The 57059-nt window shown below is 68.0% G+C and carries 55 protein-coding genes (1 of these 55 running past the window's edge); 25 read left to right on the top strand and 30 right to left on the bottom strand.

Annotated elements, in window-relative coordinates:
• The 3 genes from ABGB08_RS26525 to ABGB08_RS26515 all read left to right on the top strand — a co-directional run.
• Positions 1 to 268 carry the 3' end of a ThuA domain-containing protein gene (locus tag ABGB08_RS26525; protein WP_347594824.1) on the top strand. It extends 1439 nt beyond the left edge of the window, so the window shows 268 of its 1707 coding nt (coding positions 1440-1707); its start codon lies off the left edge, out of view; it ends in the stop codon at positions 266 to 268.
• A gap of 151 nt (positions 269 to 419) precedes the next feature.
• Entirely contained in the window at positions 420 to 1700 is a 1281-nt protein-coding gene (locus ABGB08_RS26520; RefSeq protein WP_347594822.1) for an FxsB family cyclophane-forming radical SAM/SPASM peptide maturase, read from the top strand.
• On the top strand, positions 1697 to 2974 hold the full coding sequence (locus tag ABGB08_RS26515; RefSeq protein WP_347594820.1) for an HEXXH motif domain-containing protein: 1278 nt from the start codon (positions 1697 to 1699) through the stop codon (positions 2972 to 2974). The genes ABGB08_RS26520 and ABGB08_RS26515 overlap by 4 nt, the downstream gene beginning before the upstream one ends.
• Here the strand turns inward: ABGB08_RS26515 and fxsT are convergent.
• Positions 2963 to 5488: an FxSxx-COOH system tetratricopeptide repeat protein gene (gene fxsT, locus ABGB08_RS26510; protein WP_347594818.1), complete on the bottom strand. Its 2526-nt coding sequence runs from the start codon at positions 5486 to 5488 to the stop codon at positions 2963 to 2965. The genes ABGB08_RS26515 and fxsT overlap by 12 nt on opposite strands.
• Before the next feature lie 153 nt (positions 5489 to 5641).
• Between fxsT and ABGB08_RS26505 the strand changes: the two genes are divergently transcribed.
• The 3 genes from ABGB08_RS26505 (at position 5642) to ABGB08_RS26495 (ending at position 8549) form a co-directional block, all read left to right on the top strand.
• Complete coding sequence (locus ABGB08_RS26505) at positions 5642 to 5791, top strand: hypothetical protein (RefSeq protein WP_347594816.1); 150 nt, start codon at positions 5642 to 5644, stop codon at positions 5789 to 5791.
• A gap of 149 nt (positions 5792 to 5940) precedes the next feature.
• A complete protein-coding gene (locus ABGB08_RS26500) occupies positions 5941 to 6840 on the top strand; it encodes an SIR2 family protein (RefSeq protein WP_347594814.1) in 900 nt (299 codons plus the stop codon).
• Entirely contained in the window at positions 6837 to 8549 is a 1713-nt protein-coding gene (locus tag ABGB08_RS26495) for a tetratricopeptide repeat protein (protein WP_347594812.1), read from the top strand. The genes ABGB08_RS26500 and ABGB08_RS26495 overlap by 4 nt, the downstream gene beginning before the upstream one ends.
• A gap of 341 nt (positions 8550 to 8890) precedes the next feature.
• Here the strand turns inward: ABGB08_RS26495 and ABGB08_RS26490 are convergent, their stop codons facing one another.
• The 9 genes from ABGB08_RS26490 to ABGB08_RS26450 all read right to left on the bottom strand — a co-directional run bounded on the left by ABGB08_RS26490 (position 8891) and on the right by ABGB08_RS26450 (position 20052).
• Positions 8891 to 9373, bottom strand: a complete 483-nt coding sequence (locus ABGB08_RS26490; protein WP_347594810.1) for a quercetin 2,3-dioxygenase — start codon at positions 9371 to 9373, stop codon at positions 8891 to 8893.
• 86 nt (positions 9374 to 9459) lie between these two features.
• Positions 9460 to 12372 carry an AAA family ATPase gene (locus ABGB08_RS26485; RefSeq protein ID WP_347594808.1) on the bottom strand — a complete coding sequence of 971 codons (2913 nt, stop codon included), beginning with the start codon at positions 12370 to 12372 and terminating at the stop codon, positions 9460 to 9462.
• A 63-nt stretch (positions 12373 to 12435) separates the two neighbouring features.
• Positions 12436 to 13257, bottom strand: a complete 822-nt coding sequence (locus ABGB08_RS26480; protein ID WP_347594806.1) for a family 1 encapsulin nanocompartment shell protein — start codon at positions 13255 to 13257, stop codon at positions 12436 to 12438.
• Positions 13257 to 14312 (bottom strand): Dyp-type peroxidase, encoded by a 1056-nt coding sequence (locus ABGB08_RS26475; RefSeq protein WP_347594804.1) that lies wholly within the window; start codon positions 14310 to 14312, stop codon positions 13257 to 13259. Before ABGB08_RS26475 ends, ABGB08_RS26480 begins: the two co-directional genes overlap by 1 nt.
• Positions 14313 to 14490: 178 nt before the next feature.
• Positions 14491 to 15432, bottom strand: a complete 942-nt coding sequence (locus ABGB08_RS26470) for a DUF4380 domain-containing protein (protein ID WP_347594802.1) — start codon at positions 15430 to 15432, stop codon at positions 14491 to 14493.
• On the bottom strand, positions 15432 to 16487 hold the full coding sequence (locus ABGB08_RS26465; protein WP_347594800.1) for a zinc-binding dehydrogenase: 1056 nt from the start codon (positions 16485 to 16487) through the stop codon (positions 15432 to 15434). Before ABGB08_RS26465 ends, ABGB08_RS26470 begins: the two co-directional genes overlap by 1 nt.
• The gene (locus ABGB08_RS26460) at positions 16484 to 17494 is read right to left on the bottom strand and encodes an ABC transporter permease (protein ID WP_347594798.1); all 1011 of its coding nucleotides are present in this window, start codon (positions 17492 to 17494) and stop codon (positions 16484 to 16486) included. Before ABGB08_RS26460 ends, ABGB08_RS26465 begins: the two co-directional genes overlap by 4 nt.
• 8 nt (positions 17495 to 17502) lie before the next feature.
• Positions 17503 to 18996, bottom strand: coding sequence for a sugar ABC transporter ATP-binding protein (locus ABGB08_RS26455; protein WP_347594796.1), 1494 nt, complete (start codon positions 18994 to 18996; stop codon positions 17503 to 17505).
• 42 nt (positions 18997 to 19038) lie between these two features.
• Positions 19039 to 20052, bottom strand: coding sequence for a substrate-binding domain-containing protein (locus tag ABGB08_RS26450; RefSeq protein ID WP_347594794.1), 1014 nt, complete (start codon positions 20050 to 20052; stop codon positions 19039 to 19041).
• A 137-nt stretch (positions 20053 to 20189) separates the two neighbouring features.
• On the opposite strand from ABGB08_RS26450, the gene ABGB08_RS26445 reads away from it, so the two are divergent.
• The 8 genes from ABGB08_RS26445 (at position 20190) to ABGB08_RS26410 (ending at position 28335) form a co-directional block, all read left to right on the top strand.
• Entirely contained in the window at positions 20190 to 20954 is a 765-nt protein-coding gene (locus tag ABGB08_RS26445) for an SDR family oxidoreductase (RefSeq protein WP_347594792.1), read from the top strand.
• Positions 20955 to 20971: 17 nt separating this feature from the next.
• A complete protein-coding gene (locus ABGB08_RS26440) occupies positions 20972 to 21676 on the top strand; it encodes an FCD domain-containing protein (RefSeq protein WP_347594791.1) in 705 nt (234 codons plus the stop codon).
• Positions 21673 to 22818: a galactonate dehydratase gene (gene dgoD / locus ABGB08_RS26435; RefSeq protein ID WP_347594789.1), complete on the top strand. Its 1146-nt coding sequence runs from the start codon at positions 21673 to 21675 to the stop codon at positions 22816 to 22818. The genes ABGB08_RS26440 and dgoD overlap by 4 nt, the downstream gene beginning before the upstream one ends.
• A 5-nt stretch (positions 22819 to 22823) precedes the next feature.
• Entirely contained in the window at positions 22824 to 23450 is a 627-nt protein-coding gene (locus ABGB08_RS26430) for a bifunctional 4-hydroxy-2-oxoglutarate aldolase/2-dehydro-3-deoxy-phosphogluconate aldolase (RefSeq protein WP_347594787.1), read from the top strand.
• On the top strand, positions 23447 to 24391 hold the full coding sequence (locus ABGB08_RS26425; protein WP_347594785.1) for a sugar kinase: 945 nt from the start codon (positions 23447 to 23449) through the stop codon (positions 24389 to 24391). Before ABGB08_RS26430 ends, ABGB08_RS26425 begins: the two co-directional genes overlap by 4 nt.
• A gap of 68 nt (positions 24392 to 24459) precedes the next feature.
• The gene (locus ABGB08_RS26420; RefSeq protein ID WP_347594783.1) at positions 24460 to 25185 is read left to right on the top strand and encodes an NUDIX domain-containing protein; all 726 of its coding nucleotides are present in this window, start codon (positions 24460 to 24462) and stop codon (positions 25183 to 25185) included.
• A gap of 4 nt (positions 25186 to 25189) precedes the next feature.
• Positions 25190 to 26338, top strand: a complete 1149-nt coding sequence (locus ABGB08_RS26415; RefSeq protein WP_347594781.1) for a 5'-methylthioadenosine/S-adenosylhomocysteine nucleosidase — start codon at positions 25190 to 25192, stop codon at positions 26336 to 26338.
• A 20-nt stretch (positions 26339 to 26358) separates the two neighbouring features.
• Entirely contained in the window at positions 26359 to 28335 is a 1977-nt protein-coding gene (locus ABGB08_RS26410; RefSeq protein ID WP_347594779.1) for a hypothetical protein, read from the top strand.
• A gap of 140 nt (positions 28336 to 28475) precedes the next feature.
• Here the strand turns inward: ABGB08_RS26410 and ABGB08_RS26405 are convergent, their stop codons facing one another.
• Genes ABGB08_RS26405 through ABGB08_RS26380 form a run of 6 tightly spaced genes read right to left on the bottom strand, consistent with a single transcriptional unit; the run spans position 28476 to position 33822 of the window.
• Positions 28476 to 29072, bottom strand: a complete 597-nt coding sequence (locus ABGB08_RS26405) for a VOC family protein (RefSeq protein ID WP_347594777.1) — start codon at positions 29070 to 29072, stop codon at positions 28476 to 28478.
• Positions 29073 to 29084: 12 nt separating this feature from the next.
• On the bottom strand, positions 29085 to 30188 hold the full coding sequence (locus tag ABGB08_RS26400) for a branched-chain amino acid ABC transporter permease (RefSeq protein ID WP_347594775.1): 1104 nt from the start codon (positions 30186 to 30188) through the stop codon (positions 29085 to 29087).
• On the bottom strand, positions 30185 to 31072 hold the full coding sequence (locus ABGB08_RS26395) for a branched-chain amino acid ABC transporter permease (RefSeq protein WP_347594773.1): 888 nt from the start codon (positions 31070 to 31072) through the stop codon (positions 30185 to 30187). Before ABGB08_RS26395 ends, ABGB08_RS26400 begins: the two co-directional genes overlap by 4 nt.
• 1 nt (position 31073) lies before the next feature.
• The gene (locus ABGB08_RS26390) at positions 31074 to 31829 is read right to left on the bottom strand and encodes an ABC transporter ATP-binding protein (RefSeq protein WP_347594771.1); all 756 of its coding nucleotides are present in this window, start codon (positions 31827 to 31829) and stop codon (positions 31074 to 31076) included.
• Positions 31826 to 32611: an ABC transporter ATP-binding protein gene (locus ABGB08_RS26385; protein ID WP_347594769.1), complete on the bottom strand. Its 786-nt coding sequence runs from the start codon at positions 32609 to 32611 to the stop codon at positions 31826 to 31828. The genes ABGB08_RS26390 and ABGB08_RS26385 overlap by 4 nt, the downstream gene beginning before the upstream one ends.
• The gene (locus ABGB08_RS26380; protein ID WP_347594767.1) at positions 32608 to 33822 is read right to left on the bottom strand and encodes an ABC transporter substrate-binding protein; all 1215 of its coding nucleotides are present in this window, start codon (positions 33820 to 33822) and stop codon (positions 32608 to 32610) included. The genes ABGB08_RS26385 and ABGB08_RS26380 overlap by 4 nt, the downstream gene beginning before the upstream one ends.
• Before the next feature lie 324 nt (positions 33823 to 34146).
• Here ABGB08_RS26380 and ABGB08_RS26375 point away from each other — a divergent pair, with 324 nt between their 5' ends.
• The gene (locus ABGB08_RS26375; protein WP_347594765.1) at positions 34147 to 34932 is read left to right on the top strand and encodes an SDR family NAD(P)-dependent oxidoreductase; all 786 of its coding nucleotides are present in this window, start codon (positions 34147 to 34149) and stop codon (positions 34930 to 34932) included.
• Positions 34933 to 34944: 12 nt separating this feature from the next.
• Here ABGB08_RS26375 and ABGB08_RS26370 read toward each other — a convergent pair whose 3' ends face one another.
• Positions 34945 to 35376, bottom strand: coding sequence for a nuclear transport factor 2 family protein (locus ABGB08_RS26370; RefSeq protein WP_347594763.1), 432 nt, complete (start codon positions 35374 to 35376; stop codon positions 34945 to 34947).
• 38 nt (positions 35377 to 35414) lie between these two features.
• Here ABGB08_RS26370 and ABGB08_RS26365 point away from each other — a divergent pair, with 38 nt between their 5' ends.
• A complete protein-coding gene (locus tag ABGB08_RS26365; RefSeq protein WP_347594953.1) occupies positions 35415 to 36017 on the top strand; it encodes a nuclear transport factor 2 family protein in 603 nt (200 codons plus the stop codon).
• 19 nt (positions 36018 to 36036) lie between these two features.
• Here the strand turns inward: ABGB08_RS26365 and ABGB08_RS26360 are convergent, their stop codons facing one another.
• From ABGB08_RS26360 to ABGB08_RS26330, 7 genes are read right to left on the bottom strand one after another with little or no spacing between them, the layout of a single operon-like run.
• Positions 36037 to 37077, bottom strand: coding sequence for an acyl-CoA dehydrogenase (locus tag ABGB08_RS26360; RefSeq protein WP_347594761.1), 1041 nt, complete (start codon positions 37075 to 37077; stop codon positions 36037 to 36039).
• 3 nt (positions 37078 to 37080) lie between these two features.
• Positions 37081 to 38220 (bottom strand): acyl-CoA dehydrogenase family protein, encoded by a 1140-nt coding sequence (locus ABGB08_RS26355; RefSeq protein WP_347594759.1) that lies wholly within the window; start codon positions 38218 to 38220, stop codon positions 37081 to 37083.
• Positions 38217 to 39347, bottom strand: a complete 1131-nt coding sequence (locus ABGB08_RS26350) for a thiolase family protein (RefSeq protein WP_347594757.1) — start codon at positions 39345 to 39347, stop codon at positions 38217 to 38219. The genes ABGB08_RS26355 and ABGB08_RS26350 overlap by 4 nt, the downstream gene beginning before the upstream one ends.
• Positions 39340 to 40392, bottom strand: coding sequence for a MaoC family dehydratase N-terminal domain-containing protein (locus ABGB08_RS26345; protein WP_347594755.1), 1053 nt, complete (start codon positions 40390 to 40392; stop codon positions 39340 to 39342). Before ABGB08_RS26345 ends, ABGB08_RS26350 begins: the two co-directional genes overlap by 8 nt.
• Positions 40385 to 41293, bottom strand: a complete 909-nt coding sequence (locus ABGB08_RS26340; protein WP_347594753.1) for an SDR family NAD(P)-dependent oxidoreductase — start codon at positions 41291 to 41293, stop codon at positions 40385 to 40387. Before ABGB08_RS26340 ends, ABGB08_RS26345 begins: the two co-directional genes overlap by 8 nt.
• A 34-nt stretch (positions 41294 to 41327) precedes the next feature.
• Complete coding sequence (locus tag ABGB08_RS26335; protein WP_347594751.1) at positions 41328 to 42533, bottom strand: homogentisate 1,2-dioxygenase domain-containing protein; 1206 nt, start codon at positions 42531 to 42533, stop codon at positions 41328 to 41330.
• Entirely contained in the window at positions 42530 to 43387 is an 858-nt protein-coding gene (locus tag ABGB08_RS26330) for an SDR family oxidoreductase (RefSeq protein ID WP_347594749.1), read from the bottom strand. Before ABGB08_RS26330 ends, ABGB08_RS26335 begins: the two co-directional genes overlap by 4 nt.
• 225 nt (positions 43388 to 43612) lie before the next feature.
• On the opposite strand from ABGB08_RS26330, the gene ABGB08_RS26325 reads away from it, so the two are divergent.
• The 6 genes from ABGB08_RS26325 (at position 43613) to ABGB08_RS26300 (ending at position 49492) form a co-directional block, all read left to right on the top strand.
• Complete coding sequence (locus ABGB08_RS26325; RefSeq protein ID WP_347594747.1) at positions 43613 to 44755, top strand: alpha/beta hydrolase; 1143 nt, start codon at positions 43613 to 43615, stop codon at positions 44753 to 44755.
• Positions 44756 to 44770: 15 nt separating this feature from the next.
• Entirely contained in the window at positions 44771 to 45355 is a 585-nt protein-coding gene (locus tag ABGB08_RS26320; RefSeq protein WP_347594745.1) for a nuclear transport factor 2 family protein, read from the top strand.
• 2 nt (positions 45356 to 45357) lie between these two features.
• Positions 45358 to 46887: an AMP-binding protein gene (locus ABGB08_RS26315; protein ID WP_347594743.1), complete on the top strand. Its 1530-nt coding sequence runs from the start codon at positions 45358 to 45360 to the stop codon at positions 46885 to 46887.
• A complete protein-coding gene (locus ABGB08_RS26310; protein WP_347594741.1) occupies positions 46884 to 47936 on the top strand; it encodes an NADP-dependent oxidoreductase in 1053 nt (350 codons plus the stop codon). Before ABGB08_RS26315 ends, ABGB08_RS26310 begins: the two co-directional genes overlap by 4 nt.
• 87 nt (positions 47937 to 48023) lie before the next feature.
• Positions 48024 to 48761 carry an IclR family transcriptional regulator gene (locus tag ABGB08_RS26305; RefSeq protein WP_347594739.1) on the top strand — a complete coding sequence of 246 codons (738 nt, stop codon included), beginning with the start codon at positions 48024 to 48026 and terminating at the stop codon, positions 48759 to 48761.
• Positions 48762 to 49309: 548 nt separating this feature from the next.
• Positions 49310 to 49492 (top strand): hypothetical protein, encoded by a 183-nt coding sequence (locus ABGB08_RS26300; protein ID WP_347594737.1) that lies wholly within the window; start codon positions 49310 to 49312, stop codon positions 49490 to 49492.
• 254 nt (positions 49493 to 49746) lie between these two features.
• Here the strand turns inward: ABGB08_RS26300 and ABGB08_RS26295 are convergent, their stop codons facing one another.
• The 5 genes from ABGB08_RS26295 to ABGB08_RS26275 all read right to left on the bottom strand — a co-directional run bounded on the left by ABGB08_RS26295 (position 49747) and on the right by ABGB08_RS26275 (position 53011).
• Positions 49747 to 50214 carry a DUF296 domain-containing protein gene (locus tag ABGB08_RS26295; RefSeq protein WP_347594735.1) on the bottom strand — a complete coding sequence of 156 codons (468 nt, stop codon included), beginning with the start codon at positions 50212 to 50214 and terminating at the stop codon, positions 49747 to 49749.
• 24 nt (positions 50215 to 50238) lie between these two features.
• Complete coding sequence (locus tag ABGB08_RS26290; protein ID WP_347594733.1) at positions 50239 to 51201, bottom strand: asparaginase; 963 nt, start codon at positions 51199 to 51201, stop codon at positions 50239 to 50241.
• Between the two features lie 96 nt (positions 51202 to 51297).
• Positions 51298 to 51702 (bottom strand): hypothetical protein, encoded by a 405-nt coding sequence (locus tag ABGB08_RS26285; RefSeq protein WP_347594731.1) that lies wholly within the window; start codon positions 51700 to 51702, stop codon positions 51298 to 51300.
• 60 nt (positions 51703 to 51762) lie between these two features.
• A complete protein-coding gene (locus tag ABGB08_RS26280; protein WP_347594729.1) occupies positions 51763 to 52593 on the bottom strand; it encodes a hypothetical protein in 831 nt (276 codons plus the stop codon).
• Positions 52594 to 52855: 262 nt separating this feature from the next.
• Complete coding sequence (locus ABGB08_RS26275) at positions 52856 to 53011, bottom strand: hypothetical protein (protein ID WP_347594727.1); 156 nt, start codon at positions 53009 to 53011, stop codon at positions 52856 to 52858.
• A 446-nt stretch (positions 53012 to 53457) separates the two neighbouring features.
• On the opposite strand from ABGB08_RS26275, the gene ABGB08_RS26270 reads away from it, so the two are divergent.
• The 3 genes from ABGB08_RS26270 (at position 53458) to ABGB08_RS26260 (ending at position 56417) form a co-directional block, all read left to right on the top strand.
• Positions 53458 to 53808 (top strand): hypothetical protein, encoded by a 351-nt coding sequence (locus ABGB08_RS26270; RefSeq protein ID WP_347594725.1) that lies wholly within the window; start codon positions 53458 to 53460, stop codon positions 53806 to 53808.
• Complete coding sequence (locus ABGB08_RS26265) at positions 53805 to 55400, top strand: YDG/SRA domain-containing protein (protein WP_347594723.1); 1596 nt, start codon at positions 53805 to 53807, stop codon at positions 55398 to 55400. The genes ABGB08_RS26270 and ABGB08_RS26265 overlap by 4 nt, the downstream gene beginning before the upstream one ends.
• A gap of 495 nt (positions 55401 to 55895) precedes the next feature.
• Positions 55896 to 56417, top strand: a complete 522-nt coding sequence (locus ABGB08_RS26260; protein WP_347594721.1) for a histidine kinase — start codon at positions 55896 to 55898, stop codon at positions 56415 to 56417.
• On the opposite strand, the gene ABGB08_RS26255 is transcribed toward ABGB08_RS26260, so the two are convergent.
• Positions 56356 to 56829 carry a Dyp-type peroxidase domain-containing protein gene (locus ABGB08_RS26255; RefSeq protein ID WP_347594719.1) on the bottom strand — a complete coding sequence of 158 codons (474 nt, stop codon included), beginning with the start codon at positions 56827 to 56829 and terminating at the stop codon, positions 56356 to 56358. The genes ABGB08_RS26260 and ABGB08_RS26255 overlap by 62 nt on opposite strands.
• Positions 56830 to 57059 lie beyond the last annotated feature (230 nt).

Below are 57059 nucleotides of genomic sequence, written 5' to 3'. Positions count from 1 at the left end.
CCAGTGGATCCAGGTCGACCTAGGCGCCACCTACACCATCACCCGCGTACGACTGGTCTGGGAAGCCGCCTACGGCTCGGCGTACCAGATCCAGACATCACCCAACGGCACAACCTGGACAACAGCCCGATCCGTCACCGGCGGCAACGGCGGCGAGGACAACAACACCGGACTCAACAACTCCACCAGATACGTGCGCATCTACGGCACCACACGCGCCACACCCTGGGGGTACTCGCTGTTCACCTTCGAGGTCTACGGCAGCTGAGCACCAAGGCCGGCCACGGTGGCCTCATTGTGGATACATCCCCCGAGATCATGAACGGTTAGCGGGAGAACGCGAGCGGCGGTGAGAACGCCATCGAGCTCGCGTTCGCTCGCCATTCTGGTACGCCAAGACGTCCGAACATTGACTATCTGTGCAAAATAGGGCGAAATGGGGTTGGCGAAAAAGGGGAGGCGGGTTGTCGAACAACCAAGAACCCACGAAGCCGCCGTCCGAAAACGTCTTTCCGGCAAACCTCGACGTCGCGGAACTGCTGGCCTCGGGATGGCGGCCTTCCGCCTTTCGGCAGTTCATCCTCAAGGTGCACAGCCGATGCGATCTCGCCTGCCCTAACTGCTACGTCTATGAAATGGCCGACCAGGGCTGGCGAAACCAGCCACGCCAGATGTCCCCTGCTATCGTGGCGCATACCGCATACCGCATCGCCGAACACGCCCGCACCCACCGGCTGAGCGACGTGGACGTCATCCTGCACGGCGGTGAACCGTTGCTGGCGGGGGCGGAATCGCTGGAATTCATCGTGCGGACGATCCGGTCGGCCTGCGCGGAGGTGGGCACGCGGGTCAGGGTCAGCATGCAGACCAACGCCGTCCGGCTCGATGAGACGTTCCTGCGGATCTTCAGTGACCTGGGGATACGGGTCGGGGTCAGCCTGGACGGATACGCCGAGGCGCATGACAGAACCCGCGTGTTCGCCGGGGGCCGGGGCAGCCACGAACGGGTCGCCCGCGCGTTACGCCTGCTCGACGGGCCCTTTCACCAGATTTTCGCAGGGATCCTGTGCACCATCGACCTGCGAAACGATCCCGTACGGACCTATCGCGCATTGCTCGAATTCGATCCGCCGAGCGTCGATTTCCTGCTTCCGCACGGCAACTGGTCGGCGCCGCCCCCGTGGCGGGATCCCGATTCCACGGCGACGCCTTATGCCGATTGGCTCATCCGCGTTTTCGACGAGTGGCGGGACGCCCCGAGGTTCCGTACGGAGATCCGGCTGTTCCATGAGATCACCCGGCTGCTTTCCGGAGGCGCCTCGCGGAGCGAATCCGTCGGCCTGTCGCCGGCATTAATGGTGGTAGTGGAGACCGGGGGCGCCATCGAACAATCGGACATCCTCAAATCCGCGTACCAGGGAGCGTCGGCCACCGGGCTGCACGTCCTGACCGACGCCTTCGATGAGGCCCTGAGACACCCGGCCGTCATCGCCCGCCAGATCGGCGAGCGTGCCCTCGCTCCGGAGTGTCACGCCTGCGAACTGCTGCGGGTCTGCGGCGGAGGTCTCTACGCGCACCGCTTCCGGCCGTCGACCGGGTTCCGCAGCCCTTCGGTGTACTGCCCTGACCTTTATCGGCTCATCTCGTACATCAGCGATCGGCACGCCCGCGACACCGTCCGACTGAAGGGACGCGTATGAGTAGGGTCTCCGACAAGACCTTCCGCGCGCTGGCCGAGGAGCCGGCCAACGCCGAGGCCGCCGCGGAACTGAACGGACTCCAGCTCCGCCACCGGGTCGCCCTGCTCAGAGGCGTCGTCGAGGAGGCGGACGCGGCGGACCATCCCGATGCGGGTCCGGCGAGCGCGGCGTACACGGCCCTCCTGGAACTGGAGGCGGCCGCGCCCGCCGCCGTCGGCCAGGTGCTGCACCATCCGGCGGTCAGCGCTTGGGCCTGGCGGACCTTCCTCTCGCTGCGCGCACGCGGTCCGGAGCGTCCTTCCCGGCTGGGCGCGGTCACCCTCGCCGCGGCCATCGCCTCCGGCGGGGCCTGCCGGGTGCACGTGCCGCTGGACGACGAGGGCCGCCTGATGGTGCCGAGCCTGGGCCGGTTGTCTCTGGGAACTGCCTCGGCCGAGATCGAGCTCGAGGCCGAGGGCCGCCGCCTGCGGGCCCATGGCCGGCGCATCGACGTGGACCTCGGGGCCGACGGGCCCGGCTGGCAGATACTGCACCGCATCCGGGTCGGCGACGGCTTCGAGATCGTCCTGGACGATCTTGACCCGTACCGATGGCCGGAACCCGGCCGCGTCACGCCGAGGATCGACCCGGCCGGCCTCCCCGCCTGGCGGGACCTGCTCCCGCAGGCATGGAGCGTGTTACGGGAGACCCACCCCGCGGTGGCCGAGGAGATCGTCGCGATGGTGCGTGCGATCACTCCGATCGCGGCGCCGCCCGAGGGGGTCAGCAGCGCGTCGGCCCGGGAGACGTTCGGCGCGATCGCCATGTCCGTGCCCCGGGGGTCGGCGACGTGGCTGGCCGAGACGCTCGCCCACGAAATCCAGCACGCCAAACTGGACGCCCTCATGCATTTCGTCCCCCTCGTACGTTACGAGCGCACCGATTCCTACTACGCCCCCTGGCGTCCCGATCCCCGCCCCGCCCACGGTCTCCTGCAGGGTGCCTACGCCTACCTCGGCGTCAGCGAGTTCTGGCAGCGCCAGCACCCGCGAGAAGGCCTGCGGGGACGCGTCGAACTCGCGCGGTGGCGGGAGGGGGTCCGGCGGGTGCTGGACACCCTCGAAGACGAGCAGTTGCTCAACCATGTGGGGATGAACTTCGTCGAGGGCATGCGGACCCGGTTGGGCGACGTGCTGGCCGAACCCCTCGACGATGAGGCGCTGGCTGCCGCTGAGCGGGCTGCAGCCGACCACAAGGCCGCATGGCTGGCCCGGAACGGGCGCTCAGATCGGTAGCGGGTCGAAGTCGCAGTCGATGCGCGTGCCCGACGCGGCCGTGACCGCGTCGGGCTGGCCGAGGTCGAGCCGTTCCCGGTACCGCTCCGCCGTGTCCAGGCGCAGTTCCTCCGCGTCCGGTGCGCCCACCGCCGCCCGGTCGAGAGCCAGGTTCGCCGCGCACGACATGGTCAGGAAATGGTCGTGTCCGAACTGGTCGGCGAGCTGCGCGTACGTCTGCTCGCCGAGCTGTCTGGCCTGTTCGAACTCACCCAGCGCGGCTAGGTCGCTCTGGAGGTTCACCGAGCACGACAACACGTAGTGGTGGGTCGGGCCCAGCCGGTTGATCAGGCCCCGGCGGCTGCCCTCGTTGACCGTACGGGCCAGCTCGGGATTGCCCAGCAGCCGGTGCAGGATCGCCAGGTTCGACTGGCAGGCCAGCGTGAAGGGGTGGTCGTTACCGAACACCAACGGGTAGGTGCGGGTCATATCGGCGGCCAGTTCGAAGGCGTCGGCCAGTTCGCCGCGGACCCGCAGGACGTTCGACACGTTTACCGCCGCCGCGACCGTGTCGGGGTGCGTCGCGCCGAAGAGCCGGGCCAGCCTAGTGTGCGTGTCATGAGCGCTCGCCAGTGCCTCGTCCAGCGCCCCCGCGCGTCTATACGCGATCGAAAGGTCCTTGGCGGTGATCAGGGTGGCCCAGTGGTCCTTGCTCAGCTTCTGCACCCCGAACGCCAACGCCGCCTCGCCGGTGTCGCAGGCCTCCTCCAAGTCACTGGTCAATCTGACGGACCGAGCCATGCTGTTCCACGACAACAGCACGATCTCGAAACCAGTGGGGCTGGTCGCCTCGCTCTGGGCCAGATAGACCTCGGTGTGGAGTCTCCTGGCCAGCCCGTATTGGCTGTTCAGCGCATAATCAAGGGCCAGACTGTTCTTCGCCCGCAGGGTCAGCACGCTGTCCTCGCCGAGCAGGCGCTCGTGCGTACGGACCAACTCCTCGTCCAATTCGAGGGCGGCCCGGAACTCGCCGCGGGCGCGCAGGCTGCCGCCGAGACCGTTCGTCGCGATCAGCGTCTCCTGGTGCTCCGGGCCGAACTGCGCGCGCACCTTCTCCCAAGTGTCACGGTCGAGCTCATAGACCTTGTCGTACTCGCCCATGCGGCGCAAAATGTTCGCCTGGTGACGACGGGCCCGCAGCACGTCGGGGTGGTTCTCTTCCGGCTTGCTCCACTCGTCGATGAACCTTTCGATTAGTTCGAGCGCCGATTTGTAGTTGGCTGAGGCGTAGAGATAGCGCACCACGTTGAGGGCGAATTCGCGGACCTCGGGATCGGCCGAACCGACGACTTCGGAAGGGCCGACGTGCGGGACGAGATCGGCGAAGTCGCGCCATTTGGAGTTGTCGTCCGCAGCTTTCGGAGCGCTTCCGGCGAGCAGCAGGTGAACCTCCCTGCGGAGTTCGCCCTGTCTTTTCTCGTCGAGATCGTTTCGGAGCAGGGCCTGGATCAGCCGGTGCACCTGAATGGTGCGGCTCTCGGGGTCGCTGCGGATCAATGCGTAACGGCTGAGTTCCTTCACCGTTTTGTCGAGCATGATCGGGTCGGGCAGGATCTTCGCCAGGCTCGGGGCGTTGGCCTTGTTCCCGCGGCGAAACACGTCGAGCGGAATGGGTTCCGGCCCGAAGAAGGCACAGCACCGCAGCAGGTCCAACGCGACCGCGAGCCGGTCCTCCAGCAGCGACACCGAGACCCGCCAGGCCGCTGTCATGGTCAGCGGATAATCCTTAGGTCGTTCGATGTCGAGCAGCCGGCTCGTCTCCTTCTCCAGCAGTTCGATGTACTGGTCGACCGACATCGTGCCACGCCGTTGCAGAGCGCCGACCTGTTCCAGGGCCAGCGGCAGGTCGCCGAGTTTGTCGGCCAGCTGGTCGGCCTCATCGCGGGTGATTCGGGAACCCAGCCTTTTCCGCAGGAATTCGACGCTCTCTTCACGGGTGAAAACGTCCACCGCAAGGGAGCGGAACTGGTCGTCCCAGTTCGGATTGCGGGAGGTGATGATCACGTGGCCGGGACCGCGCGGAATGAAGCGTTCGATGCGGGAGTCCTCGGCGTTGTCGAAGATCAGCAACCAGTTGTTGTACGGTTCACCCTTCTGCAACGCCCTGCGCACGGATTCGGCCGCCTCCTCCACACCCACGATCGAGGCGGGCGCCAGTCCGAGATAGGGAGCCATTGCCGCCAGCGCCGAGGGAACCAGATAGTACTGGTCCGCGGGGATCCACCAGACCAGGTCGTAGTGGGAGCCGTAGCGGTGGGCGTACTCGATGGCAAGGTGGGTCTTTCCGACGCCGCCGTAGCCCTGGAGGGCCTGCGGCAGCGGGATGACGGCGGTCACCGAGCGCATGCCCTCCCGGAGCTGGTGCAGCAGGCTTTCTCGACCGGTGAAGTTCCTGTTCCGTTGAGGAACTCGCTCGAAGATCTCCGGTTGTTTGTTCGAAGGTGAATGAACCGCCAGTGAGGAGGACTCGACCACCACAGACCTCCGGCTTCCGGGAGAAACGACTTGCTTCGCGTCTGGCCCTGTTCAAAACTCATATAGACAGTAACATTCGTCAATGGCACCCGGGCCGCTGACGCGGCCAACCGTAATTCCCATTATGGACTGTCACTGAAGGCGAGGGCTTACATGATCGATGCTGAGCGGCATTCTCCGGGGAACGAGCAAGCACTTCTGAACTCGATTGACGACCTTCCCTACGCGACCCTGCGTGGGCTGCTGGAATACTTCGTCGAACAGCCCACCACGACGAGTTCCGGGTTCCAGAACTTCATCTGACCGACAACGGCGGGAGGGTCGCGAACCGATGACGCTGCACACCCTCTCGACCATCAAACCGAAGATTGGGGGGAAAATTCTTCGGCCACTCCGGCATATCCGGCTCTACAGTCGATACCGGATGTCGGGTCGAAGAGGTGGAGCCATGCATGGGCGAAATGGTCGAGGAGGATTGGGAGCGGCTCGTCTACCAGTTGAGGAGCGGCCACTGCACCCCTTTCGTCGGCGCCGGCGCCTCGCTGAGCGTGCTCCCGTCCGGTCGTGAGCTCAGTGAGAGACTCGCGGAGAAATACGACTATCCCGGCCCCGATTCCACCGAACTGCCCCGCGTGGCGCAGTACGCGGCGATGAAATACGGCGATCTCGATCACGTTAAATATCTCGTCCGGGACGAACTCATGAAGGACGACCCCGTCCCCGACTTCAAGGACGAGAACGAACCGCACGCGATGCTGGCCTCCTTCGACCTGCCCGTCTACCTGACCACCAACTACGACGACTTCATCGTCCAGGCGCTGGCGGCACGTAGGAAGACGGCCAGAGCAGCCGTGTGCCCGTGGAGCGAGACCATCACCCCGGACCCGCTGTTCGGGGATACCGCGGGTTGGAACCCCGCTCCGGCGAGCCCATTGGTCTACCACCTGCACGGAGCGATGCGCGACCCGGCCACCTTCGTCCTGGCCGAGGACGATTACATGGTGTTCCTGCGGAATCTCGTGATCGAGCGCACCACCGGCAACAGTCGCATGTTTCCTCCGTCGATCCTCGCCGCGCTGACGACTCGCCCGTTGTTGTTCGTCGGTTACAGCCTCCAGGACTGGTCGTTCCGGGCACTGTTCCAAGAGATGGGCAGGTCAATTCCGGGGATCAGCCGACGCCGTCACGTGAGCATTCAACTCTCCCCCACCCGCGGCACCTCCGGATGGACGGTCAGGGATCTGGAATTGCTCCTGGCCTGGTATTATCGCGAATGGCAGATCTCCGTGTTCTGGGGCGGCACCAAGGAGTTCTTCACGGAACTACGCAACCGGATGGGGGCCACGCCGTGACCGGCCGGGATCGTCTCGAACCATACGTGGGCCTGCGGGCTTTTCGGCGGCAGGACAGCGGCAAGTTCTTCGGCCGCGAACGTGAGGCCTACGAGGTCTGCGACCTATGGCGCTCCAACCAGTTGACCGTTCTGTACGGTCCCTCAGGCGCCGGGAAGACATCACTACTCAACGCGGGCATTCTGCCGCTGCTCGACCCGTCGCAGAACGACGTCCTCCCCCTGGGGCGATTGTCCTACAGCTCCCTGTTCCCTTCGGCCGCGCTGCCCGAGCACAACCCCCACGTGTTCGCGCTGTTGTCGTCGTGGTCTCCCGAAGACAGCCCGACCCGGCTGGCGGGCCTGACGCTGAGCCAGTTCTTCAGAAACCGCCCGTCCCGGCAGGATCCCTACGGAGACCCGGTGTTTCGCCTGGCGGCGATCGACCAGGCCGAAGACCTGTTCCTCGGGAGCGGGCGGCACGCGCCCTACCGGGAGTGGTTCATCGACCAGTTGGTGGAGGTCCTCCGTCGGGATCTCGACCTGCGGGTGCTGATCTCGATCAGAGACGATCAGGTCAACATGATCCTCCGGAACGAACGCCTCCACGATATGTTCAAGGGACGCTTCGCGCTGGGCCCGCTCGAATCCGCCGCCGCCCATCGGGCCATCGTCGGTCCGCTGACCGGAACGGGCTATTCCTATGCTGATGAGGCAGCCCAGCGGCTGCTCCAGGACCTCAGCGGCGTCCGGGAGGACGCACCCGAGTCGAAGGTGATCGAGCCGGTCCAGCTCCAGGTGGTCTGCGCCCACCTGTGGTACTCGCTCCCGCCAGACGTCACCCACATCACGGTCGAGCACATCATCGAGTACGCCAACGTCCGCCGTTCGCTGGAGTCGTTCGTCGACGGAATGATCGCCGAGGCCGCCCGCGACCACCTCGACGGCGACGCGGTCGGACTGCGCGCCTGGCTCCGCTCGAACTTCGTGGCCGACTCCACCCGAACCTCGGTCCAGCGCGGCGACACCCACACGGCGGGCATGCCCAACGAGGTGATCGCCGCCCTGATCGACCGTCACATCCTGACACCGCGCGAGGGCCTCGCCGAAGGCGCGGTCCCCCAGTACGAGCTGTCGCAGGAGAGCCTGATCCATCTGATCCGGGAGGACGACGGTGCGCCCGGCGTCACGTTGTCCGAGCGGACCCCGGAAGAACATCTGCACTCCGCACAGCACGCGCTCCGTGAGGGCGGCTTCGCCCGCGCTCGCCGCGAGGGCGAGAAGGCACTCGCGCTCTCCGTCTCCTCCCGGCTCCGAGCGGAGATCGAGTCGTTCCTCGGCAACGTCGCCTTCGCCGATGCTCGCTACGACGCCGCCATCGACCACTACCGCCGGGCGTCGGCGCTATTCGAGCTCGATGGACAGACCGAAGCGGTCGGCCGCCTGCTAGCCGCCATCGGAAGATCCCACCGGGCCCGCGGCGAAAGCCGGCTGGCGATTCCAGAGCTGGTCTCGGCCGTGCAGCGCTCCCCCGACGATGCCAGCATCCGCACCGAACTGGCCTGGGCCCTGTGGCACTGCGGGCACCCGCAGGCGGCCCTCGACGTTCTCAACGACGTCCTCAACCACGACGGGAACTCCCTTCCCGCTCTCCGGGCACGGGCCGAGATCCTGCTCGACCTGGGCCGCCAGAAGAAGCGCCGAGTGACTTCGGCCGCCGCCGGCCGATAAGGGAGTCATGGGTAAGAGCCGGATGCGCCATGCCCTGGCCCTGGTAGGCGAGCCCGGCAGGGCGCGCCGGGAGATCGCCGAAGCGAGAGCCAGCGACATCGAGCCGCCTTGGGGGATCCAACCCAGGCTTTCTGCCCGCACGATGGAAGCTTTGCCGATTGAGCCAAGGCGGCCAGTAGCAGGCCTAGCCTAGTACCTACCTACCTGCGCCGTAGGCGACCGCCTGAGCGTGAGCCCGCCCTTGGCACGGGCTGTCGCGAGTCAGTCGGTCCCGCGACCAGGCCCGCCGCGTATGCGGCGATCACCGCCTGCACCCGGTCGCCCCACCGAGAAGGGACCTCCTAGCGGGGCGGTCCGATGATTTGGGTGCCGTACTGGGCCAGGTGTTCGGAGAGAGCGGCAATGTCCGGAGTTTCGTTCGGGAAAGGGGGGAGGGTCAGGGTTTCGGCAGGACGCCCGGTTTCCAGGAAGAAATGTTCGAAGCCGGCCGGGGTGGCCATGCCGAGGAAGCGCGCGGTCAGCGAGTTCACCTTGAAGGTGTGGGCGACGTTGCGCGGGCCGTAGACCACCGCGCCGGGCCCGACCGTGGTGACCTGGTCGCCGACGAAGAAGCTGACCTCGCCGTCGAGTACATACCACAGTTCGTCTTCGTGGGCGTGTACATGCATGGGGGGTCCCCCGCCAATGGCCGCCGATACCTCCGCCAGCCAGAACGCGCCGCCGGTGTCCTCGCCCACGGCCTTGAAGTTCATAAGGGCGCCCAGGTGCCAGATGGCCCTGCCTTCCCCGGAGGACAGGATGAACGGCTGCTGAGTGAGCTGCACGATGTTCTCCTCGTGTTGGTGTTCTCGTCGCGTCCACCGTGCCGCGGCCGACGTACGGGAGACATCGGGGATCGATACGTACGTCGCTACGTATCCGGCGTCCTGCCCGTGAGACGCAGGCGCATGGCCAGGCCGGCCAGGGCCAGGCGGTCGGGCAGGCCCGTCTTGGCGAGCAGGCGTTCCACGTGCTTTTCGATGGTCCGCGGGGACAGGACCAGGCGGTCCGCGATCTCCTTGTTGGACAGGCGCGAGCCCAGCAGCGCGAGAACATCGGTCTCCCTGCCGGTGACGCCTCTCGCGCGCAGCTCGACGGGGATCTCGCCGCGGGCGAGGCGGGGTACCGGCTGTCCCGCGGCGCGCAGGAGCGAATGGCATGCCGACGTGACGGGCTGGTGCGGGGTGCCGGCGAAGTATGTCGCGGCCTGTCGCAGCCACATCGCGGGCTGTCCCCATCCGTCGCGCAGCGCGGCCTCCGCCACCAGGCGCCGGACGAGATGCCAAAGGCCGTCGTGACCCTCCCATGAGGTCATGGTCGAGTCCGCGGCGTCGAAGGCAGACGTGGCTCCCGCGGTGTCGCCGGTATGCCCCAGCAGAATCGCGTTGGCGTACGCCACCATTGCGGCGTTCATCGGCAGCGTCGTGACGCCCGAATCGCGCACCTCCTGCTGGGCGGCGCTCGCGTGCCGTGGGTCCTGGAGCGTACGGACGAGAGCCCACAGGCCACGGAAGATCCCGGGCGGCCCCCCGGACGCGTGCCGGATGAACCCCATGGCCTTGTCCAGAGCCCGCATGGCGGCGGCGCGATCCTCCTGGAGCAGGTCGAGAAGGCCACGGCAGTGCCCCCAGGCCAGCGCCTCCACCACGCTATCGCCGGAGGCGATCGATTCCGCCTGGCTCAGCGCCGCCTCCATGTCCGTACGGCGCGCAGCGAGCGCGTGGCATCCGGCCGCCTGGACGAGGGCGACGGGCAGGGCGTGGCCCAGCCGGAAACGGCGAGCGCCCTCGGCGGCCCGCATCGCGGCCTCCAGTCCCTGGAGCGGCTCGAACCGTACGTGGTGTGCGCCGGCCAGTTGAAGATCGAGAATGGCGGCGGTGGCCAGCGCGCCGGAGGCCAGCGCCATGTCGTGTGCCTGCCGCAGCCGATCCAACCTGCCCGTCGACAACGCCTCCACGGTGCCCAGCTCGTGCATCGCCTGGATGGACCAGTAGGGCAGGGCGTGGCGGTCGGCGAGCTCGTACGCCTCGGTGAAGAACCGGCCCGCAGCGGCCAGATCGGCTAAGCGCGCCCGTCGGCCCAGGATGATCAGCGCTTCGCAGGCCACTTCCGGAGTGGCGGTCGCCCGGGCCGAGCGGGCGAGAGCCGTGGCATCCTCAAGCCGTTCCACGCCCATGGCGACCTGGGCGGCCAGGACGTCGATCCGTGCCGCGAGGGCCGTGTCGGGGCGCGTTTTCGCCAGATCCCGGGCCCGGCGCAGGTGGTGGCCCGCGTCGGCCCAGCGTGTCGCGCCGATCGCGGTTCTGGCCAGGCACAGATGCACCCTCAGCTGCGCCTCCGATGTTTCCGGCAGTTCGGCGAGTTCCGCCAGGAGTGCGCTTCCGGTGGCGAACGCGCGATCTGTGGTGCCCGCCAGCGAGAGGACCTCGGTCAGGGTTTCCCCAACCGCCGTGCGCAGAGACAGGTCGGCGGCGAGCGATTGGGCGCGTTCCAGCACCTGTTCGGCGGTCGCGAGCGCGCCACGCGCCAGCGCGCGCTGGCCCGACAGCAGCAGCAGACTCGCCGCGTGTCCCGCCTGTCCTGCGCGTTCGCTCAGCAACGCGGCCAGGTCGCACCACTGTCCCGGCAGGCCGGGATGGCGTGCCTGCACCGCCTCCAGGGCGGCGGCCGACAGCCGCAGACGTTCGTGCGCGAGCAGCATCGACCAGACCGCGTCGCGCGTCAGCGCATGATGGAAGCCGAAGGACGGCCCTCCTTCGCCCTCGTCGACACGCAGCAGGCCCACGTCGACGGCTCGGCGGAACTCCGCGAGCGCCGTCGGTGCCGAGATCGCGGTCGCCTCGGCGGCGATGCGCCAGTCGAAGGCGGTGCCGAGAGCGGCACCCGCCTGGAGGAGAATTCCGGCCGAATCGCCGAGCAGGGCGACGCGCTTGCGTACGGTGTCGGCGAAATCGCGTGGGATGACCCGCGCGGCCTCGTCCGCCAACGTCCAGGTCCCGTCCGATCGCCGCAGCACCCCGCTTTCGTACGCGGTCGCCAGCAGGTCCTCGACCAGCAGCGGAAGGCCCTCGGCGCGCGCCAGCACCAGCGGTTCGAGCGCCGCAGGCAGCTCCTCGATGTCCAGGCATAACCGCGCCATTCGCCGAACGACCGGAGCGGACAGGGGCACCACCTCGACGTACGCCGCCGAACGCCGGGCCGCGAGTCGCCTGGCCACCGCGTACGCCTCCGTGTCGGGGTCGGGTCGCATGGTCGCCACGCAGAGAACGCGTTCGGAGCGAAGATTGTCCGCCAGGTACTCCAGCACCGTTAGAGTCTCCGGGTCGCTCCAATGCACGTCTTCGACGACGAGCAGGGCGCCGCGCTGCCCGGCGGCGGCAGCCAGCATCCGCAGCACGCCCTCGGCCAGCACGACCAGCGAAAACTCCGGCGCCGGCTTGTCCTCCGCCCAGTCCGGCACCAACCGGCCAATCGCCGATCGAAACGGACGCAGATGGGCGAGATCGGCCGGATTCGTGGTTCGGAGCACCGCCATCAACACCTCGGCGACGGGCCGGAACGCCTCCCGCCTCCCACTCTGGACGGCCCTTCCCGTCAGGGTCGCCATACCGGCCGCCGCAGCCTCCGCCGCCAGCTCGGCCACCAGACGCGATTTGCCGACCCCGGCGACGCCTACGATGATCCGCGTCGCGGCCGTACCGGCTCGGGCGTCAGCCAGGGCGGCACGCAGGTCGGCCAGCTCATGCTCCCGGCCGACCAGGACCGGGCAGAAGCGTACGGCCATGTTTGGACGATACGTGACGTGCATTCGACGGATTAAGCGATCGGGGCCAGGTTGATCCGCGCGTCAAGCCGGGCCGCTGGCATCGGCCGGTGCCGACAGCGCCACCGCGGCCTCGCCGGCGTAGACCAGGAAGGTCAGAGTCTCCTGGAAGTACAGCTGGATGTTCGTGGTGTCGTGTGCGAGGTAGCCGATCGAGACGTCCTGGCCGATGTGCAGTTCGAAGTCGCCGCCGCGGGTGGACAGCAGGAAGGCGCCGTCGATGGCGGGTGCCCAGATGGGCTCGCCGTCCACGAGTTCGGTGATGTGGTCCTTGATCGGGTAACCCTGGTCGGCGGCCTCGCTGACGGCGGTGTAGGCGTCGGCGCCGAGGGCCAGCGTGTACGGGCCGTTGACGCCGGCCAAGCGCAACGCGGTCACGGCTTGGCCGATGGCGGTGGGATAGTCGCGCACGTGTGGCGGGAGTGCGATGGCCGGGTTGGCGGAGGCGGCGCGAATGCCGGTGATGCCGGCCTCGGCGTACCCTTCGAAGATCGCGCGGTCTTCGGCGAAGGCGATCTGGCGGGCGGCGTCCTTGACCGGCTGCCAGTCCGCGTCCTTCGCGCCGCGTTCGACGTCATCGACCTGCTGCCGGTCGACGGTGAAGGGCACGCGCAGTTCGATGATCGGCTGGGAGCGGCGGGCATGGGCGATGAGGCCCTCCGAGTGAGGATGAAGGGCCTGCAGGTGCCCGGTGCCGACCGCCGACAGCAGAACCCCTGCCGGGCCGGCGACATCGACGATGCGACGGCCGGCCACATGGCGCCGAAATGTCCGCCCCGCCTCGTTCTCCAGGTCGGCCCAGGCGACCGCGGAGATCGGCGCCAGTTCCCGATGCAGGTTGTCCATCAGAATTCGCTCCCTTTGAGATCCCCGATCCCCAGGGATTTCGGCATCCGCCTGTCAGGCTCGGATGGCGCGCGCGTCGCGGCGTCGACCGGCCGCGCGGCCGCGATGGCGGGCGGGTCGGGCAGGTCGTCGAGGAAGTCGGCACTCGGGACGAAGAACAGAGTGCCGGTCATGGGGACGGAAAAATCCAGGATCCGGTCATGTCTGGCCGGTGGATCGCCGAGGAACATCCGCTCCAGCATCCGTTCGGTGACCGCCGGAGTACGGGCATAGCCGATGAAGTACGTCCCGAACTCACCGCGCCCCACGGAACCGAAGGGCATGTTGTCCCGCAGGATCTGGTGCTCGGTGCCGTCGGGATCGACGATGGTGGTCAGCGCGACGTGGGAGTCGGGCGGTTTGACGGTGTCGTCCAGCTCGACGTCCGACAACTTCCTGCGGCCGATCACCATCTCCTGGGCTTCGACCGGCAGGGCGTTCCACGCCTGCAGATCGTGCACATACTTCTGCACGATCACATAACTCCCGCCGGCAAAGAGCGGGTCCTCCGCGCCGATCAGGACAGCGGCGCCGGCCGCCGGGCCGACCGGATTCTCCGTACCATCGACGAAGCCCAGCAGGTCTCGTACGTCGAAATACTTGAAACCGGACACCTCATCGCGGACCGTCACCGCGTCCCGCACCCGATCCATGATCTCCGCCCCCAGCGCGAAGGTCAGGTCCGCCCGCTGTGCCCGGATGTGAAACAGCAGGTCACCTGGTGTGGCCACCGCATGGTGGACAGGGCCGGCCAGTTCGCGGAACGGGTGCAGCTCGGCGGGGCGCGGCCCGGCGAACAACCGATCCCAGGCCTGGGAACCGATCCCGGTGACGCAGCTCAGCCTGCCCTCCTGGGCGCGGAAACCGACAGCCCTCTGCAAACCCGACAACTCGGAGAGCAAGGCCCGCACGCGGGACTCACCTCCTGGATCGATCGTCACCACGAGAAAGAGCGCCGCCCTCGTCAGCGGGCTCAGCACCGCCTGCGGGTACACCTCCCGCCCCGGCTCCGCCATCGCCGTTCACCCCACCGATCCCGCATGCACCCGTAGTCACCCTCGCCATACCCACTCGCTCACCGCCTACGCGAGTCCTCCCAGGGCGCGTACGGCATGGACACGGTCACGGCTGTCCCCATGGTCATCGATCACGCGCTGGACCAGCCGCAGGCCCTGGCCACTGGCGCATGACCCCCTACACGGTCACGGTGTCCGTCACGGACCACGTCACTCGGTGGTGCAGGACCTCGCCGGGGGCGAGGCGGGTCAAGGGCGACATGGTTTCGGCCTCGACAAGCCGGGCGGTTGGGCGCAGACCCTCCAACCCCTCCAGGTCCTCCTCCTTCGGGTACTGCATCCACACGGCGATCTCGGAGCCCGCGTCGGGGTAGGAGGCGCCGGGCCGCACGTCGAAGCGCTGGGTCAGGGTGGCCCCGCCGGGGGCCACCAGGGCCAGCCAGCCGGCCGTGCCGCCGATGCCGATCTTCCCGACCACGTCGCGCACCGGCACCCGGCCGGCGGAGGGAGAGACCCGTTCCAGGGTCGGCGCGCCGTCGGGGGCGAACAACGTCACCGGCGCCCGGTGCCGCTCGGTCAGCCCGATCCAGAGCCCGGACCGGCGATCGTCGTGCTCCCGGAACGACTCCGTCTCGAACTGTGTCACCGTCCAGGCCGCCCACCGCACCGGGTGATCGGTGACGTTCTCCAGTTCGCTGTCGACCACGAGGGTGGAGCCGGCCGAGGTGATGGTGCGGCTGATGGCCAGCCCGGTGCGGGGATCGTCGGCGCTGCGCATCCGTACCCGCCGGTCATCCTGCTCCAGCACGGTGTAGGCGCCGGCGTCCAGCACCGGGTCGGGCGGCCCCGCCCACTCCTGGGCCGACGACCAGCCCTGGGGGGCGGGCCACGTCTTGTCTCCGCCCCAGTTCGCCCAGCTGCCGAAACCGGTCGGGGCCGGCAGCCGCCGCGCGGCGGGGGTGAGCGCGCAGGACGCGTCGAGCAGGTCCGGATTCCGCCACAGCCACTCCCGGCCCGCGGCGCGCAGGGAGATCATCCGCCCGCCGCGTCCCGGCAGGAAGACCGCCTCCCCCCACGGGCCGGTGAGGCGGACCAGCGGCTCGGTGTCCTGGTTCGCCATCAGGGGACCAGGCAGACCTTGCCGGTCCGCCCGGAGTCGGCCAGGCGGTACGCCTCGTCGGCCTTCTCCAGCGGCAGGATGTCGGTCACCAGCCGCTCCGGTCCTGCGCCCCAGCGCACCAGACGATGGGCGAGCTCCTCCATGGACTGCAGCGAGGTGACCCAGGAGGCGTACAGGGTGAGCTGGCGGTGCAGCAGCAGGTCGGAGACCTCCGTCTCGAGCCGGCCGCCCTCCCCCACCAGGGAGACCCGGCCCCACTCCGCCGCGCCCCGGATCGCGACGGCGCGGCCGGCCGCCGAGCCTGAGCAGTCCATGGTCACCGAGCAGCCGCGGCCCGCTGTCGCCTCGTCCACAGCTTCGGCGACCTCGTCGCCGGCGATCAGGACCTCGTCGAACAGTCCGAGGGATCGGGCGTGCGCGGCGCGCTCGGGCGAGCGCTCGACGCCGAGCACCCGGGTCGCCCCCAGGCCCCGGGCGATCATGGCCGCCGCCAGCCCGACCGGCCCGAGGCCGACCACGAGCAGGTCGTCGCGGCCGCCGGCCCCGGTGCGCAGCAGCCCCTCGTACGCGGTGCCGAACCCGCACGCGATCAGGGCGCCGTCCACGTAGGACAGTTCGTCCGGCAGGGGCACGGCCGTGCTCTCCTCGACCAGGATGTACTCGGCGTGGCCGCCGTCGCGCTGCCAGCCGTACGCGGACCTGCGATCCGGGTCGCCGCAGCTGATCATGTATCCGCGCCGGCAGTTCGAGCACCGGCCGCAGCCGACGATATGGTACACGATGACCCGGTCGCCCACCCCGAAACGCCGGCAACCCGGCCCTGTCTCGACGACCTGCCCGCTGGGCTCGTGCCCGGCGACGACCCCCTTGTATGCGGCGCCCTCCTGCCCGGCGTGGGTCTTGTGGCCCCGATAGATATAGGAGAGGTCGCTGCCGCAGATGCCGGACGCGCCGACCCGCACGAGCAGCTGGCCCGGGCCGGGCGTGGGCACCGCCACCTCGCGCAGGACGGCGGTGAAGTCGCCGGGCAGGAAGACGCCTTGCATGGTGGTCATGGGGCTCCCTTTCGGTGGGAGAGCAGCACGTTGATCAGAACGGCGCCGACGATGATGACGCCGCGAACCACGTCCTGAAAGAAGGCGTTGACCCCGAGCAGGACGAGGCCGTTGCCGATGAAGGTGATGAAGGCGACGCCCAGCAGGGTGCCGAGCAGGGATCCCTTGCCGCCGGCGAGGGAGGTGCCGCCGATCACCACCGCGGCGATCACGTCGAACTCGAGGCCGACCGACGCCCCGCCGTTGCCGGACCCCAGGCGCGCGGCCAGCAGCAGACCGCTCACCGCGGCGAGCAGTCCGGTGGTGGCGAACAGGATCACCCGGATCCGGGCGACGGAGATCCCCGCCAGGCGGGCGGCCTCGGCGTTGCCGCCGACGGCGAAGACCGAGCGGCCGTAGGCCGTACGGTTCGCCACGAAAAGGAACACGCCGAACAGGACCGCCATGATGATGGCGGGAGTGGGGATCCCGGCGATGCTGCCGGCCAGCACGTCCAGGAACCCGTTGGGCTCCAGCGGGACCGGCAGCCCGTCGGTCATGTACTGCGCCAGCCCGCGCAGGCCGCTCCACAGGCCGAGGGTCGCCACGAAGGACGGGATGCCCCAGCGTGCCCGCAGGAAGCCGGCGCCGGCCCCGAGGAGCAGGCCCACGGCGAGGCAGAGCAGGACCGCGAGGGCGAACGGGACCTGCCACTCCCCGGTGGCCTTGGCCAGCAGGACCGAGGAGAACGCCACGGCCGGGCCGATGCTGATGTCGATCTCGCCGGCCACGATGACGAGGGTCATCGCCCACGCCACGACGCCGATCGTCGCGGCGTCGCGCAGGATGGCCAGCTGGTTCGTCACGGTCAGGAAGCCCGGCGCCGTGGCGGCCAGCACCACGAAGAGCACCACGATGGCCCCGATGAGCCCGATCTCGTTGAGCCGTTGGGTGTTGCGTCCCAGCCGGCCACCGGCGCGGGCGTGCGTGCTGGCCACGGGCGGGCCCGTGGGCGTGGTCGTGCTCATGTTCTCTCTCATTCCTCAGCGATCGCCAGGGCCAGGACGCGGTTGAGCTCGATCTCGTCGCCGCTGAGCTCGGCCACGGCGCGTCCACCGCGCAGGACGATGATGCGATCACAGATGTCGGCCAGTTCCTCCACCTCGCTGGAGACGAAGACCACCGCGCGCCCGTCGTCCGCCAGCTCGCGCATCTGGTGGTAGATCTGGCGTTTGGCCTCCACGTCGACGCCGCGGGTGGGCTCGTCGAGCAGCAGGACGTCGCTGCCCGCGTGCAGCCACCGGGCGAGGACGGCCTTCTGCTGGTTGCCTCCGCTGAGCGTGCCGATCGGCGTGCCGGGGCGGGCCGTCTTGATCGCCAGGCGGTCGATGAGCGTCTGGGCGGCCCGCCGTACCGCGCGGCGGTCCAGCACGCCGGAGCGGCTCACCCGCCGCAGGTCGCTGATGACGATGTTCTCATCGACCCCCAGCAGCGGCACGATCCCCTGGCGCCGCCGGTTCTCCGGCGTGATGCCCAGGCCCCTGCGGAGCATGGCGGCGAACGCGCCCGGCCGTACGGCCTCGCCGCGAAGGCGGATCTCACCGGCGTCCGGGCGGTCCAGGCCCACCAGCGCGCGCAGCGCCTCGGTACGGCCGGAGCCGAGCACCCCGGCGATGCCGAGGATCTCCCCGGGGCGGACGTCGAGGTCAAGGCCGTGCAGCTTCTCGCTGACCAGGCCGCGCGCGGACAGCACCGGCCGCTCCGCGCTGGGGCGTCTGGCCCGGGGCGCCATGGCGTCGGGCGCCGTGCCGAGCATCATCGTGACGATCTCCTGGGTGGAGGCGGTGCCCACCGGCAACGTCTCCACGATCCTGCCGTCGCGGACGACCGTGGCGGTGTCGGCCACCTGCCGGATCTCGTCCATCCGGTGGCTGACGTAGATGACCGCGACCCCCTGCTCCGCGACGTGCCGTACCGCGTCGATCACCTGCCGGACCTCGGCGGCGGCGAGGGAGCTGGTCGGCTCGTCGAGGATGAGCAGGGCGGGCCGCTGGCTGACGGCGCGGGCGATCTCCACGAGTTGCTGTCCGGCGGAGCCAAGGGAGTCGACGGGGCTGTCGACGTCGAGGTGGACGCCGATGCGTGCCATCGCCGCCTTCGCCTCGGCGCGCATCCGGCGCAGGTCGATCGCGCCGCGGGACCGGGGCCAGGCCCCCAGGAACAGGTTCTCCGCGACGGTCATGTCCGGCACCAGGCTCAGTTCCTGGTAAACCGTCGCGACCCCCAGGCCGGCCACGTCCCGCGTCCCGAGGCCCGCCAGCGGCCTCCCCCGGACGAACGCCTCGCCGGAGTCGAGGTGCTCGGCGCCGGAGAGGACCTTGATCAGGGTGGACTTGCCGGCGCCGTTCTTGCCCAGCAGCGCGCGGACCTCGCCGCGTCGCACCGTGAAGTCGACGTCACTGAGAGCGGTGACACCGGGGTAGCGCTTGGTGCCGGCACGCACCTCCGCGACGACGTCGGTGTGGGACATGGGAGCCTTCCTGGGAGCCATCGGGACAGGGACGGAGACTGTTTACGGGATCCCGTCGCTGTGCTCGGTCAGCCACTTCTCGCTGGTGGCCTTGTCGTCGGCCGTGTAGAGGATCGGCTCCACCGGGATGATGAACGTGTCGTTCTTGGCGCCGCCGGTCGCCTTGCGGGCGGCCTCGTAGGCCAGCCTGCCCACCGTCTGGGCGGGGACGTCGATCTCCGCCTTGAGAATGCTGCCGTCGACGAGGGCTTTGGCGATGTCCACGGTCATGTCGCTGCCGAAGACGACGGTCTTGCCGATGCGGGCGCGGGTGGTGACGGCCTTGATTCCGGCCAGGGTACCGCCGCCCGCGACGGCGTAGAACGCGTCCAGCTCCGGGTTCGCGGTGATGATGTTCTCGGCGACGGGGGTGGCCTTGTCGACGACCGCGCCCTCCTGGTCGGCCACGTACTGGGCGCCCGGTACGGCGGCTGCCAGGCCGTCCTTGAAGCCGCGCTTGCGCTCCTTGCAGACCTCGACGAAGTCGCAGTTCAGCACCGCGATCTTCGGTTGGTCGAGCTGCTGGGAGGTGAAGTACTGGCCGGCCTGCTCGCCCAGCTTCTTGCCGAAGACGTACGGATCGGACAGGACGTAGCCCCACACGTACTTCCTGGCGTCCGCGTCGTTGATACAGGTGTTGTAACAGACGACCGGGATCCCGGCCTTGCTGGCCGCCGCGATCGCCGGGGTGGACGCGGTGGCGGAGACGGCCGAGGTGATGATCGCGTCCACCTTGGAGGCGACCAGGGTCGACATGAACGAGGACTCCTTGGCCGCGTCACCCTGCGCGTTGTTGCCCAGCAGCTTGAGGTTCGCGTCCTTGGCGGCGGTGGTCTCGATGCCCTTCTTCACGCCGGCGTAGAAGCCCTGCGAGTCGAGGTAGATCGCCCCGACGCGCAGCTGCGCTTTCGCGCCCGAGGCGTCGCCGGACCCGGCGGACTGGCCGCACGCGGCGAGCACGGCGCCGCCGGCCAGCAAGGCGATGCCGCGCATCACCGTAAGTCGAACTGATGCCACGAATGGCCTCCCATGATCTGTCTCCGGTTGGCGATGCCACCGGGTGGGGCGCCCTGCGCCATGTCCAGATGATGAAGCGGGCGTAACGTGCCTGTCAATAAATTGTCATAAAAAAGCACTTATCGTAGAGTGACGGTGTGAACCTCCCCGGACACCTCTCAGGTGCCGGCTGCTGCGCGGTCGTGACCGGCGCCGCGTCCGGCATCGGCGCCGCCACCGCGAAGCACCTGGGCGCGACGGGCATGCCCGTCCTCGTGTGCGACCTCTCCCCGGCCGGGGATGACGTCGCCGCGGCTGTCGCCGAGGCGGGCGGCACGGCAAGATTCGTACGCATGGACGTCAGCGACGAGAGCGCGTGGGGGGAGCTCCGTCGCGTCGCCCACCGGGAGTTCGGCCCGGTCCGGCACCTCGTCAGCAACGCCTACGTCGTGGACGTCCGACCCGTGCACGACCTCGGCGCGGCCTCCTGGAACCGGCAGCTGGAAGTGAACCTCACCGCCTCCTACCTGGCCTTTCGCACGCTACACGAGGATCTGAGGGCGACGTCAGGAGCGGTCGTCCTGGTCTCGTCGGTACATGCCCTCGTCGGCCTGCCCGGCCACCCGGCGTACGCCGCGACCAAGGCGGCGCTGGTGGGTCTGGGCCGCCAGCTCGCGGTGGACTACGGCCCCGAGGTGCGCGTCAACACCGTGCTGCCCGGGCCGGTCATGTCCCCCGCGTGGGACCGCGTGGCCGAAGCGGACCGGCGCCTGAGCGTCGAGGCCACGATCGCCAAGCGGTTCGGCGAGCCCGCCGAGGTCGCCGCGGCGATCGGCTTCCTCCTGTCGGACGACGCGTCCTTCATCACCGCCACCACCCTGGTCGTCGACGGCGGCTGGAGCGCGACAAAGAACTCCTCTTGAGGGGATTACGGGAGAGCATGAGCACCTACAGAGGGCGCGGCATCCACGGCCAGGTCGTCGAGATCATCGGCCGCCGCCTCGTCACCGGGCAGATCGCCGAGAACGGCCGGATCGATCTGGTCGAGCTGGAGGCCGAGCTGCAGGTGTCCCGCACCGTCGTGCGCGAAGCGCTGAAGGTGCTGGCCGGCAAGGGCCTGGTCGACTCGCGCCAGAAGCGGGGCACGGTGGTGCGCCCGCGCAGCGAGTGGAACCTGCTCGACCCCGACGTGATCAGCTGGGAGTTCGAGAACCGGGGCACCCAGATGCTCCGGCAGCTCGCCGAGGTGCGGCAGATGTTCGAACCGGCCGCCGCCGGGCTGGCCGCCGCCCGCCGCACCGAGGCTGACCTGGCCGAACTCGAGGCGGCCCTGGCGGGCATGGCCGCGGCCCGGACCCCCGCCGAGGCGGCCGCCGCCGACCTGCGTTTCCACCGTGCCGTGCTGGCCGCGACGGGCAACGAGCTCCTGGTCCGCATGGAGGTCGTCGTGGAGTCCGTACTCGCGGAACGGGACCGCATCGTCCATGACGTCGTCACCGCCGACGATCCGGTGCCGAGCCACCGCGCCCTGCTCGACGCCATCCGGGCAGGCGACGAGGAAGCCGCCAGAACCAGTGCGCTCGCGCTGCTCGACAAGGCCATGGCCGACGTCGACCGCGCCGCACGCCTCCAGGGGGATTTGTGAAGATAACGCGCGTCGAAACGTTCCTGATCCCGCCCAGATGGCTGTTCTGCCGGGTCGAGACCGATGAGGGACACATCGGCTGGGGCGAACCGGTCGTCGAAGGGCGGGCCGACTCGGTCCGGGCGGCGGTCGGCGAGATCGCCGAACTGCTCGTCGGCGCCGATCCGCTGCGCATCGAGGACCACTGGCAGGTCATGACCAAGGGCAGCTTCTACCGCGGCGGGCCGGTGCTCGCCAGCGCCGTCGCCGGCCTGGACCAGGCCCTGTGGGACATCGCGGGCAAGGCGCGGGGCGTCCCCGTGCACGAACTGCTCGGCGGTCCGGTACGGGAACACGTCCGCGCGTACACGTGGATCGGCGGCGACGAACCCGGCCGGCTCAAGGAGGAGGCCCAGCGCCAGGTGGAGGCGGGCTTCACCGCGGTGAAGATGAACGCCAGCGGCCGCATGTCCCCCATCGCGGGCCCGAGCGAGATCGACGAGGTCATCGACCGCGTCGCCGCGGCGCGCGAGGTGCTCGGCCCGGGCCGGGACGTCGCGGTCGACTTCCACGGCCGGGTGTCCTACCCCAACGCCCGGCGGCTCCTGCCGCTGCTCGAACCGTTCACCCCCATGTTCGTCGAGGAACCGGTCGTGCCCGAGTCCATGACCCAGGTGCGCAGCCTCGTCGAGGCGTCCAACATCCCCATCGCCCTGGGCGAGCGCCTCTACTCCCGCTGGGACTTCCAGCCGGCCTTCCAGGCGGGCATCGCCGTGGCCCAGCCGGACCTGTCCCACGCCGGCGGCATCTCGGAGGTCCGGCGCATCGCCGCCCAGGCCGAGGTGTACGGCGCCCTGCTGGCCCCGCACTGCCCGCTGGGACCCCTCTCCCTGGCCGCCAGCCTCCAGGTGGCGTTCGCCACCCCCAACTTCCTCATCCAGGAGCAGAGCATCGGCATCCACTACCACGACGGCAACGAACTGCTGGACTACCTGGTCGACCCGTCCGTCTTCGCCTTCACCGACGGCCTGCTCCCCCGGCCGACCGGCCCCGGGCTGGGCGTCGTGATCGACGAGGCCAGGGTGCGCGAAGCCGACCGGCGGGGCCACGCGTGGCGATCCCCGATCTGGCGCTACCCCGACAGCTCTTTCGCAGAATGGTGACCGGCGTGACTTCCCTACTCGACCTTTTGCGGGCTCGGCGGCTGCTGGCCATCGTCCGCGGCGACGACCCGGCGGCGGCGCTGCGCAGCATCGACGTGCTCGCCGAAGAGGGTGTGACCCTGATGGAGGTCTCGCTCAGCGGCGCCGACGCGCTGACGGTCATCCGGAAGGCGGCCGCCGCCCTCGGCGCGGACGTGCGCCTCGGCGCTGGGACCGTGCTGACCGCACGGGACGCCGTCGCGGCGCGCGACGCGGGCGCGACGTTCGTCGTCACCCCCGGTCTGGGGGACGGCGTGGCCGAGGCGCTCCGCCTCGGGCTGCCCGTGCTCGCCGGGGCACTGACCCCCACCGAGGTCATCGCCGCGGTCGCGCAGGGCGCCGCCGCCGTCAAGCTCTTCCCCGCCTCCGGGGGAGGGGTCCCCTATCTGCGCGCGCTCCGCGACCCGTTCCCGGCCGTGCCGTTCGTGCCGGTCGGCGGCGTCGGGCTCGACAGCGTCCGCGACTACCTGGCGGCCGGCGCCGTCGCGGTCGGCGTCGGCTCGCCGCTGCTCGGCGACGCCCCCAGCGGCGGCGACCTGGCCGCACTGCGCCGCCGGGCCAGAGCGGCGCTGGACCAGGCAGGCCCGCGGTGAGAGCGGACGTCCTGACGATCGGCGAGGCGATGGCCACGGTCCGCTGCGCCGGTCCGCTCCGCCTCGGCGGCGACTCCCGGGTCTCGGTGTCCGGCGCGGAGGCCAATGTCGCCATCGCCTTGTCCCGCCTCGGGCATGCGACCCGCTGGGCCAGCGCGGTCGGAAACGACGAGCCCGGCGAGCTGATCCTGCGCACGCTACGGGCCGAGGGCGTCCTGACCGACCACATCGTGCGGCGCGCGGACGCGTCGACCGGTCTCCTGCTCCGTGACGTGGCCCCCGGAGGCCGGGCCCGCGTGCACTACTACCGCAAGGACTCGGCCGCCTCGGCCCTGTCCTGGGAGGACGTGCACCCCGCTGTCGACGCCGGGCAGGCGGGCCTGCACCTGACGGGTATCACGGCGGCGCTGGGACCCGCGCCGCTGGCGGCCATCAGCGCCGCCGCCGCACACGCGCGCCGGACCGGCGCCTGGGTGAGCCTCGATGTCAACCACCGCTCCCTGCTCTGGACCCGGGACGCGGCCGCGCGGACCCTGCGCCCGCTGCTGCCGTACGTCACGGTCCTGATCGCCTCCGATGACGAGCTGGCCATCGTGGCCGAAGGCGACGGCGAACGGGATCGGGTGGCGGGCCTCCGCGACGCCGGTGTCGAGGAGGTCATCGTCAAGCGCGGCGCCGCGGGCGCGAGCTTCTACGGCGTGCGAGGCTCGTTCGACGTCCCCGCTCTCGCGGTGCCCGTGGTGGACGTCGTCGGCGCCGGCGACGCGTTCACCGCCGGATACCTGTCCGGGCGGCTCGACGGGCTCGACGCGTACGGCCGGCTCGAACGGGCGACCCTGCTGGGCGCCGCCTGCGTGGCCTGCGCCGGGGACTGGGAAGGGCTACCCACCCGAGCCGAACTCAGCGCTCTCGCCCTGCGTGACGGGGAGACGCTGCGATGATCTCAGGACTGATACGTCTTACCTCGGAGCTATTTCTGTCAGATTGACAAGAAGCTAGCCTCTACCGCATGACCGACGACCCATGGGTGCCGCCTGTCGTGCTACTAGCCGTTGATCTGGTGATCTTGACGTTGCGTGAGTCGCGCCTGCACGTGCTGCTCATCGAGCGTGGCATCGACCCGTACAAGGGCACCCTCGCGCTGCCCGGTGGATTCCTGCGGCACGCTGAGGAGGACATCACCGCGGCGGCGCACCGGGAGCTGTCGGAGGAAGCCGACCTCGACGTCGAGACCCTCCGCCTGGAACAGCTGGGCGTGTACGGCGACCCGGGTCGCGACCCGCGTGGCCGGGTGGTATCCGTGGCGTACCTGGCCATCGCGCCCCGCCTGCCCGAGCCGACCGCGGGAACGGACGCGGCCGACGCCGGATGGCAACCCACCGACCGAGTGCTCTCCGGCGACCTGGAACTCGCCTTCGACCACCAGCGCATCATCGCGGACGGAGTAGAACGCGCCCGCACCAAGCTTGAGCACTCCGCCCTCGGGACGGCGTTCTGCAGACCGACGTTCACGATCACGGATCTGCAGGGCGTTTACGAGGCCGTCTGGGGGATCACGCTCGACCCCCGGAACTTCTATCGCAAGGTCCAGAAGACCGAAGGTTTCATCGTCCCGGCAGGAACGAGCCGCAAAGCGGCCACCGGGCGGCCGGCCCGACTGTTCCGAGCCGGTCCATGCACGGCCCTTTATCCGCCGATGGCACGGCCCGCCGAAGGGCCGAGCGCAAAGGAGTAGGAGAGTGAGCAACCACCCGATCGTGATCCTCACCGCTTTGGATCTGGAGTATCAGGCGATCCGGAAGAGGCTGGTCGACCCAGAGCTGCACCGCCATCACCACGGCACCCGGTTCGAGGTCGGCCGCCTCGCGAGTGGCCACTGCCGGGTGGCCCTGGCCCATGTCGGCACGGGCAACCAGTCAGCGGCCGTGCTGACCGAGCGCGCTATCGCCGAGTTCACCCCCGCCGCTCTGCTCTTCGTGGGCGTAGCGGGCGCCCTGCACTCCCACATCGCCCTCGGGGATGTGGTGGTGGCGACGCGCATCTACGCGTACCAAGGAGGAACGAGCGAGGACGACGGGCTCAAGAGCCGTCCCCGCAGTTGGGAGACCTCGCACGCCGCCGATCAGCTCGCCCGGCACATCGGCCGCACCGATGCGTGGGCGCGCGGCCTCCCTAGCCCGGCCCCAGAGGTGCATTTCGGCCCGATCGCCGCAGGTGAGGTGGTCCTGAACTCCAAAGTGTCCGGGCACGCCCGGTGGATCCAGCAGAACTACAACGACGCGTGCGCGATCGAGATGGAAGGTGCCGGTGTGGCGCAGGCCGGGCACCTGAACGGGGCCCTGCCCGTGGTCGTCATCCGGGGCATCAGCGATCGGGCCGATGGGACGAAGCTGGTCACTGACCGCGCTCAATGGCAGCAGCGGGCCGCAGCCAGTGCCGTGGCATTCGCCACGGCACTGGCTGAAGAGATCGCCGCCGAGGACAAGGACGGTGGCTGGCTGACGACGAGGGGATCAGCGGTGCGGGGACACCAGGTGACGTACAACATCGCACGTGACAATTCGCGGGTGGGAATCCAGGCCGGCAACGTGCACGGCGGCATCCGGCTCGGCTTCGACGCGAGTCAGCCGATGGACCTGGCCGTGGCGCTCGCCGGATTCCGCGCCCAACTCCAGCGAGCGCGGGCCACCGGTCGCCTGGACGAGGACACGTACGCGGCGGCGGAAGCGGAGCTCACCGTGGCGAACGAGGCTTTGCAGGCGAATACGCAGCAGAGCAAGGGCAAACTGACACTGGCTCTCAAGAAGCTGCGTGGCCTGATCAGCGATGTCGCCGACCTGGCCGCGGCACTGGCGACGGTCATCGCCCTGGCCCAGGCCCTGTCATGACATCGCCGGGCGACACAGGGATGAACATCGCCGATTCCTCACACATCGGCGTGCAGGCGGGAATCGTGCACGGCGACGTCTACTACCAGGCTCCTCCGGATTCGTCGCCGCAGGAGAAATTCGAGACGGGGGTGCGATACCTCGAGGGCAGCATGCCGAGACCGGCCTGGCAGCTCATCAATGACGCCGCCCTTTCCGGTTACCGCACCAACCAGGTCTGTTTCTACTGGCTGCTCGCCCTGTTGAGCGGCAGAACGCGGCATGAGCTGTCCGTCGAGGAGACGGCTCTCCTCCGGGACTCTGACCGCTTACTTCCGCTCATCGGCAGTGACGCCTGGGCGGAGGGCGTGCAGACCATCCGTCGGCTGCTGGACTCCGCCGAGAAACCGGACACGGACATCCGCATTCTGATTAAGGAATTCGACGAACTCGGCTCAGTTCTGCGCGCAAATATCTTACGCCATCTGGAATTGTTCCTCGATGGACCGCTCAATGACCAGATGTGGCACCGCGCCCTGCAACGGGCCGCCACGGAGCAGATGGCCGACAACCGGGAGGACCGAGTCTGGAAGTTCTTCCAGCCGAAGCCGGACCGTCCTCGGGTACGGCAGCCGGAGCCGGTCATGATTGCGGGCTCCACCTGGGTCCAGGCGGTGATGGGGACGGTTGTGCTGATCGCGGCGATGGCGCATCTCGGCTATCTACTCGCGCAAGGAGAACAGGTTTCCGCTCTTCTCGCCTATTTGCTGAGCGTCGGTGGCGGATATTTTGGCGCCCGCGACGGCGTGGAATGGCGCTTCTGCTCGTGGCGACGCCGGGCGAAGGACGAGAAGTACGTAATAGCCATGCACCGCAGGACCAACGCGCCAACCGGCGGCTTCGCCAAGAAGGTAGACCAGCGATTCGACTATTACTTCGCGAAGTACGTGCCGCGCGGCACTGATCGTGAGATCTGGCTGGGGCGGACCGCGGGCATCCGCAGAAGCATCCGGGATGAGGTGGTGGAGGCGTATCGGGAGAGGCGGATCGGGGTCGAGAGGATCAATTGGCTGATCCGCTACCGGGTCGGCGAGGTGAGAACCCGCTGGGAGAACGGCACGCTATGGAGCTACCGCGAGGAACTCGACACGCCCCTTCCCGTGAAGACGACGGCCGTGCTGGGAACGCTGGCCTGCACTGCCGGAGGGATCTGGGCGGCGAGTAGCGCGGTGCAGGTCAGCCCGATGAGCGCGGTCGAATCGGTCATTCTGGTCGTCGCGGCTGGCTGGATCGCCGCGCGTGCCTGGCTGCGCATCATCCTGGAACGTCGGCGGTATGCCGCCGACGTGTCCGAATTCGAGAAATTGTCGGATGACAGCGAGGCGGCCTTTGTCCGATGGCAGGAACGGCTCGCAGACAAGCCCGAAGACCGGGAAATGGCCGCCTGGCTGGACTGCGACCGGAAAGTGCTGCTGAACGAAGTGCTGCAGCACTACCGGCTCATCATGAGCAATGTCCTCGCGCACGCCTTTATCGAGGCGCCCAGTGGTTCCACCGCTCGGGCACGGCTGCGGGGCGGACCTTGGCGGTACAAGAAATACCAGCTACTGGTTTTCCTGCTCACCGCCGACGGAGTACGCCAGTTCACCGTCACGCTCGATTTCGAGCAGGGCACTTTCCACGATCAACATCGGATGAACTACCGCTACGAGGCGGTGGCGGCCGTACGCGTGAGGCACACGGACAACGGCGAGCGGACCTTCGAGCTCGCCCTCGTCGATGGCCAGAAGGTCAGTGTCCGGGTGATCGAGCCGGGAATGGAGGAGCTCCAGCAGGGCGAGAATCCCGGAAGCGTGTCCGAAGCGACGTTGGATGCGGCAGGGCTGCATCACACTCTGCACGTCCTTGAGGGGATCGCGGCAGAGGGTAAGGAATGGATAACCAAGGACCGCCGTCGTGGCGAGACCCGCTCGGAAAAGCTCTGGCCGCCCCCGCCAGACGAGAAGCCCGGCCTATGATGCGGGCGCGGGGCCTCGGCCAGCTGCCGCAGCCGGCCACGCTTTGTCGACTGGTCGACCGTGGGAGTACCTGGCTCCAGAATCTCCGCGTTACCGGGTCGTGCGAGCTGTCAGCGAGCAGCATGAACCCATATCACCGTTCACCACGAGGGCGTCAGCATGTCCGCGTAGCGTTCCCCCGCCTCGTGACGCCTGATCAGTTCTTCGACGTCGATGGGCTCGCCCTCCGGTTTGCGGCGGAACCGATCGGTGGTTGTGTACCCGCGCACATCGGCGATCGTGGCGAAGTTCAGCGCGGACAGCTCAACCCGGTTGTAGTCCGGATCGCGGTAGTAGAAGCTGGTCGCGATGCCGTGATTGTCCGTCTCGGCTGGAACGATGCCGAGCAGCTTGAGTCGCCGATAGGTGTCGAAGAGGGACTCGTGCTGGGGGAATCTCAGCTGGATGTGATGAAGGCCGACGCTTCTGCTTTCCGTCGACCCGACATCGAGGCACTCGAAGATAGCGATTCGTTGCGTATAGGGGAACTCGCCGGGCAGGTCGAAGAATGCCATGCGGGTGGGGAGGTCGGGATCGTCGGTGCCACGATTCGCCTCCGGTGTCAGGTCGAGCGTCGGCGGCTGCCGCAGCACCTCCTCGTACCACCCGCACAGACGGTCGTACCAGGACGTCCTCAGCACCACCTCGGATACACCGATGCGGACCCGTTCGCCCGTGGTCGTCTCGGCACTCATCATTTACCTCCCAGCTCAGGAGACCAGGTTGGGTTCACGGGTGGGCGCGGGCATGCCGCCGTCGTCATCCTTGGGTTCCCCGGCGCGCTTCGACGTCGCGCGGCGGGTGAGCCGGGTGAAGATCGACGCGAGTCCGCCCGGCATGAAGAGAATGATCAGGATGAAGGCCACGCCGAGCAGGAAGTTCGGTTGTGACAACGGGATCTGGAGGATCTCGGGCAGTCCGGTGACGATGTCGGAGCTGGAGAGGGACGGGAGGCGCAGGTTCAGGAACTGGTAGAGGACCGCGCCGAGTGCCGCGCCCCACAGCACTCCCCGCCCGCCCAGCACGACCATCAGGACGACGGCCAGCGAGTAGTGGAGCCCTGCGATGCCCGGGTTGGCTCCCCCCATGACGATCGCGAAGACGACTCCGCACATCGCCGCCAGCGTGCAGGAGATGGTCGCGGCCGCCATCTGGTAGGCGTAGACGTTGTAACCGATGACCTTCGTCCGGAGTGGGTTCTCCCGGATGCCCTGCCACACGTGACCGACGTGGGTGCGTACGAGCAGGGCGCAGATGACGTACACCACGACGACGAGGGCCAGCGCCAGCCAGTAGACGTTGCGGGTGTTCAGCACGCCGCGCAGCGGATCGGGCAGGACGCCTCGCGCGAAGGTCACGCCCACCTCGCCGCCGCTGCCCAGGAATCCCCGCTCGACCGCGATCGCGAACCCCTGCGCCATGGCCAGGGTGGCCATGCTGAAGCCGATGCCGGTCAGCCGCAGGGCCGCGGCGTTGCCGACGAGGGCGACGACGACGCTGAGCACCATCGCCAGCGGAACCCCCAGCGTGAAGCCCAGCTTCGGATTGTTGCTCAGGATGACCGTCGCGTAGCACCCGAACCCCACGTAGAGCGAGTGGCCGAATGACATCAGCCCGGTATAGCCGAACATCAGGTCCAGGGTGATCGCGGCGGCGGCCGCCACCAGCATGAGGGCGAGGACCTGCAGGCTTCCCGGGCTGTTGATCGGGCCGGGCAGCAACCCGCCCACGCTGCGGTGCAGGAAGGGCAGCACGGCGAGGACCACCACCAGGAGACCCGCGGCTCCGTAGCGGAACGCACCTGACCTGGTCATATCAGTCGCTCCTTTTGGCCGAGGAGACCTTGCGGGCGGACGAGCAGCGTGGCGACCAGGAGCACGACCACGAGCACGTCGCCGATGCCGTTGAGGACGTAGTAGTTGGCCACCGACTGGCTCACGCCCAGCACCACCGAGGCGATGAGGGCACCGTTGATCGAGCCCAAGCCGCCGATGATCAGCACGATGAACGAGAAGATGAGCATGCCGTCGCCGAGGAACGGCGAGATCCCCCCGTAGTACGTCCCGGCCAGGCCGCCCCCGAGACCGGCGAGCATGCCGCCGGCGACGAAGACCAGCGTGAACGCACGCTTCACGTTGATGCCGAGCGCGGACACCATGGCGCTGTTCTCGACACCCGCGCGGATGATGAGGCCGTAGCGGGTCCGGGACAGGATCAGGTGGATGCCGACCACCACCACGCCGGCCAGGCCGATGAGCAGCAGGCGGCTGTTGGAGATGGGCGCCCCGGCGATCGAGGTCGTGTCGGTGAGCCAGGCGGGACGGGGGATCAGGTGCTCGTCCGGTCCCCAGATGCCGGCCATCAGGGCCACCAGCACCATGCCGAGCCCGACGGTCACCAGCAACTGCTCGAGTTCCTTACCCTTCAGGGGACGGACGAGCAGCACCTCGGCGAGGTACGCGACGGCGCCGCCGGTCAGGACGGAGACCACAAGCGCGAGCAGCAGCTGCGGCGTCGACGGGGTCTCGAATGACCGCAGCACCATCCAGGAGGCGAACCCGCTGGCGGACAGGAACGCGCCGTGGGCGAAGCTCAGCACCCGCATGAGCCCGAAGATCACAGAGAGGCCGGCGGCCAGCAGGAAGTACAGCGAGCCCAGGCCGAGACCGGAGATGATGATCAACAGGAACGTCGACACGTCAGCCCTCCTCGTGGTCGGCCGCGACTCCGAGGAGCCGGCGGATGGACGAGTCGTCGGCGAGCACATCCTCGGCCGCCCCGTCGAGCACGACCCGGCCTTCCGACAGCACGATGACGTGGTCGGCGAGCCGGCGCGCGACGGCGAGGTTCTGCTCCACCAGCAACACGCTGGTGTGCGCGGTGATCTGCTCCAACGTCGCGACGAACTCACTCACCAGTCGAGGTGCGAGACCTTTCGTCGGCTCGTCGATGAGCATCAGGCGGTTGTCATGCAGGAGGGCCCGCGCCAGCGACAACATCTGCTGCTGGCCGCCCGACATCGTGCCCGCCCGCTGACCGCGGCGATCACGCAGCTCGGGGAAGAGTTCGAAGACGCGGTCATAGTCCGGTGCCAGGCCGCGCCGCTCCGCCAGGCGAAGGTTCTCGGCCACGGTCAGTCCGTGGAAGACGTCCCGGTCCTCGGGGACATAGGCGAGACCAAGCCGGATGATCTCGTGCGTCTCCAGGCCGCTGATCTGGCGGCCGTCGAACTCGATCACGCCGGTGTGGTTCATGAGCCCGAGGACGGACCTGAGGGTGGACGTCTTGCCGACCCCGTTGCGGCCGAGTATGGCGGTCACCTGGGCGGGCCGGGTCGCGAACGAGACCCCCTGCAGGATGTGCGACTGCCCCACGTAGGCGTGCAGGTCGTGGACGGACAGAATGGACCCGCCCAGCCCTGGCCCGGCGTCACCGTACACACGTTCGGCCGTCACAGCGGTTCACCCATGTACGCGGTCTGGACCACGTCGTTCGCGATGATCTCGTCCGGTGGCCCGATCGCGATCATGGCGCCGTGGTGCATCACACCGATGCGCTCGGCCAGGTCGAGGACGACATGCATGTGGTGTTCGACCATGACGGTGGTCTTGCCCTGCTCGCGGTGGACCCGGCGGATCAGCTCCACGAGCTCCGGCACGTCGTCGACGCTGACGCCGGCCATCGGCTCGTCGAGCAGGATGACGTTGGCGCCCTGGGCCAGCACCATGGCCAGCTCCAACTTGCGCCGTTCCCCGTGGGAGAGCTCCGACGCCAACCGGTCCGGCCGCCGCCCGAGGCCCACGAGGTCGAGGGCCTCCCGGGCCCGTTCGGTGACGGGGTCGTCCTTCAACACCCGGCGAAACCCGGTGCGCAGCCGCGAGTCCCGGCCGTTGGCGGCCAGCCGGGCGTTCTCCAGCAGGCTCCGGCCGAGGAAGAGGTTGGACGTCTGGAACGTGCGCCCCAGCCCGCTGCGGGCAACTCGGTGTGGCGGAAGGTCGGTCACGTCCCGGCCATGCAGGTGCACTTTGCCCGACGTCGGCGGGGTGGCCACGCTCAGCACGTTGATGAGGCTGGTCTTGCCGGCCCCGTTCGGCCCGATGATGGCGAGGAACTCGCCCGCGGCGACGTCGACGGAGACGTCGACGAGGATGTGGTGGCCGTCGATCACCAGGTTGACGGCCCTGCCCGAGAGCGCGACGCTCCCGGGCAGGACCTCATTGGCCGGAGCTGCCGTCATGGGATGGTCCGGGCCACCGGCGACAGGACATCCGCGGCGGCGTAGGTCTTGATGACCTTCAGTCGATGTTCCCCGTCGACCTTCTCCATCGCGTAGCCGAAGATGGGCTGGACGCAGATGTGGTCCTCGGGCCGGATCGTCACCGACCCGACCGGGGTCTCGAACTTCGCGCCCGCCAGTGCCTTGTGCACGGCGTCGACCTTCAGGCTCGGCCCGGCCTGTTCGATGGCCTTCACCACCATGAGCGCGCCGAGGTAACCCTCGACCTGCTGGTGGTCGATGGGAGCCTTGAGGCCGAGACGCTTCAGCGCCTCGTTCATCGCCTTCTCGCCCTCATTTCCCATGGTGTCCTGGGCGTAGTAGGTGATCAGCTCGGCTTTGTCGAGGCTGTCGCCGAGGGCGGCGGCGTACGACTCGAACTGGGGCCGGCCGGGGCCGATCGTGATGATGTGGGACTTGTCGAACGCGCCCTGGTCGGCGAGGGCCTTGAAGAGCTGCGGCAGTCCCTCACCGGCCCAGCCGACGAAGATCGCATCCGGGTTGGCCGCGAGCGCGGTCGCGACTCCGGCGGTGAAGTCCTTCGTACCGACGGGCAGGAGGACGTTGTCGACCTTGATCCCCTTGTCCGGGCCGATCTGCTCGAGCGACGCCACGGCGGCCTTGCCGTACGCGTAGTCCTGGCCGATGTACATCAGGGTCTTGGCGCCACGGGCGGCGGCCGCCTGCATGACGGCCGTGTTGAGCTGAGGCGTGGTCGGCGACGTGCGGTAGATGCCGGCCCCCATGCCGTCGATGTCGGAGCTCCCGGTGGGGCCGGCGATGAGGATGGCGTCGTTGTCGATGGCCAGCTGCGCGACCGGCACGACGACGGCGGAGCTCGCCGGCCCGGCGAGAATCCGGACACCGGCGCCCAGCAGTTCCTTGGCGACGCTCAGACCGGTTGTCGGGTCGCTGTTGTCGTTGCGCACCTGGATCTCGACCTTGACGTCGCCTACCTGGTTGGTGCCCTTGGTGGCCACGTCGAGTCCGGCTCGGAAGCCGTCCTCCCACGCGGGTCCGAAGTTCGAGATGGGCCCGGTGTACGACCCGATGATGCCGACCGTGACCGTCTCGGTGGCGGTGGTCCCCGTACCTTCGTCGACGCTGCACGAGACCAGCGCTAAAAGAGTGAGGGCGAGTAGCCCTGACGTCGCGATGCTGTTCCTTCTCATGGCCTGCCTTGCGCCAGTGGCTCCGTCGGAGCCAGGTTGAATGCCCTCCCCCGAGCCGGGGCCCGGAGCGGCACGCCGGTCGCGTCCTACCCGCCGCGCGGTGTGGTCGCCTATGGCGTGGGTTTGCAGGTATCCGATTTTCGGAGTTAGCCATCCGAATGTTGCTCATTGAAACATGCCCGTCATGTGACGTCAAGCACAGAAATTGAGCGAACTGCCTGGATCAGCACCATTCCACCGCACTCCTGTCCGCTGCTAGGCTCCCCCGCACGAACGGGAAGTGGTGTGTTACATCCGATAATCGGAGCAACTGGAGGGTCGATCATGGTCGCGCTCGAGGGGAAGGTCGTGTTGATCACAGGCGGGGCCCGCGGCCAGGGGGCCGCTGAGGCGGAACTGGCCGCGGCCATGGGGGCCCGGGTCGTGATCGGAGACCTGCTCGAGGGGGAAGGCATCGAACTCGCCGATGCGCTCAACGCCCGCCACGGCGCCGACTCCGCCCACTTCGTCAGCCTTGACGTCCGCTCCGAGGAGTCATGGCGGAGCATCGTCGCCGACACGCTGGCCCGGTACGGGCGACTCGACGGTCTGGTGAACAACGCCGGAATCGCTCGGCCGGGGACGATCCTGGACACGGCACCGTCCCTGTGGGACGAGCTCATGGACGTCAACGCGCGCGGCAGCTTTCTCGGCATCCGGGCGGTGGCACCGGTCATGATCGAGCAGGGCGGCGGGGCCATCGTGAACATCGGCAGTGCGGTGGCGCTCGCCGGCTATCACGCCGCCGCGTACGGCGTGAGCAAGTGGGCGGTGCGGGGACTGACCAAGGCGGCCGCGCTCGAGTTCGCCGCCGCGGGCATCCGGGTCAACGCGGTGCATCCGGGCATCGTCGACACCCCGATGGTGGCGGCCAATCCGCGGCAGCGGGACGCGGTCACCGCCATGACACCGGCCGGACGGCCGGCGGCGGCGGCCGACATCGCGCAGGTGGTGATCTTCCTGTTGAGCGACGGGGCCGCCTACCTGACCGGAGCCGACATCCCGGTCGACGGAGGCTTCAGCTCCGGGGGCACCGCGCTACAGATCGCCCGCGCCACCGGCGTCCTGTGACGTCCGCGTCGCTCAGGCCCCGGCCAAGGCGACGACCGCCTGCGTGTCCCAGTGGAACGGGCTCATCTCGGCGATCAGTCCGTCCCGGAAGACGATGTGCTGGAGCACGGTGTTCTGTAGCTCCCGCCCGGACGCGCGGAACCGGACGGTGCTGTGAAGGAGGACGAAGACGTCGTCACCATCGGCGAATACCGTCCGATCCTCGAACGTGGCGCGCTCGTACACCTCCGAAAGCCGGTTCATCAGGGCCAGCACGCCGGCGTGGCCGTACCAGTCGCCGCCGTAGGGCAGGCTCGGCGCCTCCCGGATCACCACATCCTCGGCGAAGCAGGCCAGCAGTCGGTCCTGGGCGGTGGGATCAGCCCTTCCCCGAGCAAGGTAAGCCTCTTCCTCCGCGTAGAAGCGAGCCAGCGCCTGCCGACCCCGGGCGCGGTCCTCGACCATGGGGCCTCCTCCCATCCTCGGATGCGGACCTATTCCCCATCCATTATCCGGACGATAGTCTCCGAATAACGGCTAGCGGAAGGCGGACGACCCTGTACACCCTTGAAGAGATCAGCGCTCATCTCGAGATACGCGACGTGCTCCAGCGATACTGTCGCGGCTGCGACCGGCGAGACCCGGAACTGCTGAAGTCGGTCTACTTCCCGGACGCGGTCGACATCCGGGCCTACGACGCGCCGGACGCGACACCGGCGGAGTTCGCGCAGCGGCTCGTCGACGGGTTCGGCGACCTGCCGGAGTTCAGCCAGCACCACATCACGAACGTGATCATCGACCTCGACATCGAGGCGGGTGTCGCGAAGGTCGAGACCTACAACCTGGTGATGCATCCCGTCGGCCCGCAGACCAGCCTCGTGCTCCGGACCGAGGACAGCGGGACACACCTGCGCATCATGGGCGGTCGTGCCCTCGACCGCTTCGAGCGACGCGATGGGGAGTGGCGCATCGCCCGCCGAGTCATGCTCATCGACTGGTCGCGAGACGACCTGCCGGGCAACCCGATCTGGACGACCATCAAACAAGGGCTTCGACCGGGCGGACCCGGCACCGATCCCTCGTACGCCCATTTCCAGGGCACCTGAGCGTCGGGCCGCGCCGAACTCAGCCGACGGCGAGTTCGGCGCGCAGGCGGTCCACCCCGCCCGTCAAGGCGGCGTTGCTGTAGGACCGTCGCAGGTAGAAGTGGGCGTCGCATTCGTAGGTGAACCCCAGAGCGCCGTGCACCAGGATCGAAGACTCGGCGACGCGGCTGAACGCCTCCATGGCATGGCTGGCGGCTGCCAGCGCCAGCGCGGCCACGTCCTCGCCGCCCTCATCCACGGCGTCAATGGCCCCCCGCACAACCGCGCGGGTGGTCTCGACATCGACGAACATGTCCGCGCACCGGTGCCGTACCGCCTGGAAGCTGCCGATGCTCCGGCCGAAGGCGATCCGCTGCCGGGCGTAGCCGACCGCCGCGTCGTGCGCGGCCCGCATGCCGCCGAGGCAGTCGGCCGCGATGGCCACCAGCCAGGCCGCGCGCAACCGGGTGAGCTCCGCGGGGGAGAGACGTCCCAGCTCCCGGGTATGCGCCGAACGGAGCTCCAGCACCGCGGCGGGACGGCTCCGGTCGAGCACGGATAGCGCCTCACGACGGGCGTTGTCGAGCGTGACCAGGCAGACCACGGCCCCGGCGGCGTCAGGCAGCACCAGAACCAGGTGCTGGGCCGACAACCCGGCCGGTACGTAGCCCAGGCGGCCCGTGACCGACCGGTCCGCCTGGCGAACCGACTCCGCGCCGGCCAGGACTCCGGGCCACGCCACCGCCGTCGGACCGAGCAGGATCTGCCGGAGTTCCCCGGGCCGCGGCTGGGCCGCGAGACCTGCCCACAACGCGAGTGTCGACACCAGCAGATCCGGGGCGACCAGGCCCACGGCCGCCTCCTCGACGGCCGCGAGAACGTGCCGGAGCCCGCCACCGGCGGGTCCGGGCCCGTCCGGCAGCATCGCGTCGAGGATCCCGAGCTCGCTCAGCTGACGCCGGGTCGCGTCGTCGTCGCCGCCCTCGGTGCGCTCACGGAGACTCCGGCGGCTCCGCGCTGACTCCACGACCCGGGACAGCTCTGCCCTGATCTGGTGCTCGACGTCGTCGTCGGCGTGCATGGCTCACCCTTCCTTCGGCAGGCCGAGGATCCGGTTGGCGATGATGGTCTTCTGGACCTCGTCGGTCCCGCCGGCGTTCTTGATGCCGGGCCACGCGAGCGCGAGCTGGCTCCACCGGTCATCCACGACGATGTCGGGGCCGATGAGCCACCGGGCGAACCTGGCCGCCTCGAACACGCTCTCGGCCAGGAAGAGCTTGGCCGCCGAGCCCTCGGGACCTGGATCGCCGCCGCGCCGTACCGACCGGACCATCTGCCGCCGCAGTTGTTCGAGCACGATCCGCCGGGCACGGATGGCACCCAGGCCCGCGGCCACGTCGGGCTGGTGCAACCGCCCGCGGCGCGCCGCCTCCGCTCGCAGCTCGTCGTACGGGATCTGGTCGGCGCCCACGGCCAGGCGCTCGTTCATGAGCGTGGTCATGGCCACGGCCCAGCCCTGGCCCACCGGGCCGATGGGCGCGCCGACCGGTAGCGGAACCTGGTCGAGGAAGACTTCGTTGAACGTCGACGCCCCGGTCATCTGCCGGATCCGGCGGATCGACACGCCAGGTGCCGCCATGTCGAGTTCGAACGCGGTCAGGCCGCCGTGGCCGTCGGCACCGGTACGGGCCAGCAGGTAGCCACGCTGGGCCAGATGAGCCCATGACGTCCACACCTTCTGACCGGTGACCGTCCACGTGCCGTCCCGCTGGCGGGTGGCGCGGGTGCGCAGCGCGGCGAGGTCCGAGCCCGCGTCCGGCTCGGAGAACAGCTGGCACCACACCTCACGGCCGCTGATGATCCCCTCGATCGAGGCGCGTTTCTCGGGCGACCAGTGCACCAGCGTCGGCAGGACCATCCGCGTCGTGACTTCCAGCACGTGGGTCGGAACGTGGTAGCGCGACTCCTCGTCGGTGAACATGACGTCGTCGGCCTGGGACAACCCGCGTCCACCGAGCGTGGCCGGCAGCGAGAGGGCGGCCCATCCGGCCTCGAACTTGTGCCGCTGCCATCGGCGGGCAAGCTCGATGAGGGCCGGCTCCCGGGCCTCGTCGACGACCTCGAACGGGGAGAGCGGTGCGGGGCCGTCGGCGGCGAACCGCGGCGCGTGCTCACGTAGCCAGGCGGCCGCCTCCGCCCGGAGTGCCGCAGGCTCCACGGTCATGAGGGTCGCGCTCGCTCGTACATCTGCGTGATGGCGACCGAGCCGGCTCCCAGCATGTGGCACAGGCCGACCGATCGGCCCCCGCGCAGCTGGCGGACGGTCTCGTGGACCTGAGCGAGTCCGGTCGGGCCGCCGGGGTGGCCGCCGGCGATGAGGCCGCCGTGCGTGGAGAACTCCGGCAGGCCGAAGCGCTCCCGCGAGCCCGGGCCGAAGGCGCCCTTCTCGACCAGGCGCTCGGCATCGCCGTCGGCGGCGAACCCGAGAAACTCGTAGTAGTACAACTCCTCGATCGCGAAGGCGTCGTGCACCTGCACGACGTCGACGTCGGCCGGGCCCCGCCCGGTGGCCTCGTAGAGCGCGCCGGCCGCTCGCCGGGACATGGCGGGCGGCCCGACGATCGCCCCCTGGAAGACGTGCCCCGGGCTGTACGTCTCGCTCTCCACGTGTGAATGCAGCATCCGGACCGCGCGGTCGGCGCCGGACCGCGCGGCGAACTCCGCCGAGCAGACGACGGCGGCGGCCGCGCCCTCGCCCCAGGGGGTGCACATCATGCTCGTCAGCGGCGGCGCGATCATGCGGCTGGCGAGGACCTTCTCGACCGTGATCGGCTCGGCCGCCCGCCGGGCCGCGTAGGGGTTGTCGCGCGCGTAGTTCCAGTTCTTCGCGGCCACCGCCGCCAGGTGGCGCGGGGTGGTGCCACGGTCGTGCATCCGGCGGTGGGCCCACATGGCGAACAGCGCGGGAGCGGGCAGATTGCCCTCGCCCTCGATGATCTCCAGAGCGGACTGTTCGCTCTCCGGGCAGTCGACGCCCAGGACCAGCACCGCGTCGTAGGCGCCGGAGCCCACCCCCAGCCAGGCCAGATGCATGGCCGCCAGGCCCGAGGCGGAGGCATGCTCGGCGTGCAGCACCGCCAGGCCAGTGACCCCCAGCTCCTTGGCGAGGTAGACCCCGCGCGGGGTCAGCGGATGCGCGGAACCGCAGACGAAGGCGTCGAGATCGGCGAAGGCGCAGTCGGCGTCCGACAGCGCCGCCACCGACGCGTCCGCGGCCAGCCGGCGCGCCGAGCCCGGCGCGTACCGTCCGAACGGCACCATGCCGGTGCCGAGAACCATCACGTCACGCATGCGCGAACCACCTGTCCCCGTCGGGTGAGCCGGCCATCCGGTACCGCGCTCCGATCTGATGCTCGCCCGGCGCCAGCCGGACCTGCAGCCGGACCCCGTCGTCGAGATCGATCTGCCCGTACGCCGTGCCCTCGTACGTGGTCCACGAGTAGAGCACCCCCTCGGTCGCGAGGGCGGACTCGACCAGTGGGCGCAGCCGGCCGTCGACGCTCAGGGCCCTCGCCGGGTAGAAGACCTGCCCTGTCTCGGGATCCCTGCTTCCGTTCAGCGGCGCGGCCTCGGCCCGCGCCGGCATCAGGATGAACGTGTTCCGGTAGACCACGCGGAGTCCGGTGGCGTCGGAGAGTTCCGCGACCAGATCCACCAGGCGCATCTCACCGGCCCGGCCCGCACGCGTGCGCTCCGCGCCGACGTACTCCCGGACCTCGAAGACCTCGCCGACGCGCACCGGATCTCGGGTCAGCTGGATCGAGGTCTCGCCGAGCAGCGTCCGGGAGCGGTCGAATCCGACTCGGTCGATGGGATCGGGGTTGGGCAGCCAGAAGCTCAGGACGGACAGGTAGGTCGGCGGGACCGGGCGGCCCGGAGCCAGCGGTTCTGGCCAGCGCACCGCTTCCCCGAACCGCTTCGACGTGCCCAGCTCGACGGGGAACGTGCACCGTTGCTCGTCGCGGCCACCGCCGGCCGCGGGCGGCGCGTCGAGGCCGGCCAGTTCGAGGCTGACCTTGCGCTCGCCACCGCCGGTCAGGTCGGCGGTGGTCCGGTCGGGTCCGATCGACGACTCGGCCGCCAGGTCGAGCCCGAGTGGCACGATCCCGTGGTATCTGAGCCGGAGGAACCACGGTGCGCCCTCCGGCGGCGACGCCCCCTGGGACACCACGTGGGAGACCAGCCACGCACCGTGGAGCGCGCCCATGGCGAAGAGCTCCTCGTGGCCGGCCGCCCGGGCGAACGACGGATCGTAGTGCAGGGGATTCAGGTCGCCGCTGGCTCCGGCGTAGCGGACGACATCGGTGAGCTGGACGCTGCCAAGCCGGTCAGGCATGCCCGTCCGCCTCCGCGAACAGCTCCGGCCACGCCTTGTCGAGCTGGTCGAGCGTCCACCGATGGTCACCGGCCTTGATCCGGCGGCCCCGGGTCCAGGGCTGGACGACGGTCACCTCGTCGCCTTCCACGGTGTAGACCGTCCCGGAGGGGGCGCCGCACCCGGCCGACGCGAGCCACACCACGAACGGGCTGACGTTGTCCGGGTCGAAGAAGTCGAACCCGGCGTCCGGCTTCGCCACGGCGTCCACCGCCGCCGGCGAGCTCTCGGTCAGCCGGGTCCTGGCGCTCGGCGCGATCGCGTAGGAGCGCACGCCGAGCCGCTCGTTGAGCTCGAGGTGGCACTCGTAGGCGAACGTGGCGATTCCCGACTTGGCGGCCGCGTAGTTGGCCTGGCCAGGGCTGCCGAACAGACCAGAGATGCTCGTCGTGTGGATCAGCGCCGCGTCGCGGGGAGGGCGGTCAGGGTTCTCCTTGGCCCGGCCTCGCCAGTGGGCGGCCACCGCCCGGGTCGGGCAGAAATGACCGCGCAGATGGACCCGGATCACATCGTCCCACTCCCGCGCGGTCATGTTCACCAGCATCCGGTCGCGCAGGATCCCGGCGTTGTTGACGAGCACGTCGACGTCCCCGAAGGCGTCGAGGGCGGCCTGGACGAGCCGGTGGGCGCCCTCCCAGTCGGCGATGTCGTCACCATTGGCGATGGCCTCGCCGCCCGCTTCGCGGATCTCGCGGGCCACATCCTCAGCCGGACTGTCCTGACCGGGTTCGCCGTGCAGGCCGCCGCCGAGATCGTTGACAACGACCTTGGCCCCTTCCCGGGCGAGGTGGAGGGCGTACGACCGGCCAAGCCCCCGGCCCGCCCCGGTGACGATCGCCACTCTGTCCCGCAGTCTGCTCATCTCTTTCCTCACTCGCGAAATCCGCCGGCTGGACTCAGCCCTCTAGCCAAGAACGCAGATAGACACCGTCGTCGCTGGCGAGGGCGCCCTCGCCCAGCAGCAGTGGCTGGAACGTGTCCACCATCACGGCGAGTTCGTCCACCGCCTTCGCGCCGATGGACGCCGCGTAGGCCCCCGGTTGCGGGCCATGCGAATGGCCGCCGGTGTGCAGGGTCACCGAACCGGGGGCGACACCCGATCCAGAACGGGCCTCGTAGTTGCCGGCGACGTAGAACATGACCTCGTCGCTGTCGACGTTGGCGTGGTAGTAAGGCGCCGTCACGGCGTCGGGGTGGTAGTCGACCATGCGTGGCACGAAGTTGCACATCACGAAGTTGCGGCCCTCGAACACCTGGTGAACGGGCGGGGGTTGCAGGACGCGGCCCGTGAGCGGTTCGAAGTCGTGCACGCTGAAGGCGTACGGATACAGGCACCCGTCCCAGCCGACCGCGTCGAACGGGTGAAACGGGATCGTGTGGATCGTGCCCCCGATGCCGCCGCGGACCCGGTGTTTGATGTACACATCGGTCTCGTCGCCCGGGTCCTCGCCCAGGTCCTCGGCCAGCAGAGGCTCCGTGGGTCCGCGCAGATCGCGCTCGCAGTACGGCGACTGTTCCAGGAACTGACCCTGCCGGGACAGATACCGGCTCGGGGCCTGGATGTGTGAGTTCGCCTCCACGCAGTACGCCCCCAGCGGACCGGCGCCGGGGTCGGGGACCCATCGGTGCGTGGTCCCCCGGGGCACGACGACGTAGTCGCCGCTGGTCACCTCGAGCGTGCCGAAGACCGACTCCAGGCGAGCGCCGCCCCGCTCGATGAAGACGCACTCGTCGCCCACCGCGTTGCGATAGAAGGGCGAGCGTTCCCCGGCCACCACGTAGGCGATGCGGACGTCGTCGTTGCCCAGGATGAGCCGCCGGTCCCGGACCAGGTCCTTGCCGGCGCCGCCCGCCGGGAAGAGCCGGTGCAGCGTGAAATGCCGCGGATTCATCGGCTCGTTCTCGTGCAGGCCCATGTCACCCGGCTGCCACGTCGCGGCCCGGGCGATCGCGGACGGCAGGTTGCGGTGGTAGAGCAGGGACGACGTCGACGAGAACCCCTCTTCGCCGATCATCTCCTCGTAGACCAGCGTCGACCCGTCCGGACGATGGGCCGTGTGGCGCTTGCGGGAGATCGAGCCGACGGCCCGGTAGTACGTCATGACGCATTCCCTTCGGGGGTCCACGGCCGTGGGTTGTGGCGCGGCAGCAGGCGGTTCCCCGCGTCGATGACGAGGTCGAGACCGGTGATGTCGGCCGCCTGCGCCGAGGCCAGCCACAGCACGGCCGCCGTGACCGAGCTGGGATCGAGTTGGCGGCGTCCGGCGAGCAGCGTCATGGAATACCCTCCCGCAAGGAACTCCTCGCGGGAGGCGCCTGGGCGGACGCGGTCGTAGACCGCCTGGAAGTTGATCATCGGCGTGTCGACCAGCCCGGGACTGACCGAGTTGACCCGCACGCCGAACTCACCGAGTTCGGCGGCGAAGATCTTGGTGAGCTGCACGAGCGCCGCCTTGGAGGCCGCGTAGTGCGCGTAGTTCTGCGTCGGTATGGTGGCCGACGTCGACCCGATGATGATGATGTTGCCTTCGCGTCGTTGGATCATGGAGGGCGCGACCGCCTTGGCCATCCGCCAGCTTCCGTTGACGTTGACGTCGAACGTCGACGTCCAGGCTTCCTCCGCCACCTCCCAGAACCGCCCCGTGCTCCAGATACCATGGTTGAGGACGAGCGTGTCGATATGGCCGAACTCCGCCAGCACGGTGTCGGCCGCCGCCTGGACTTGACCCGAGTCGCGGACGTCGCAGGCGACCGCCAGGCCACGGGCGCCCGTCCCGGCGATCAGGTCGGCGGTCTCCCGCAGGTCGTCCGAGGTGGCCAGTTCATAGGGGAGGCCGTCGATCGGTACGCCGATGTCGAGCACGGCCACATCGGCACCGCGTGCCGCGAAGCCGAGCGCGTGACTGCGGCCCTGGCCGCGTGCTCCGCCGGTGATGAGGACGGTCTCTCGCGTCACGGTGTGGTGCCACCTCCACTTAAGCGCCAGATCCGACAAGAGTCGGAGATATGAGTCCGATTATCGGTGATTACACCTTCCCGGCCCGACCCGCAGACTGTCAAGAACCTGCCCCATTTCCCGAGCACCTGACAGGTGGACGCCGCATTGACAGGCCTCGATCCCCGATGACAGAGTGGCGGAAGAATCGGAGATATACGTCCGATAAGCGAACGGAGATAGGTCGTGAGCCCCACCCGCACGGACCTGCTGGCCGTGCCGATGGCGGACGTGCCTTCGGCGAACGAGATCTACTCGGGAGTCGCCCGCATCAGTGGCACCCTGTGGTGCACCCGGCACCGGGCCCACCCGGACCGGCGGGCGGAGACGGCCGTCGTCGCCGTGCATCCCTCCTCGAACTTCATGGGCCACTACGCGTTGACCGCGATCGCCGGCGCGGGGTACGACGCCATCGGCATGACCACGCGCTACCTCGGCAACGACTCCGCGCTCCTGCTGGAGAACTGCGTGGTCGACGTGGGCAGCGTCATCCGGTACCTGCGGACGGAGGGATACGAGCAGGTCGTCCTGTTCGGCAACTCCGGCGGCGGGGCGCTCGCCGCGCTCTACCAGAACCAGGCGGAACGGCCGAGCATCACCTCCTCCCCCGGCGGCGGCGGGCCCGATCTGACCAGAGCCGACCTCCCGCCGGCCGACCTCCTCATCCTCGCCATGGCCCACCCGGGCCGCTCGCAGTTACTGACCGAGACCCTGGACCCCTCGATCGCCGACGAAGCGGCGCCGTTCGCACGCGACCCCGGGCTGGACATGTACGACACCGCGAACGGCATTCCCTACGACGCCGACTGGCTGCGGGCCTACCGAACCGCCCAGCGGGCCCGCAACGACGCCATCACGGCGTGGGCGGAGGGGATGCTCGGCCAGCTGACCGACCGCGGAATCGCCGACCTTCCGTTCGTCGTCCACGGCGTCGGCGCGGACCCGCGCTATGTCGACCTGTCCATCGACCCGAACGACCGGGAACCGGGGACACTGTGGGGTGACCCCTGGAACGCCAACTTCCAGCCGGCGACCCTCGGCCATTTCACGACCGTCAGAGCCTGGTTGTCACAGTGGTCGCGCAGCCGGAGCAGAGGCCACGCCCCCGATCTGCTGCCCTCGGTCGCCGCGCCGGTCCACGTCATCTACGGCACGGCCGACCAGAGCTGCTTTCCCTCGCACGCCCGCGAGCTCTACGACAGCATCCCGCACGACGACCGCGCCCTCACCGCCATCGCCGGGGGGCGCCACTACCTGCACGGGCAACCCGAGCAGCTGGCAACCATGATCGATGCCGTGTCCACATGGATAGACGCCCATCGGGGTTGATTGAAGGGACAGCTCATGCCACCCACCGCGAACTACAGCCCGGAGGCGCTCGCCGCGCGGGCCGAGATCACCGACCGCATCCACCTCTACGCCCACTGTGTGGATCGGCGGCGCTGGGAGCTGCTGGACCAGGTCTTCCACGACGACGCCACCTGGTGGGTCTCCTCGATCGGTTCGGAGAAGGGCTGGCGGGAGGCGATGGAGAGCAGCCGCACGCTGTTCGCGGCGGCCCTCGACGCCACCCACCACCAGGTGGGCAACGTTCTGATCAGCCTGGACGGGGAGGTGGCGGTGAGCGAGACGCTCTGCACCGCCTACCACCGGGTCCGCGCGGACGCCCCGCTCGGCGGCATGTTCGGTGGCACCGGCTGCGCCTACGACCTGGTCGCCGGCGGCCGCTACCTCGACCGCTGGGAACTGCGCGGCGGTGACTGGAAGCTGGCCCGGCGCCGGGTCCACTCCGAGTGGCGCCATCAGCAGCCGGCTTCTGACGGCATCCTGTCCACGTACCCGCCAGAAGCGCGCGGCGCGTACGACGACACCGATCAGTCCACGCCCGTCATCCTCCGGTACCGCCGGCACCAGACGACCTCGGAGTGACCATGCCCAGTCCCCGCATCACGGCCAGTCTCACGTACTGGAGCACCCGCACCCCGAACGCCGTGGCGATCGAGTGCGACGGGACGACGCTGACCTGGCGCGAACTGGCCGACAGCGTCGAGTCCCTCGCGGAACACCTCGCGGCGGACGGCCTGCGCGCGGGCGACCGGATCGGATACCTGTGCCAGAACAGCGTCGGGGTCATCCAGACCATCCTGGCCGCGGTGGCGCTCGACGCCATCGTCGTCCCGCTCAACATCCGCCTCACCATCCCCGAGCTGAGCTGGATCGTGGCTGACGCCGGGCTGGACGCCCTGCTGGTGGACGAGGCGTACACCCGCCAGGCCCTCGAGCTGCGCGAGGGCCGCGAACTCCGGCTGTACTGGGAGGGACCCGGCTGCCCGTCGTGGGCCCGCCCGCTGGCTGCCCCGTCGGCCGGAGCGCCGACGGGCCGTCTGAAGCGGGCCGTCGGGGACCCGGACGTTCCGGCGTTCATCTCCTACACCTCGGGCACGACCGGCCGCCCCAAGGGTGCGATCCTGACGCACGGCAACTTCCTGGCCGCGGCGATCTCGTTCGCCACCACGGAGTCCATGACCAGGCACGACAGTTGCCTGCTGGTGCTGCCGTTGGCCTTCACCGGCAGTCTCATGGCCACCTGGGCGCCGACGTACTACACCGGCGCGAGATTCGTCATGCACCCCCGATTCGACGCGGCCCGCACCCTGGCCGAGCTGGAGCACGGGAACATCACCGTCTTTCCGGCCGTGCCGGTGGTCTTCGACCAGCTGGCCGCCCTGCCACGGTTCGATACCGCCGATCTGAGCACCCTGCGGGTCGCGAAGGCCGGTGGGGCTCCGCCCTCGGCAGCCACGCTCGCTCGCTATCTACGGCGCGGCATGCCGATCGGCCAGGGTTACGGGATGACCGAGAGCACCGGCGTGGGCGCTTCGCTGCCACAGGAAGACTTCGAGCGCAAGGCCGGATCCACCGGAGTCACGAACTACGGCATCGAGCTCGCCATCATGAACGAGGAGGGAGAGACGCTGCCGGACGACGAGGTCGGTGAGATCTGCCTGCGGGGGGCCGCCGTCATGCTGGGCTACTGGCGCGACCCCGAAGCCACGGCCGAGACCCTCCGCGATGGCTGGCTGCGCACGGGTGACCTCGGCCGGCTGGACCACGGGGGCTACCTCACCATCATGGGTCGGGAGAAGGACATGGTCCTGTCCGGCGGCCTGAACGTCTACCCCGGTGAGATCGAACGGATCATCATGCTCGATCCGCGGGTGTCCGAGGCCGCCGTCGTCGCCGTGCCCGACGCACTGTGGGGCGAGGTGCCCGCCGCCGTCGTGGTGAGCGACTCGGCCGACCTGACGGCCGCGATGGTGCTCGACGTCTGCCGGCTCGAACTGGCCGACTACAAGGTGCCCAAGTACGTGTACGTACGACCCGAGCCGCTCCCCCGGACGATGTCGGGCAAGGTGGCCAAGGCGGAGGTCCGGGCTGAACTCTCCGAGCACGTGTCATGACCCGGTACGAAACCAGAGAGGTCCACCTGGCGCGCCGCCCCGACGGGATGCCGGTCACCGACGACTTCCGCATGGTCACCACCTCGCTCGAACCGCCCGGTCCTGGCCAGGTCCTCGTGCGCAACGTCCTGATGTCCGTGGATCCGTACATGAGGGTGCGTATGGCCAAGCTCCCCTCGTACCCCCACTGGGAGCTCGACCAGGTCATGGACGGCAGCGCGATCGGCGTGGTGGAGCGGTCCGAGCACCCGGACCTGCCGGTGGGCACCGTGGTCAGCCATCGCCTCGGCTGGCGAGAGCACGCGGTCCTCGACGCCGGCCACGCGAGCACCGTGCGGCACATCGACGGGATCCCGCTGACCGCCCACCTGGGCGTGCTCGGCATGGCCGGATTCACGGCGTACGTCGGGCTCACCCAGATCGGAGCCCTCACGCCGGGCGAGTCACTGTACGTCTCGGGCGCGGCCGGCGCGGTCGGCAGTGCCGTCGGGCAGATCGCCCGAATCCTCGGTGCCGGCCGCGTCGTCGGCAGCGCCGGAACGCCGGCCAAGGTGGCGTACCTGGTGGACGGCCTCGGCTTCGATGGCGCCTTCGACTACCACGTCGAGTCCTTGAGCGAATGCGTGGCCACGAACATCCCCGACGAGATCGACGTCTACTTCGACAACGTCGGCGGCGGTCATCTCCAGGCCGCCCTCGACTCGATGAACCAGCACGGGCGCATCGTGGTCTGTGGGGCCATCGGTGAGTACAACGCGCTCCAGGGGCAGCCGGGTCCGAGCAACCTCATCTATGTGCTCACCAAGCGGCTGCGCATGGAAGGCTTCACCATCCGCGAGCACATGGCCGAGTACCCGGCCTTCGTCGCGCGGGCGACCACCTGGCTCCTGGACGGTCAGCTGAGGAGCACCGACACGGTCGTCTCGGGTCTGGAGTCGGCGGTCGACGCGTTCCGAGACCTGCTGGCCGGCCGCAATATCGGAAAAATGCTGGTACGCCTCTCCGAAGACCCGACGCCCCCGCCCGACCGTGGCACGGCGTCCGCCTAGCGTCGTAGGCGGACATCCGCCGCGCCGAGGAGTCCGCTATTCGGATATCATCAGCTCGGATGAGTGGGCGTCCGAGCGGAGGTGGGAGTGCCCGAGATCTCCAAGACCGTCGACCAGGCTCTGAAGTTGGTGGAAACGCTCTCGAACAACGGGCCCATGTCGATCAATGACCTGAGCCGCCATCACCAGCTTTCGCGAACGGTTGTCTACCGGCTCCTGACTACCCTGGAGGTCCACGGATTCGTCCGGCGCGCGCAGCTCATCTACAGCATCGGGCCCCGCCTGTTCGCGCTGGCTCGGCAGATGGAGGAAGAACTGCGCAATGTGGCCCGCGTGCCCATGAGCACATTGGCCGAGTCCATCAACGAAACCATCGTGCTCGTCGTTCGCGATGGATCGGACGCGCTGTCGGCGGACGTCATCCCTGGGCGTCGGCATCTGCTGCAAGTCAACTTCCCGCCCGGGTACCGGTATCCGCTGACCAGGACCGCGTCGGGGCGGGCGATCCTCGCGTTCCTGCCCGACGACGAGCGCGAGCAGGTCATCAGGAGCTCGACGACCAGCCCGGAGGAGCGGGCGCTGCTCGTGGAACAGCTCACCCAGGTGCGCCACCAGGGCTTCGCGTTGAGCAGCAACGAGTACCACAACGGCCTGGCCGGACTGGCGGTTCCGGTCCATGCCGACGGCGGCGTCGTCGCCAGTCTGGCGATCGTCACTCCCCTCGTCCGCTCGGAAGCGATCACGTCGGGAACCGCGGCGCTGTTGGCGGCGGCCAATCAGATCAGCCAGCGGATGTCCAACCTCAGCGGTGCCGCGGAGGAGTAGGCACGCCGACGATCGGACCCATTCGGCGAGGCGGCTGTGAGTTCCGTTCTCGCTTGTCGACTACCCCGGCCCGATCGGATGCATATCCACTTCTTCTCTCGCAGAACCCACGACACTCGACTCCGATAGTCGGACATTGATCTCCGACTTCTGTCGCGCAGTGCTGAATGAGGAGTCTCTGTGGTCTGTCCGGTGCCAAAACTCGCTCGTGGCGCCAGCCTGCGGCTTCGCGTCATCATCAGGCAGCTATGCGGTATAGGGGAGCGGATAGGCGCTCAGCCCTCCGGCTGGCGACGCGGAGGCGAGGTGGAGTGCCACCTAGGGCTTGCCGTCACCACCAGCGCGATTTTCGGGTCAACTCCTGCGCATTCCCAATCCGGGAACGCCTGATCCCCCGCCCGCAGGCTCTCGCACGTTGAGTGATCTTCTTTCGGAGAAATGGCCGCGAACTGGCAACGGTTTGGCGTACCGGTGCCACGAAGCGTGCGTGATGGTGGGCCTGGGCTGATATCGGTCCGCGCCGAAAGCCTCAGTTCGAGGAGATGAGGGTGCCCCGCAGCGTTCCGAACGGCGACGAAGGCGAGGTGCTTCGGGAGATGGAACGTATCGACCACTGGCTCTTGGACTACCTTGCCACGAGGGGCATGGCGAAACAGCGCACGTTCTATTCCAAACGCAGCTTCCTGCGTGACATCGTCAGCGCCCGGCCTGACCTGGCCTTGGATCACTGACGAAATGGGTAGCAAGATCCCTCCATCCGAGCCCGGCGACCGCAATGGCGCGAACGGTTGCAGCATCCTTGTAGCACAAGGTCAAACCAAAGCCTCGGGGCTGGCCCGCCTCTGCTCGCAGGTCAGTTGGGCGAGTTCCACGTGGCCTTGCCGACGCGGCTGCCAGCGGTCCCCGCCCGTCCCGCCGTCGCCGCTTCGACCAGCTGATGAAGCACCATTTTCTGGGCCTGGCTCTCCGATCTTTCCCAACCCGGTCAACGCTGCTCATCAAAGGTGAGCAGTGGAACGTCAAACAGGCTCGGCTGCCGAGGCCGTGTGAGGCTGGGACCCGCGATCTCCACGATGATGAGCTCCGCGATGAACTGCACCTGGGCAGCGAGCAAGTGGCTGGTCCGCCCGTCAGCGGAATCCTCCTTCAGACCGGTTGAGACATGAATGTGGGGGGCTAGGCAGTCCCGATCAGGATCCCAGGCCAAGGTTCCGCCGCCGAGCGCCTCAAGCGTTTTCACCTCAATGTGGTCCCACAAGGGGGCCTCGGGATTCTCCAGTGGCCCACAGGTTCCCACCAGCTTGGCGGAGCTGAACCCTCCGACGAAGGCGGGCAGATAGCCTGCGCGGATCGCATGCTCTGCACAGAATTTCTCCAACGAGGTGAAGAAGTCCTCCCCATGGTCGAAGGCGACGACGAACTCCCGGCCTCGGGTGAACTGTGTGGCGCGCATTCGGATCTCCTGCTCGTAGTGCGGTTATCGACGTTCGGTGAAGGCGGCCTTGGCCCTCGCGCGATCGACCCCCGCGCGCAACTGGGCCAAGAGCAGTAGCCGCGCCTTGTAGGGATCCAGCGAGCCGGCGCTGATCAGTCCGCGAGCCAGCAGGTCGCTTTCGGAGCCCGGGAAAGCATAGGTGGCAGTAAGGACGCTGCCAGCCCCGGTTCGGGAGGCCAGCACCACCGGGATGCGCTCCGCCAGCCTCTGTAGGGGTTCAACCCAGGTCTCCGGCACGTGACCAGCACCGAACGCGGCAACGACCAGCCCATCCGCGCGTAGGTCAAGGTCGTTGAGCACTGAGGTGTCGCCGCCCAGGGTCGTGTACACGATCTCGACGACGGCCGGCTGCAACGGCATCGGCACAGCGCGGTGGCGTCGCAGCCCGAAGTGCAGCCGAGGAACCCCTTCGATCACGTGACCGATCGGACCGGCACCCGGTGAGGAGAAGGCCGCGACACTGGTGGAGTGGACCTTCCGGACATGGCGTGCCGCATGGATCTCATCGGCGAAGACCACAAGCGCTCCCATGCCGCGAGCGTCAGTGCTGGCGGCCGTGCGCGTCGCCGCCAGCAGGTTCGCTGGGCCGTCGGCACCGGGCATTGCGGCGTTGCGCATCGCCCCGGTCAGCACCAAGGGCGCGTCCGCGTCGTAGAGCAGGTCCAAGAGGTAGGCGGTCTCCTCCAGCGTGTCGGTCCCCTGCGTTACGACGAAACCGTCTGTGCCAGTTGCTGCGGCCTTGTGAAGCAGTTCGACAAGCTCGGCGATGTCGTCGACGGTGAGTGAGGCGCCCGGGATCCGGCGGAAGTCCTCAACGATGATCGTGATCCCTTGGTCCAGGCCGGGTACTGCGGCGACGAGGTCAGCGCCGGCCAGGCGTGGCGACACCCCACCTGTCTCACCGGAGGCCCTGCTCATCGCGATCGTGCCGCCGAGGGTGACCACCAGGATTCGGCGGTTCTGCTCTGGGGTGTCAGGAGGCATGGGCTGGCCTTTCTGCAGGGACGGTTGGCTGCTTGTACAGGGATCAGCTTCGTCGGCCTACCGGTCGGCGGCAAGGCAGCCCAGGAAGCGCAGCACCTGGTCGAGGGCCTCGACGCTGATCAGTCTGCTGCGCGGGCGCACCAGACTGGATACCCCGCAGTCGCCCAGGTCACGGCACCTGCTGGTGATCCAGCGCCAGTCGAGATCGAGGTAGCCGGCCAGGGCACGCAACCGCGTCTCGGGGTCGGGTCCTATCATGAGGCCTTGATCGGTAGCCTCGCGAAGGGCCTCGTGATAGCTACGCAGGTCGGCCCGGGCGGTGGTGGTGTCCGCTCGCCAGAGCGCTTCGGTGCGCACCCATGTCGCCACGATCGCGCGCTGACCTGGCACCAGTACGAATCCGTCGACGGTGGAGTACTCAGGGCGTGCCGTCACCTGGACGCGGATTCCATACATCTCCATCAGCGCAATGGCCAGGAAGAGTAGAACCCGCTCGTACCGACCGCTGCGGGCGACCTCGGCCTAAGGAATACAGAACGTCCGCGACAGCTTGTTGACCGCACCACCGAACCGCCGCCCCAGAGACTGCAGGTAGGCGATCTTGTGCCGGAAGAAGAGCCAGGCGGCGGCCTCCTCACCGGTTTGCTCCCTGGTCCAGAACAGTGGTACCTCCGACGCTCCATCGAGACGACGCTGAATATGCTGCGCGCAGAACGCCGACCCGAGCCACGCGGCCCCCACCGCGGTGAGCATGGGAAGTGTCATCCGGCTGGGAGCCGAACGCGGAAGCTGGAGGTAGGTCTCAAGCACCTGCTGCTCGTCATCAAGGGTCTGGTCATCGGCCAGGAGTCCGTCATCGAGCTGTACCAAGGACCACAGAATGCCGTACGTCAGGTCGTCCAGTTCGTGGGCACCTGAAACTGCGAATCCCTCATCGCGGGGTGTGAAGGCGGCCAGATTCCTGCGGGTGTTCGCGGAGTCGATGACATAGAGGCGCAGGTCATCGTCTTGCTCCTCTACCCCGACGAGCAGGCCGCGGCGGGCTGGCCGGAGGAACCTGCCCAGCGCCGCAGTGTCCGGAGGACGGAGACGGACCTCCTCACCACGTCTTGCCGCCGGGAGGAAGTGGACAGCCGAGGTGGTGCCGTCCAGGACGTTGCGTCCGATCAATTCCCAGGAGTCCGCAACGTCACCGGCCGCCGAGAGGAACAGTCGCGAAGTGGGCCATCTCTCACCGATGACGACGGACGCCTGTAAGCCGTCACGGTCGTGGACGGTCTTGCGGGCGTGGAGGACATCAGGGGCGGGAGAGAACAGGTCTGTCCAGGGGAAGCCCAAGAGGCGCTCCAGCACCCGAGAAGCATCGTTCTGTGGACGTCCGTACCAGTGTCCGGCGTACCAGCGGTCAAATGTGCCCGAGCCACGGTCACGCTGGCGAGCCGTGGAGCCTCAGCCTCTTTGGCCAGCGTGCGCGCCGTCTCCTCGAAGTGACCGCAAAACACCACCCAGTTGTCCCAGTGGGGCCGGCGGCGGATCAGCCCATTGAGGCGGAGCCGTCGCAAATCATAGGTCATCTGGCCGGTTGTGTAGCTGGTGCTGCCGAGCAGTCCGGTCATCAAGACGCGAAGGTTCTTGTTGGTGAAACCGGTCGCGGGAAACCGACGACCTGCCCGCCGGTCTGCAGGCTGGGCACGTACCCGTTGAGATAGATCCGATCGACGCAGTCGAAGTCGAGCACCACATACCCGTCGAGGATGTCCGTCAATGTCACGGGACGGATCATATCAATCACCTACCGCAACCGTTCCTACGGTTGCGAGTGTCCACCGACCCGCGCGATTACGCCAGCCGAACCACGAACCTCGGCGGCCTGAGGCGGAGCCTCATTAGAAACCTCTCCTCGCTGGTCCACAGCCGCTACATAGTGGGTCAACAGCGTATAAGCTGATCAGAACGAAGAACACCAGTTCCCCGATCGTGGGACGGACGCAGTGACAGCAGCTCCTCATGCCAGCGTGCAATTAAAAGTTGCAATCCAAACAGTACGGGCTAGCACACGCCGATTGGCCCTGATTCCGCCAGCGAGCGGTTAGGTGTTCATGTACTCACGACCCACCGAGGTGCTACGCAAATAGTAGATAAACCTGGCAATTCTGTGAAGCTACCCCTACAAGATTGTCTTGTCGTACTTGGCACCCCTAACGAAGGGAAAGATAGATGAAAATCCGAATTTCCATCACCGCTTTAGAGCCGGAAGAAGAGCTTAGATCGCTGTACAACTGGCTACGGGATGAGCCTGTCGTTCGCCAGAACTCTCATATTAGCCTCGATGGCAGAGAACTCAAACCCGATGAGATGGGCGACACTCTAGATCTCATCACCCTAGTTGTGACGAGCGGTCTGCAACTCCCTGCCCTCATTGAAACGATCTCAGGATGGAGGGCAACGCGTCGCAATCAGCCAACTGTGATCTTGTACAGAGGCGATCTGCGCATAGAATTCACTGATACAAATATTGATGAAGTACTAAAGATTTTGGATGCTTTGGAGGGTGACGATCAAGATTGAGTCTTCCTAGCGTTACAGCGTCTCGAGTAGTCCTCATTGGCACTAGCTCCTATATGCATATGAAGGATCTACCGGCCGTCGAAAACAACCTACAGGCCTTTCGTGAACTATTTCGCGATGAGAAGCTTTGGGGACTTCCTGAGGAACATTGCACAGTGGTCTCGAACCCAGGCTCCGCCTCAGCGATGCTCGACCCTGTCCGGACAGCAATTGCCGCAGCCGAAGATACTCTGATCGTGTATTTCGCTGGGCATGGCCTTATGGATACCTCCGGAAAGGAGCTTTACCTCACAATACCTGGTTCTGACGGTAAACGCCTCTACACAGCGGTAGCTTATGAGCATCTTAGACATGAGCTTCTGGAGAGCCGAGCACGAAACAGGATCGTCATACTTGATTGTTGCTATAGCGCCAGAGTTCTAGGCGTGATGAGTGGTCAAGAAGATGGTGAGCTATTAGCAGACATGGCGGCAGTTAGCGGCACGTATGTGATGGCGGCTTCGGACAAAATCGCACTTACGGCCGATGAGTATAGCGAATTTAGTGGTGAACTAATTCGCCTCATAGGGGAGGGAATTCCGGACCAACCTGAACTTCTCACCGTCAACAACATCTTTCGACACGCGCAAGCGGCGCTACGCGACAAAGGCAAGCCGGTACCCCAGAAAAGGGATACACACTTTACGCATAATCTATTCCTAGTACGGAATAAATGGTTTTCAGATAATCACGATTCCCCCCTTATTGGCCCAATTGATCATCCACTCCCTCAAACCCTTTATGAGCGGCGGAGGGACTTGCATGACGCTGGCGTCCACCGGCCGCTCCAGGCTGGAATCTGCGGCACAGCCGATCGTGGCGCCGAGTCCATCGTAGTTTCAGGCGGCTATAAGGATGACCACGATTACGGGAATGTCATAATTTATACTGGACACGGCGGGCGCGACCCAAATACTGGACGCCAAGTACGCGACCAATCAGCCTATGACAGTGGCAATGCCGCTCTAATAAAAAGCATCATGACAGGGTTCCCTGTGCGCGTTGTCCGAGGCTCCGGCGGAAATCCAGAATTCTCACCACAGGCTGGCTACAGCTACGACGGCCTCTATACTGTGACAGACTACTGGACCAAGAAGGGGGTAGATGGCTTTTCCGTTCTCCAATTTAGACTAGAAAAGCAACTTAATGCGCCTGCTAGTGCCATGAACGCAGCTAACTGGTCAAGGATATCGGGTGGCATATATGCAGACCTGCGACTCGCTGACAAGTTAAATAGAATATATGACTACTCATGCCAGATGTGCGGTGTGACGCTTGAAGCACCGGGCGGTTTGCGGTTTGCCTCGGCAGTACACATCCAAGGCCTTAGCGTTCCGCATAACGGGCCCGACTCGCTCGATAACATGCTGTGCCTATGCTCAAATCATCGCGACCTCTTTCGCTATGGTTCGATCGTAATCGGGGACGCTCTGGAGATTATTGACCAGATTGGGAATGAGCCCCTAGGCGTCTTGATCGAAAAACACCATATCAATCGTGCGTATCTTAGCTACCACCGCCAGCATCATTCAATATACAATGCGCCAACCTAAGCGTGCAAGAGTCGCCCCTGTCGCTTGATGGACTACCTCACGTCTTCGCTGAGCTCAGTCCATAGTTTGATCCCCGCCGTGTACTTACTCCCTGTGCAAGCTCCGTATAGAATGCCGCAGAGATGCAGCCCCATCGGTGGGAGGATCCGTCTAGCGGCCGGACCGAGAGGGCACCTACCCCCAGATCAGATTCGTCGAACGGCCAACTGGTAAACGAACGGCTCCACAGATGGACAGCTCTTTCCGGGTTCATCTCGCCGGTTCCTGATCACTTCTTGAGCGGCTTGCTGAACTGCTGACTGCGATTCACCGGCGTTGGTGATCAGACAGATGGCCGTGCCCGTGTCCTTGTCATAAAAGACCCCAGCCGGAATGCCTCAAACAAACGTCGCAGGATCGATTCGGGGAGCTCGGTCAGGTCGGGCGTCCCGATCGGGAGCAGGTCCAGCAGTTCCGGGCTTTGACGCACCGGCTCGTTTGACGGCAGAGGCGAGAATGCTGTCGACGGCACTCCTGGTCACCGTGAACCTTGGCTTGATCACCTACAGCCTGACCTGGATGGCGCGTTCGGTGCGCCAGCTGCGGGCCGCGCGGCGGGAACTGGCCGAGGTCGCGTTGGCCGAGGCGCGGCTGCGATTCGCTCAGGACCTGCACGACCTGGTCGGTCTGAGCCTGTCGGCGATCACGCTGAAGAGCGATCTGACCCGCAGATTGATCCTTCGGGACCCGGGCCGGGCCCGTACCGTGCTGGCGGATGTTCTGGAGATCTGCCGGCACGCGCTGGCCGACGCGCGGTCGGTGGCCAGCGAGTATCGCGAGATGTCACTCGAGGCGGAGTGCCGGACCGCACAGTCGTTGCTGGCCACCGCGGAGCTGGACGTGCGGATAAACCTCGACTACGGCGAGCTGCCCGCTGAGGTGGCGACCGTGCTGGCCACGGTTCTACGCGAAGGCGTCACCAACGTGTTTCCGTGCCGTCGACGAAGCCCAGCAGGTCTCGTACGTCGAAATACTTGAATCCCGCCACCTCATCGCGGACCGTCACCACCTCCCGCACCCGGTCCATGATCTCCGACCCAGCGCGAAGCACAGGTCCGGCCGCTGGGCGCGGATGTGAAACAGCAGATCGCCCGGTGTGGCCACCGCGTGGTGGACCGGGGCCGGTCAGTTCGCGGAACGGGTGCAGCTCGGCGGGGCGCGGCCCGGCGAACAACCGGTCCCAGGCCCGTGAACCGATCCCGGTGACGCAGCTCAGCCTGCCCTCCTGCGACCGGAATCCGACGGCCCTCTCCAGGCCTGCCAGATCAGCGAGCAAGTCCCGCACGCGGGACTCACCTCCTGGATCGATCGTCACCACGAGGAAGAGCGCCGCCCTCGTCAGAGGGCTCAGCACCGCCTGCGGGTTCACCTCCCGCCCCGGCCCCGCCATAGCCGTTCACCCCCTGGTAACGCCACCACGGCTACCCCACCGATCCCGCATGTACCCGTAGTCGCCCTCCGCCATACCCACTCGCTCACCGCCTACGCGGAGTCCCAGAGCTCCGGAAGTTGGTGACCCGCACGTGCGCTCACGTGCGGGTTCCTACACATCACATCTCTGCAAATCTTGTTGAAATAAGATAAGGTGTGAAGGTGTCCGCAGCCGTAGCGGTCATGCTT

The sequence above is a fragment of the Acrocarpospora sp. B8E8 genome (genome assembly GCF_039871605.1).
Classification (GTDB): Bacteria; Actinomycetota; Actinomycetes; order Streptosporangiales; family Streptosporangiaceae; genus Acrocarpospora; species Acrocarpospora macrocephala.
The sequence above is the reverse complement of the archived record's forward strand: the minus strand, read 5'-3'. Positions and strand labels throughout refer to the sequence as shown.

Bases quoted from the DNA above. Each gene is read 5' to 3' on its own strand.
- ABGB08_RS26480 (WP_347594806.1), bottom strand. From the start codon at position 13,257: ATGGACAACCTGCATCGGGAACTGGCGCCGATCTCCGCGGTCGCCTGG.
- ABGB08_RS26440 (WP_347594791.1), top strand. From the start codon at position 20,972: ATGAGCACCTACAGAGGGCGCGGCATCCACGGCCAGGTCGTCGAGATC.
- ABGB08_RS26400 (WP_347594775.1), bottom strand. From the start codon at position 30,188: ATGACCAGGTCAGGTGCGTTCCGCTACGGAGCCGCGGGTCTCCTGGTG.
- ABGB08_RS26475 (WP_347594804.1), bottom strand. From the start codon at position 14,312: ATGGCGGAGCCGGGGCGGGAGGTGTACCCGCAGGCGGTGCTGAGCCCG.
- ABGB08_RS26355 (WP_347594759.1), bottom strand. From the start codon at position 38,220: ATGACCGTGGAGCCTGCGGCACTCCGGGCGGAGGCGGCCGCCTGGCTA.
- ABGB08_RS26505 (WP_347594816.1), top strand. From the start codon at position 5,642: ATGATCGATGCTGAGCGGCATTCTCCGGGGAACGAGCAAGCACTTCTG.
- ABGB08_RS26260 (WP_347594721.1), top strand. From the start codon at position 55,896: ATGCTGTCGACGGCACTCCTGGTCACCGTGAACCTTGGCTTGATCACC.
- ABGB08_RS26345 (WP_347594755.1), bottom strand. From the start codon at position 40,392: ATGCCTGACCGGCTTGGCAGCGTCCAGCTCACCGATGTCGTCCGCTAC.
- ABGB08_RS26460 (WP_347594798.1), bottom strand. From the start codon at position 17,494: ATGAGCACGACCACGCCCACGGGCCCGCCCGTGGCCAGCACGCACGCC.
- ABGB08_RS26285 (WP_347594731.1), bottom strand. From the start codon at position 51,702: ATGGAGATGTATGGAATCCGCGTCCAGGTGACGGCACGCCCTGAGTAC.
- ABGB08_RS26455 (WP_347594796.1), bottom strand. From the start codon at position 18,996: ATGTCCCACACCGACGTCGTCGCGGAGGTGCGTGCCGGCACCAAGCGC.
- ABGB08_RS26465 (WP_347594800.1), bottom strand. From the start codon at position 16,487: ATGACCACCATGCAAGGCGTCTTCCTGCCCGGCGACTTCACCGCCGTC.
- ABGB08_RS26295 (WP_347594735.1), bottom strand. From the start codon at position 50,214: ATGCGCGCCACACAGTTCACCCGAGGCCGGGAGTTCGTCGTCGCCTTC.
- ABGB08_RS26340 (WP_347594753.1), bottom strand. From the start codon at position 41,293: ATGAGCAGACTGCGGGACAGAGTGGCGATCGTCACCGGGGCGGGCCGG.
- ABGB08_RS26380 (WP_347594767.1), bottom strand. From the start codon at position 33,822: ATGAGAAGGAACAGCATCGCGACGTCAGGGCTACTCGCCCTCACTCTT.
- ABGB08_RS26410 (WP_347594779.1), top strand. From the start codon at position 26,359: ATGAACATCGCCGATTCCTCACACATCGGCGTGCAGGCGGGAATCGTG.
- ABGB08_RS26470 (WP_347594802.1), bottom strand. From the start codon at position 15,432: ATGGCGAACCAGGACACCGAGCCGCTGGTCCGCCTCACCGGCCCGTGG.
- ABGB08_RS26420 (WP_347594783.1), top strand. From the start codon at position 24,460: ATGACCGACGACCCATGGGTGCCGCCTGTCGTGCTACTAGCCGTTGAT.
- ABGB08_RS26315 (WP_347594743.1), top strand. From the start codon at position 45,358: ATGCCCAGTCCCCGCATCACGGCCAGTCTCACGTACTGGAGCACCCGC.
- ABGB08_RS26320 (WP_347594745.1), top strand. From the start codon at position 44,771: ATGCCACCCACCGCGAACTACAGCCCGGAGGCGCTCGCCGCGCGGGCC.
- ABGB08_RS26255 (WP_347594719.1), bottom strand. From the start codon at position 56,829: ATGGCGGGGCCGGGGCGGGAGGTGAACCCGCAGGCGGTGCTGAGCCCT.
- ABGB08_RS26335 (WP_347594751.1), bottom strand. From the start codon at position 42,533: ATGACGTACTACCGGGCCGTCGGCTCGATCTCCCGCAAGCGCCACACG.
- ABGB08_RS26500 (WP_347594814.1), top strand. From the start codon at position 5,941: ATGGGCGAAATGGTCGAGGAGGATTGGGAGCGGCTCGTCTACCAGTTG.
- ABGB08_RS26515 (WP_347594820.1), top strand. From the start codon at position 1,697: ATGAGTAGGGTCTCCGACAAGACCTTCCGCGCGCTGGCCGAGGAGCCG.
- ABGB08_RS26485 (WP_347594808.1), bottom strand. From the start codon at position 12,372: ATGGCCGTACGCTTCTGCCCGGTCCTGGTCGGCCGGGAGCATGAGCTG.
- ABGB08_RS26405 (WP_347594777.1), bottom strand. From the start codon at position 29,072: ATGATGAGTGCCGAGACGACCACGGGCGAACGGGTCCGCATCGGTGTA.
- ABGB08_RS26310 (WP_347594741.1), top strand. From the start codon at position 46,884: ATGACCCGGTACGAAACCAGAGAGGTCCACCTGGCGCGCCGCCCCGAC.
- ABGB08_RS26375 (WP_347594765.1), top strand. From the start codon at position 34,147: ATGGTCGCGCTCGAGGGGAAGGTCGTGTTGATCACAGGCGGGGCCCGC.
- ABGB08_RS26350 (WP_347594757.1), bottom strand. From the start codon at position 39,347: ATGCGTGACGTGATGGTTCTCGGCACCGGCATGGTGCCGTTCGGACGG.
- ABGB08_RS26385 (WP_347594769.1), bottom strand. From the start codon at position 32,611: ATGACGGCAGCTCCGGCCAATGAGGTCCTGCCCGGGAGCGTCGCGCTC.
- ABGB08_RS26270 (WP_347594725.1), top strand. From the start codon at position 53,458: ATGAAAATCCGAATTTCCATCACCGCTTTAGAGCCGGAAGAAGAGCTT.
- ABGB08_RS26360 (WP_347594761.1), bottom strand. From the start codon at position 37,077: ATGCACGCCGACGACGACGTCGAGCACCAGATCAGGGCAGAGCTGTCC.
- ABGB08_RS26370 (WP_347594763.1), bottom strand. From the start codon at position 35,376: ATGGTCGAGGACCGCGCCCGGGGTCGGCAGGCGCTGGCTCGCTTCTAC.